Below are 57,671 nucleotides of genomic sequence, written 5' to 3'. Positions count from 1 at the left end.
AACGAACAGTACAATATTATCCAATACCGAAAGAACCATTGGATAATGCATTTTAAAATTTACTTTGAATGGAGTAGCGAGTATCTCTCTAATCACCATCATTTTGGCAGAGAGGATTATCGTAAAGAATAGGACATTTACAAATATTATTTCGGTAGAATTAAACGCAAGGATGAGTGCCACGAAATTATAAACAATCAGCAGTAACAAATAAATTGAAAACCTTAGAGTGATAGCGCTATTAAGTAAATTATAGTTTTCTTTATTCTTTGAAAACTCTCTAAAAACAATCGGCTCAATTCCGAAATCTACCAGCTTGGAGAGTATTGATACAATGGCAAGTACGCTGCTAAAAACACCAAAATTTTCAACTCCTAAAAAACGGGCAGCAAGAATTATCGCGGCAACATTAGTTAAAAATGAAGCTGCCTGTCCAAATGAGAGTGAGAAAACATTTTTGGTTAGCTTTTCGATGACTAGCTCATTGATTAATTAAATAGTCTATAACAATTCAATTAAATATAATGTGAAATGTTCTTTTTGTAATAACTAAATGTTTCCTGGATGCCATCAATCAGAGTGTACTTAGGGTTCCAATTAGCGATTGCTGATAATTTGGAGATATCAACAGAGATATCGCCAGTTTCTACCTTTTCATAATTTTCAGGCCATGGAATAAATTCAATATTCCCATTCCCAACAATTTTTACAACATCATGAACCATATCAGAAAATTTGGATGAGACTCCGGAACCAACATTTATAACTTCGCCTGCCGCTTGTTCCGAGGCCGCCGAACGAATCATTGCTTCTACTATGTCATTAACATAAACATAATCTCGCAGCTGTTGTCCGTCACCATAAATTTTTATAGTATTTCCCTCCATTGCCTGGCGGATAAACCAACCAACCAATGAATATTTACTATGTTTTATTTGCTGCTTTGGTCCATAAGGGTTTGTTAACCTTAACACTGTTGTAGGAATTCCGAAATCCTTAAAATACATAAGCAGATACTTCTCAGAAGTAAGTTTATGTATTCCATACAAACTAAGTGGATTGGTCTCTGAATTTTCTGTAACAATCGGCTGATTAACTTTGCCATATACCATTCTTGAACTTGAAAAAACAACTCTTACTTTAGGATTAAGTTTGCGGCAGTTTTCAAGAATCTTCAATGTAGTTTGTGCGTTTAGATCCAGGTCTTCAAAAGGGATACTTAAACTATCAATATAACTTACCTGTGCGGCAAGATGAAAAATCAAATCTGCCTTCTGAATCAACGGCGCCATTATATCTTCGTTTCTAATATCCTCAATTAGAACATTAACCTTATCTTTAATCGATTCAACATTGAATTTATTTCCGCCATACAAGGGGTGAAGATTATCTATCAGTGTTATCGTTGCGCCACTATTTACAAGTCTCTCAGCAATACTGCTTCCCAAAAATCCCAATCCGCCTGTTATGAGTACATTTTTATTTTTGTAGTATTCAATCATCCTTTTTCCAAAATAAGATTGTTAATTTACTTCTGATTCAAATAACTCTTTATAATTTTGAACCATATGTTTTAAAGTGAATATCGACTGCATCTTCCGGTTATTTTCTAAAATTGAAGCCGGGTTATTTTTTAGATATACTAATTTTTCCAAATATTCTTCTACACTATCTAATTCATATAGTTGACGAGAATCATTATTCACTATATCAACATTTCCACCGACTTTTGTAACAAGCATAGGAATTTCTGCAAATAGAGTTTCAACGAGACTTATTGAAACTCCCTCATAACGGGATGATAAAGTAAAGAGATCAAATCCTCTCATAAATTGGTGAGAATTTTTTAATTCACCAACCAAAAACACTTCATTATTGAGGTTATACTTATTAATTAGTTTTGTGTAATTATCCCTGTCGGGACCTTCGCCTATAATCACCATTTTTGCATTAGGTACTTTTTGTTTTATTCGATCGAATATAGAAATCAAAAACTCATAATTTTTTTGATATGTTAATCTTCCTGTTGAGCCAATTAAAAATGAATCTGTCAAATCGATACCACACTTATCCGAAAAGTATTTTCTTACTTTTGATCTATCAAGAAAAGTTAGACTTTCCTGATCAATTCCATTATAAATTATTGGTGCATTTTTAATCATACCAGCATTTTGAACTTCTTCCAAATTTAAGCGGCATTCAAAAATTATTTTATTTACAGTCTTTAGCATCGTTCGGTAATATATTGATGCGAGAAATTTAATGATTCTATTAGGATTATAGTTTCGGTCAATAAAGGAGAGTCCGTGAAAAGTAAAAAATGATTTTGGTTTATTTTTTAGGAAAAAAGAAGCAAGTCCACCTATCAGAGTATTAGAGCTGTTAAGATGAAGCACATTATATCTTTTTAACTTAATTAAATGACGCAGTTCCCAAACAAAATATAGGGCGTTTAATAAATTAAAATCCCTTTTTAATGATTCGAAATAATAATAATTGATTTTGATTTTTTTTAACTCCTCAAACAAGAAATCGCCATCACCGGCAACAACTTCAACATCATAACCTAATTCCTTAAAAGCTTTTGCCAAATTTAGAACAAAAACCTGGGCACCGCCTATATCCGATTTAGTTATAACAAATAGTATTCGCATTTTATAAGAGGATATTCTTTTCAGTTAAATTCATTAAATATTTCTACAATTTTTTTTGTTGTTTGATTTATTTGAAACTTTTCAGACTGAACCAGAGCTCTTTTTTTCATCTCGGAATAATACTTTGAATCACTTTCCAATCTTAATATTTCATTTGCAAAACCGGAATAATTATCCGGGTCCAAACATATTCCACCATCCCCCACCACTTCAGGAAGAGCAGATCTATTTGAGGATAAAACAGGTACTCCACACTGCATTGCCTCTAATGGCGGTATTCCAAATCCTTCATAAAATGAAGGAAATAAAAACGCAAAAGCTGATTGGTAAATATAAGTTAAAATATCATCCGGCATATATTGAAAATACTTAATATCATTATTCCGTTTTTTTATTTCAGGAATTATCTTATCAGAATTGTATCCAGGTTTGCCAATCAAAACCAATTTTAAATTACTCCCCTTTTTCTTTAATTCATCAATTATTCTGAGAATTCCTAAAATGTTTTTTCTGCTTTCAATTACTCCAACATATAATATATATTTTTCGGGAATACAATATTCTGCTTTTAGCTTATCACTGATCAGCTCATTTCTTTCAGCTTGGGGTTTGAATTTTGGAGAAGCAGTGTTGTATACAATTCTAATTTTCCCTTCCGGCACATGGAAGTATCGCATAATATCTTCTTTAGCACTTGTGGAAACAGTAATAACTCTATCTGATTTTTTTAATGATACAGGCAATAAGGTAGATAAGTACATTCTATAGAAGAAAGGATAATATTCCTTGAATACTTTAAATATTGCGTCGTGAACAACAGAGACCGTTTTAATATTACCAATATTAACTAGTGGAATTAATACATTCGGTGAAAACAACAAATCAATCTTTTGTTCTTTAAGTTTTATTGGGAGAGAGTAATTTATCCAGAAGGGAGAGTATAATTTCAAAGGTATTTTGGGTTCATTCGATTTAATGATCTTATAAAATTTTTTATCAAAATCATGATCAGCATTGCTATATAAAACATATTCATTTTTCTTATCATGATTCGGAAGTTCGTGCAATATATTGAGAAGATACCGACCGGTTCCGGTAATCGCACGATCTAAAACTCTCCCATCTATTCCAATTTTCATTTTACAGTTTTCTTTAATTCAAAAATATCAGTTTTACCAAATTTATTATTATAAAAATCAGAAAAGGCCCTGATCAATACTTTTTTGTATTCTCTATTATCAAAATTGTACACTAAATACTTTACTAAAAACGCAGTCGCAAGATAACTCAATGAAAAAATAGATAACCACCCCAAGTTCTTTTTAGCAAAATAAAGGCGATTTCTAACACTGTAGTAAAGAGGCAGTAATTTATTATCTCTAGATGTAGTAGAAGTGACCTTATGATAAATAGTGCTCGACGCGGCATAGTATATTTTATAACCGGCATTAATAATTCTAAATGAATAATCTGTATCCTCTAAATACAAAAAATAGCCAGTATCAAGCATACCCACATTTTTAATAACTTCAGATTTTATCAGCATACAGCAACCCGACGCAAAAGTGCAATAAAAGTCTCGATTTAACTCACTTTCATTTTTATTAAATCCATAAGTGAAACCGGATGCTCTAATTTTACTTATTTTTCCTCCCGCGCTCCAAATCGTATCTTTTCTATCATAATACTTTATCATAGGAGTTACCACACCGATACTATTCTCCTCTGCTTTGCTAACCATTATATTCAAAAAATCTGGTTGAACAACTGTATCATTATTGAGCAGTAGGATATATTCACTTTTGCTCTTTAAGGCGCACTCAATACCTAAATTATTTCCACCCGAAAAACCTAAATTTTCGGCAGATTTAATAAAAGTAACATTACTAAACTCATAATTTTGGAATTGGAGTAAATCATCCCCGACAGAAGCATTGTCAACAACGATAATTTCATAATTACTATAATTGATCTGGTTAAGTGAATTAATACACTCAACAGTATCTTTCCAGCCATTATAATTTACCAGTATTATTGAAACTCTTGGGGACACAAGTTAACCCATTTAATTATTCTTACTAAAATAATCGAACTAGTAATACTAGCCTCAGGTCTTGCTAGTACTTCGGGATTTTTCATCAATAGATATATAATATGAAAGTGCAACAATAAGTGATGTATTAAATATAAAATGTAAAAGACCAATTACATTTACGAAAAATGATATAACGAGAATAAAAATAAAGATAGAATAAATTGAGAGCATGAATACTGATGGCTCTTTTCTTAATTTGTAATAGATAGTAGATACACCAAATCCTATAACTGCCGGGATTACACTTAATCCATAAATTCCGAAGTCACGGAAAAAATCCCAGAACATTGAATAAGTGTTGTAACTGCTATTTAAAAACGGGAAATTATTTAATGACACATAATCAGTAACAGGTTTCTTTAGACCGGAAAGTGAGAGTAAAAAATTAAAGGTATAATAACCGAAAGTATGATCCTCTAATCTGTTTACCGCCCTCACAAAATTTTCCAGATTCATTACAACATACATATATGGCTCAGTGAATATGGCATACTTAAAACTAAATTTCATTTGGGCAAGATTGTAAAGATAACTTAGCGCAAAGTCACTCATTCTCAAATATTGGACAGAATACATCAATCCAACAATTATTAAGAACACAATTCCAGCATTTCTTGGGCGAAGACTGTTGCTCGAATAATATAGAAATACAATTGAGGATATTATTGCAAACATCAGATTGAATCGCTGTAGAATAAATAAATATGTGATAAAGGTTGAAACTATAATTCCAATAACAAGCAATTTCTTTATTGCTTTCCGATCTGCCAAAGCCACATATTGAGTTCCAAATAATATGAGTGCAGTTGCCGCATGTATTGTCAATCCAATTCCAAAAACTCCCCAATACGCTCGTGATTGGCCCGGATTCGCGTGAAATATCGGAAGAAATCCCTCTATTAAATAATTCCCCATAAATGAAATTACATACACAGCAAATAATACTATTATAACACTAAATAACTTTTTGTGGTCAACAACTCTTTCACCAAAAAGTTTTCGGATATTATTTATAGGCGTAACTCTTTTATTGTAATTAATCACAAAAACAACAAACACACCGATATAAAATGATAAGATTCCGATAAACAGCATAATCCAACCTAGTTCATTCCAATTATGTTGGTGCCGGCTCAGTTTAAGTTCAGTGAGTCCTATGGCCATTGCCCAGATTATCCCAAAAACTTTTGCGGGAGAAAATAGATCGGACTTTTTGATCATAGTAACGATAACAATTAAAAATATTACCAGAAACGATATGATGGAAATGAGGTTCATTTTTGTTAGCTGCGTTTCATAAAACTTAATCGATTATTATTTATAACTTCCATAAACTGCTCCTGCTCTGATTTACTAAATATGAAACGAAAAGCATAATAATAATAAATTAAAGCGGCGGCAAAACTCAAATACCAAGCACTCAAAAGACCGGCTATATAAACTATTAATGCAAATGCAATAATTAAAAGAATGAGTTTAGAAATAGCAAAACCCGCAATCCAATTCCCCTTTAAATTGCGCGCTGTATAATAGTATAAAAATCCAACAACAAAATTAGTTATTAAAGATGTAATACCCGCTCCGAGAGCATCATACCGCGGAATCATAAAAAAATTTACAACGAAATTAAGGGCTGTTCCCAAGATAACAATAGTCATTCTAACTTTTTGTTTATCGGCTGTTATAAGCATTAAACCGTATGCCTCGGTAAAAAACCTAATCAACATAATGAATGAAAAAATCCTAAATATTGGAATTGCCTCATTATACTTATCTGCTCCATATGCCAATCCCAAAATTTCATCGGGATAAACAAACATTACTATAGAGGCAGGTATTATTATGGTAACAAGTATCTTATTGAAAATGAAACTTAGTTTTTCCCACTTTTCCTTATCCTCGTTGCGTAGTCTTGAGAGAACAGGCATTAAACTATTTATAAATACATCCGGAATTATTAACAAAACCATTATTAATCTGAAAACTGCCTGATAAGTACCAACACTTTTCTCATCTCTCCAGAATGCAAGAAGTATAGTATCTAATTGAAAAAATAGATTACCGAACAGCATGAACATTCCCAATACAATTATCTTTTTTATTACATTTTTCTGAATTGGGAATGTAAATTTAAGAGAGATGGATGAATTAATTTTTTTTACATAATAAAAAGCTAGCAGTAACCCAATAAGTCTTACAGCTACATATGCGCCTGCAATTAATAATATATTCTGTTTAAGCAGTATTAAGATTAGTACAGCTATTAATGAACCAAAATTATTGATGAATGAAACTCTAGCTTCATAACCAAGCTTCTCATTTCCTTTATAGAAAGCAAAAAAGAAATTTGTGATAGTTGAAAATAGAACAAAGAAACTGAACATCAATAGTAAAAGACTTGTTGCTTCACTAAATTGATTTAAGATTGATAATGAGAGCATGAGCAGAAAAGCAAAGGAGGCAAAAATAAGTTTGGCTGAAAATATTTCCGAAAATATTTGTGAGGATTTTTCAATTCGCCTCGGCAGTTCGGTAGTAAGAAGAATATCCATTCCAAAATCAGCGAGTAAAATAAATACCGACGCGAAAGTCTGCGCTGTTGTAAATTGTCCGAATACATCTGCGGAATAGTAACGGGCAATAAGCCAGAAAATAATAATGTTGGAGAATACCCGAAAAAAAATTGAAAGAAAAGAATAGATCGAATTCTTTCCAATCTTTGAATATTCGGACATCTTTAATTTGTCCTTCTCTTAAATCCGATCTTTGCTAAATCACTTTTTAAGGCATTACTTAAGTAAGAGTAGCGTGTTACATCATCCCTTTTCATTTTTTGTATCAACACATGAGAAAAAACTAGAAAGTATGCCAATATTAAAGAAAGGACAAGTGCAATTGGGGCGTAAATACTTCCCTTGGGTCTTGATTTTCTCTCGGCAGGACCGGCGTTATCCAAAACAATTACACTTGGTGTATTTCTTGCTTCTTCAACACGTGCAGTTTCATACATTGGTTGTATGAATTCAAGAATTTTGTATTGAATTTCTAAATTGCGGTAAATTTTCAGATAATCATTTCCAAGTTCGGGAGCTTGTTTAAATGGGATTAAAAGCCTAACATCTTTTTGCGATGGATCATTTCCTGTATTTAAAGCATTAATTTTCTTTTGAAGTTCATCCATTTGTAATTTTGAACTTATTGCTAAAGGATGATCCAACCCATAGGTTTGCTTAACAACATTATATTCAACTTCTTTTTTATACAACTCAGCATAAATTGTTGACATCGATTTTACTGTCGCTTCCAACTGTTCAGGTACTGCAATTACACCATATTTTTGTTGAAAGAGCTTCATATTGTTTTCAAGTTCATTTATATCGGCAATGTTTTGTAAATATCTTTGTTCAACAAACTCACGATTTGCTTTTGCATTAATAATACTTAACCGGGTATTAATTTCATTTAACCGTTCAACCATATAGTTAGCAATATCAGCAGCTTTCTGAGGTTCTCGTGAATAAACAGTAATTGTTAAATTACCTTCTTCTTGTATTTCAAGATCTAAATTTGAATTCCACTCTTTAACTACTTTTTCATAATAATCATCCTCATAATCATATTCTTTTCTTAGGTTAAACTTTTTAATAATATCATCTGTAACTGTTGCGCTCATAAGTATCGCCATGTATCTATCGGCTTCAGAGTTTTTGCTAGTTAATGCCGCTAATCCTTTACTAGCGGAAAACCCTTTTGCCAATCCTGATAAACCTGAAATCATTGAAAGAGGATCATTCTTTTCGGCAGGAAAAACTGATGCTGTTGATTTATACCATTTTGGTCCAAACAACGCGTACAAAGTTGCACCTCCTGTTATAAGGAGTACTACCCAAAATATAAACCAACGATACTTGACAGTAATAGTCAAAAACTCAAAAAAAGTGCTTCCAACAATTTCAGACTTTTTATTTTCTTCCATATTTATCTTGTTATTTTGTTGTTTGAAGAATGATGAATGTGAGTGTTACAATTGTTGCAACTATATTCGAAACGGTACTTATTATCTGTAATGTACTTGTAATGTCTTTCGGTAATGATTTGGGGACGTAAACATAATCGCCGGCATTCATTTTATAATTATCTTTTGTATCGTACCAGGTTTTAGATATTCCATTAATAACTCTAATCTCTTCTTCTTCCTTAGCACGCTCGGTCATCCCGCCGGCTTTGTTTATGTAGTGGCGCCAATCTTTATCAGTTTCAAAGGAATAATAACCTGGGTTTTTAACCTGACCAAATACATAAACATAATTAAAATAAGAGGGCACAATTATCACATCATTTTCATGAATAATTGTATTACCTTCATCGGAAGATTCATCTAATACTTTACTAAAATCTAATATTCCCCTCCCGTCATTCATTCTCAAATAAAGATCTGGAGCTAAACTTGATTCAACTTCATCCATCGATAAATTAGCCGATCTGAGCATTCGATTACCTTCGGTCAAAATTTCTTCTATTTTAGTTTGCACAATCGGCATTGTTGTACCGGTGCTATCTTTTTCGTACTGGCTTCTTAATGCTCTTATCTTCATTATTTGAGACTGATCTGATCCTCGGAGTAATTCGGCTCTTCTCAAATCAGCATTCGCCGTAAATCCGCCAGCTTTGCTGATTACATCCCGAAGAGTTGAATTATTCTTTAATATATAAACCTCTCCAGGTCTGTTAACTTCACCAAGTACTAATACTTTGTAAGCAACCTTATGATTCTCATTAAACAATACTGTAATTCTATCTCCGCGTTGCAACTCGACATTATCTGATATTTTAGAAACTATACGTGCTTCCGATTTTCCTAAATCTTTAACGCGTGATATTTCAACTTCAGTAACATTTTCGAAAGCTTTACTCAATCCACCGGCTAGTAATATAGCATCTGCTAGTTTATCTCCATCAACAAATTGAAAACTTGTAGGGTTATTTACTGCGCCGCTAATATCTATTACATCTCTCTTTTCATCAAACGAAGGGAATATAATTACATCATCTGATTTTAAGTAAGGATTGTATTTGAAGTCTCCAGTCAATCTGAACATGAGTAGATCAATTTTTAGTATTTCTCCATCCTGTCTTTTAAGAATAATATCTCGCAAAGGAAATTTTTTCAATTCCTTATCAACTATTCTAAGAGTATTTAGATCATTCATTGACCCAACTGCTTTTGATTTTGCCTCATTATAGAGAGTTGTAACAAAATGATCAACCCTCTGAGTTTTTGAAGCGGTGAAAGAACCGGTTACAATAAAATTTCCGCCGATTGTTACTGAAATTGGCTGAATAAAATTCATTGTTGATCTGGCTGACTCTTTTAATTCATCCTGACCATAAATGAAAGAGGTTGATAATAGGACTAAAATTATTAGTTTTTTCATGTTTAATTTTTATCTGTTACTGTATAATTGTTCATAATATTTTTGATACTCCCCAGAAATAATTCTTTCCCACCATTTTTTATTATCGAGATACCACTCTACTGTACTGCTCATCGCGTCTTCAAATTCAAATGTGGGTTTCCACCCAAGCTCATTCTGAATTTTTGATGAATCAATGGCGTATCGTCGATCATGCCCCGGTCTATCTTTAACATATTCAATTAAACTTTCATCTTTGCCTAATTTAGAAAGAATCAGTTTTACAATTTCTATATTCTTCATCTCGCGGCTGGCACCAACATTATATACTTCGCCAATTTTGCCTTTTTCAAAAACCAATTCCGCGGCTTTGTTATGATCAATAACATAAATCCAATCTCTCACATTCAAACCATCACCGTACACGGGAAGCTTTTTATTGTTGAGCGCGTTAATTATCATTAGTGGAATTAATTTTTCGGGGAATTGCAAAGGGCCATAATTATTTGAGCACCGAGTAATCACAACCGGAAGTCCATAAGTATGATAAAAAGCCATTGCCATCATATCAGCGGCGGTTTTGCTGGATGAATAGGGACTATTAGGTGATAATGGAGTACTCTCGGTAAATAATCCGGTATCACCTAAACTACCATAAACTTCATCTGTAGATATCTGCAGAAATTTTTCAACATTATATCGCCGCGAAGCTTCAAGCAGTACGTTAGTACCAATAACATTGGTTCTGTAGAATATTTCTGAACCAAGAATGCTTCTGTCTACGTGAGATTCGGCGGCAAAATTAATTACATATTTAATCGAATATTTATTGAAGAGATAATCAACAATTTCATGATTGCAAATATCCCCTTTTATGAAGCGGTAATTCGATTTACTCTCTGAGGGCTTTAGGTTTTCGAGATTACCCGCATAAGTTAACTTATCAATATTAACAATGAAATAATCATCATGCGATTGTAAAATGTGATTGATAAAATTGCTGCCAATAAATCCAGCCCCGCCGGTAACTAAAATATTTTTTGTGTTCATAATTTTTAGAATGCGAAAAATCCGAAATAAATTCCTGTTTGTATGAAAAATGAATTACTAGTTAAATTGGATGGAACATCATTTACATTCTGATCGTTATCCCCTTTCCATGTGTTGGAAAATGAAGTTACATATCCTCCGCCAAGTCTCACAGCAATAAAACGGTTTAATGGAATATCAACATTAAGCGTTGGTGAAACTGTAAAATAGGTATTATAAAGTTTTCTACTTATAATATTAGTTGGCGCTGAACTAGTTGTTACTTGATGAAAAATAGTTCCCCAATCATAATCTCCCCGGTTTTGGTAAATCTCGACGCTTGTTGTTCCACCCCCAATAATTGCGCCAATAGAAACCGCGATGTTATTTATAAAAGGTACGGTGTATTCTAATGTAAGTCCCCCAATCCCATAATTGTATTTAACTTCTCTACTTAATCCGCCAACATTTGCCGAAGAACTTTGAGTTCCTCCAAAGCCAATTCCACCTATTCTCACATTGTTTATCATCATGATATAAGCATAACCGCCGCCGCCGAAAGTGAACATTCCAGAACTTGAAAGTTCCGGGATTCCCATGGCTTTTGTTTGAAAGTTTAAAGCATCAATGTTAGGGAATACATATACCGGCGCTACTCCACCGGCGGCACCAAAACGTGAAACCCATCCAACCTCTTCAGCTTCCTGGGCTTTTATTTGAAAAAAAACAATGAATAATAATGCGAAAAAGATAGTTTTTCTCATACTCCAGCTAATAATTTTTGAGGGGTAAGTTAGTAATTCCATAAGTAAAACAAAAATGGAAATGGATGCATTTATTAGGCAGGTATAAAATGACCGAACCCATTTTCAGTTTCTTGCACCACAACAAGGTGAAAATTGAGTTCGGTCTAAATCTGATAACGAATTATAAATCTGTAACTAATCCATAATTTTTCTTAAAAATGTTGAGCTATTATCTTCATCTCTAAAATCGAAATCATCTGAATCATAACTAGAAGGCTCAGGTCTAAAACCAGCATCAATTGAGCTTTCGAAAAGATTCGGGGAGTCACTATTCTTTTCTCTATATCTAATTATTGCAGGGATAGATAAATCAGCTTTATCATCAAGAGCTAATCCTTTTTTAGGCGTAAATCCACCTAATCCTACAACCTTTCTCTCCTGCTGTTGAATTGAATGGGGATTTTGTTTTTTCTCCGTTTTGTCTGCCCTTAAATTATTGAGTCCGCTTAGTGAAGATTTGGATTCAAATCCAGTAGCTATAACCGTATAAGAAATATACTCATTCATATCTTCCTTATTTACTAATCCAAATATTACATTTGCTTCTTCACCGGCAGCTTCATAAATAATTTTATTTCCTTCCTCAATTTCCTGCATTGTCATATTCGAGGAACCGGAAACATTTAATAAAATATTTTTTGCGCCCTTAATACTAATGCCCTCGAGAAGTGGTGAAGAGATTGCTTTTTGAGCCGCTTCAACCGCGCGGTTTTCACCGCTGGCAATTCCGCAACCCATAAGTGCTTGCCCACTTTCTCTCATCACTGTTCGAACATCGGCGAAGTCAACATTAATGATTCCCTTAATTGTGATAATGTCTGCAATACCTCTTGTGGCCTCATATAAAATTTCATTTGGTTTATCGAATGCAGCGCGTGCCGCCATCGCAGTATCAATAATAGATAGAATTCTACCATTAGGAATAACTATTAAGCTATCAACGTACTGTCTTAGTTCAGCAATTCCCTCATCGGCATTTTTCATTCTCTGTTTACCTTCCCAATTAAATGGTTTGGTAACAATTCCAATAACTAACGCTCCTAGACTTTTGGCTATTGATGCAACTATTGGAGCAGCACCTGTTCCGGTTCCGCCACCCATGCCGGCAGTAACAAAAACCATATCACTAGCTTCGAGCACCCGAGTTATCTTATCTCTATCCTCTTCGGCAGCTTTCTTCCCAACATTGGGATCGGCTCCGGCTCCGAGTCCTCGTGTAAGTCCAGTACCGATTTGAATTTTAGAATTTGCATAACTATCCGCAAGGACTTGTGCGTCTGTGTTAACAGCCACAAATTCAACGCCGGATAATCCGCGGTTAATCATGGAATCAATTGCGTTGCAACCGCCTCCACCAACACCAACAACTTTAATAACTGCGGAAAGGGAGCTTTCTTTATCGAGAGTACAAAACCTAAGTCTGCTTTCTCTCTTTGTTTCGTTACCGTTATCAGACATGTTTCCTCCTTGTTGTGGTTTTATTTATTATAGATTATCAAAAAAATTTTGAACCTTTTTAAAAATCTTGCTTAGTTCTACTTTCTTCTCAGGTGTTGTAATTTTTGCGGTTGAAAATGATTCCGATTTTTGCCCTGGAATTCCTCTAATTAAACCGGCAACGGTTGCAAATTCTGGACTTTCGACTTCTTTCGATAAGCCTGTACCTAGCTCAAGTGGAACACCTATTCTTGTAGGTAATCCAAAAACTTCCTCCGCTAATTCTGTACTTCCTTTAAGAAGTGATCCTCCCCCGGTTAATACTACACCTGCTTTAATTTTATTTTTCAATCCGGATTGACGAAGTTCATTGTCAACTAGTGCAAACAGTTCTTTCATTCTTATACTGATAATCTGTGTAAGTAAAGAAAGAGGTATTTTCACATTCCCTCTTGCACCAACTCCTTTTATATAGATATCAGAATCGCGCACAATTGCCCTCTCACTGGCAAATCCATGTTCCTTTTTTAACTGTTCTGCATCGGAAGTAACTATGCCAAGAGTTTCACGAATATCATTTGTAACCTGGCTGCCCGCTACTCCAATCACTTTTGTGTGCTTTATTGATTTACGGTGAAAAATTGCGATATCGGTTGTACCTCCTCCAATATCAACAAGTACAACCCCTAAATCTTTTTCATTTTCTTCAAGTACTGAATAACTGGATGCAATCGGCTGTAGCACATAATCTTTAACGATGAATCCGGCACGTTCAACTGATTTTTTAATATTTTGAATTGCAGGTATCGAAGCAAGTACAACATGATTGACCGCTTCGAGACGCGAGCCGCACATCCCAATTGGGTCTTCAATCCCTCCTTGGTAATCAACAAAATATTCTTCTGGAATTATGTGAAGAATCTGCCGATCTGATGGAATTTTTATGGTTTGAACATCTGCCTTTAATCTTTCAAGATCATCCTGTGTAATTTCTTTATCGGGGTTATTTATTGAAATATAATTTCTGTGTCTAAGACTTGTGATATGTTCACCGGCAACGCCAACATTTAATTCTTTAACCTGTAACCCGGCACGATTGCTTGCAATACTCATTGCTTCTGTAATTGCCTCGGCAGTTTTAGTTATGTTGGCAACCAATCCTCTATTAAGTCCTTCGGATGGAGCAATTCCAAACCCAAGAATATTTACATTATTATCAACATGCTCTGCTATAACCGCGCAAACTTTAGTTGTACCTAAATCTAACCCGGCAATAATATTTTTCTTCATGATTTCATTTCCTCGGCTGTTGTTTTTGGTTCGAATAACCTGAAATAAAGATGATTGCTATATCTTAAATCAACGTACTCCAAATAATTACTGTATTCCTTTCCCTCAATTACATCCCAAAACGAATTGAAGGAGATAATTTTTTTTATTTCATTTCCTCTGCCAATTATCACCGGGTAATCTCCAGAAGATAAATAGAGTTCAATCTCACCACCATTTTTCATATTCAGGGATGAGATATTATCGTGCAGTTTACTATTTACCAATTTAACCGCCGTTAATATTTGAGCCGCGGTTAATACATCGTGATTCTTTTTCAATGAAATAAATTCTTTAATTGAATTTTTTAAATATGGTTCCGCTATAATCGGGAAATCAATTTTTTGTGTTCCGGTTAGGAGAGGAATTACATGTAGTTTATCTGTTAATAAAAATTGATTCTCTCCCTTCATTAATATTGATTCAAAATTTTTCTCTTTAATTGTGATCAATACTTTATTCTCTGAATATGCCACATCAGCATTTTGAACGTATGGGTGCTTAATTATTCGGTCGCGTATAATCTGCAATGTAAGTTTTGGAAAATTATCCTTATCCAGCAGACCCGCATACTCCAAATAATCTTTCTCCAATAAATGATAATCCCCATCAAGAGAAATGAAACTTATTTTCTTCTCATTTTTTTTGCTCGGATATGATACGGCTGTTCCTACTATAGTTCCGATCAATAGAACTAATATTATAATTGAAATAATATTTGATTTGGATATTTTCATTTTTTGGTTTTACTTTTTAGTATTTCTACAAATTGATTTCCGAATTTCCAAATATCTCCTGCACCAAGAGTTATAACGATATCACCATCTTTACAAAGTTTTGTGAGCAATTCGGGTATTTTGGTTTTATCTGGAACGTAATAGACATTTTTATGACCAAACTGTTTTGCTGTATTTGCAATCAGTTCCCCTGTAATTCCTTCCATCGGTTTTTCGCGTGCGGGATATACATCGGTGCAAATAAAAATATCGGAGTTAAGGAATGATCGGCCAAACTCTGCGTAAAAATCTCTGGTTCGTGAATAAAGATGAGGTTGAAAAACTGCAACAAGCCTTCTCTTCCATCCTCTTCTAATTCCATCGAGCGTAACATTAATTTCTGTTGGGTGATGACCATAATCATCTATCACCATAATATTTTCATCATATTTCTTTTCAAATCTTCTATAAACTCCGCTGAATGAAGCGAGTGCTTTTTGGATAACATTAAAAGGAACGCCCATTTCTTTAGCTACTGTTACAGCTACAAGAGAGTTTTTGATATTGTGAAGTCCCGGTATGTTAATCTTTATCCTCCCCAATTCTTCACCCATATAAACCACCGTGTATTCAGAAAAATTTTCAGAATGGGAAATATCAATTGCTCTAATATCAGCTTGAGAAGAAATTCCATAAGTCAAAATCTTCTTATTTATTTCGGGGATGATATCTTGTAGAGCAGGTTCATCTAAACACAATACTACAAATCCAAAGAATGGTACTTTATTAGCGAATTCGATAAAGGCTAATTTTATATCATCAAGATCTTTATAAGTATCAAGATGTTCTTTTTCAAGAGTTGTTAATGCGGCAATTGTTGGTGTGAGTTTTAGAAAAGTTCTATCGAACTCATCTGCTTCAACAACAATAAATTCTCCATTTCCCAATCTCGCGTTTGTTCCGCCAAGTCCGCTTAATTTACCACCGACAATAATAGTGGGATCGATACCGGCTTCAGTTAAAACCAATCCCACCATAGAAGTTGTGGTTGTTTTTCCATGGGTACCGGCAATTCCAATTCCATACTTCATTCTCATGCATTCGGCTAGCATTTCGGAACGTTTAATTACCGGAATTTTTCTTTCGATGGCGGCTTTGACTTCAGGATTTTCTAGATTTACTGCGGAGGAGTAAACAACCACATCTGCTTCCTTTAAATTTTCTGACGCGTGTCCTTCATAAACTTTAATTCCTAATGACTCGAGTCTCTCTGTGACTTCAGTTTTATGAAGATCTGAGCCGGTTATTACAAATCCTTGATTTAGTAATATCTCTGCGATTCCGCTCATCCCAATTCCACCTATCCCAATAAAGTGAACATTTTTTACAGTACTCATCATCATCATATTCTTCTCCATTAATTCTGTTCCGCTAATAGTATTGCTGCTTTAGCTATATTATTAGCCGCAAGTGGTTTGGCAAAATTTTTAATATTTGTTTTAATTGCTAGTAATCTATCTTCATCGTTAATAAGTTTAATCACTATTTCCGAAAGCTCATTCATCAATTTGTCATCTTCAATCAATTCAGCGCCGTTTGTATCACTAATTGCTTTCGCGTTTTTAAACTGATGATCTGCGGCTACATTTTTAGAAGGGACAAATACAACAGGCAATCCAAGATGAGCGAGTTCGGCTATTGTTGTAGCTCCCGAACGTGCTAAAACCAAATCGCAAGCCGAATAAGCACTTTGCATGTCATCAATAAATGCTAATGTTTTAACACTGTTTGTATTATATCCTTTATAAGTTTCGAAATAATATTTGCCGGTCTGCCATATAATCTGAATTCCCATAGTTGTTAATTGTAAAATATTTTGTGCGATGGCTTCATTAATAGATTTAGCGCCGCCGCTCCCGCCCAACACCAATAATGTTTTTTTTGTGGGATCTAATCCAAATTTCTTAATTGATTCATCACGATTTTGAATTGATAGGTTTAATCGAATCGGGTTACCGGATACAATCAACTTTTTCTCATCTCTGAAATATTTTTTTGATTCTTCAAATGAAAGATGAATCTGCTCAGCCCGCTTTTCTAAAATTCTATTTGTTACACCCGGATAACTATTCTGCTCTAATAATATTATTTTGGCGCCCATAACACTTGCAGCCCAAATAGCCGGTCCTGATACATATGCACCACTTCCAATCGCTACTTTTGGTTTATAGGTAAAATTTATAATCAAACATTTGATTGAACTATAAATAAGTTTGAATGGGAAAACCAGATTATTCAAATCAAACTTTCTTGCAAATCCGCTTATTGTGATGCCTCGAAAATCAAATCCATATTCTGGAACAACACGCGATTCAATTTTATCTTTACTTCCAATAAATAAAATTTCTGCTTCAGGAATAAGAGCTTGGATTTGTTGAGCAACAGCGAGCGCGGGATACAGATGACCGCCCGTTCCGCCACCAGCAAATAGAAAACGATATTTAGTTTTATTTTTCATGAAGCCTGTGCCGCTCGTAAATCTTCTGTCTTAATTGATTGATTTGCTATGTTTAGTATTATTCCAATAGATATACCGAAGAGAATTATTGAAGTACCGCCGAAGCTGATAAATGGCAATGTAATTCCTGTAGTGGGAAGCATTCCGGTAACAACGCCAGCATTGATGAATGCACTTATTATTATATTAAATCCCAAACCCATAACGAGGAGTTGGCCTAATTTATCAGTTACTTTTTTTGCTATAATCAAACAGAGTGCAAATACAACTAAGTAAATAAATAAAACTACTATTGCGCCTATTACTCCTGCTTCTTCACCTAAAATTGAAAAGATAAAATCGCCATACGATTCTGGAAGAAACAAATCACTTTGTCTGCTGTGTCCAATTCCAACACCAAACCAGCCGCCGCTACCCAATGCAATTTTTGCCTGTTTTACCTGCATATTAATATCGGAGCCATCAGCAAAACTATTTATGAAAGTTAAAATTCTTTCTCGGGAATGAGTAAATAACATTGCTGCGCTGCCACCCGCTGCAAACGCACTGCCGACAATAAAAGAGAGATGCTTAAATCTAGCTCCCCCAATGTAGAGTAAAGTAAAGGAGACGAGAACCAAAATTGCGCTTGTACTAACATTTGGCTGCAGTACAATTAGAAATGCAATTACGAAAATCCAAACGAGAGGAAAAAGCAACCCTTCTTTGAAATTAGTTATTTTACTTCCCATTTTCTCCATCATAACAGCGAGATGGATAAGTAAAATAACTTTTGCAGCTTCGGAAGGCTGGAATTGAAAAAATCCAAAATCAATCCAGCGGGATGCGCCTTTTACTTTTGGTGCAAAGATCAAAGTTGCAATCAACACAATAATAATTCCAATTAACATCGGTTTGCTGTATTTGCGATAGTATTCATATGGTATTTTTGAGGCAACTATCATGAAAATTACCGCGGCTACCACTTTCCATAAATGAGATTTGAAAAGAGTATAAATATTATTGAATTTGGTAGCACTGTAGGTACCGCTTGCAGTGAATACCATTATTGCGCCGTATGCCATCATGGCTAATACTATTAATACCAATATTTTAGATAATGTTTTCATTATTGTAATTTTAATACCGCTTCCTTAAATACTTCTCCTCTATGTTCATAATTTTGAAACATATCAAAACTTGCACATGCAGGTGATAAAAGTAGTATTGAGTTTTTCTCAGCATCTCTGGTGGCTGTTTCAACGCATTCTTCTAAACTATTTTTAATCTCAACCGGTCTTAATGAATGGAAATATTCATATACTTTTTGAGCAGAAGAACCGATGGCATAAATTTTAATTACATTTTTTTCTACTAACTCTCTAATCTGATCGTAGTTATTTCCTTTATCTTTACCACCTAGAATTAAATAAATCGGTCGATCAAAACTTCTTAAGGCATACCAAACAGAATCAACATTAGTAGCTTTCGAATCATTTATGTATGTGATCCCATTTAATTCCCGAACAAATTCTAATCTATGCTCAACACCTTTGAATTCTGAAAATGATTTTTTTATGAGTTCATTAGAAATGCCAATTAGTTTTGCTACAACAAGAACCGCAAGCGCGTTTGCTATATTGTGTTCGCCTTTTATAAATAGGTCGTTCGTCGAGCAGACACTTTCTTCTATTCCATTTTTCGAAAAAACAAGTGTACCATTCTCAAGATAAGCACCATTATCTATTTTATTTTTTATAGAAAACGCATACTTATTCACTGCGTTATTATTCACTGATGAAAAAGTATTTGGGTCATCGGCATTGTAAATAAAGTAATCATCTTTATTCTGGTTTTTGGTAATTACAATTTTTGACGCAATGTAACTTTCAAAACTATTATTGTATCGGTCGAGGTGATCAGGAGTAATATTTAGTATCAATGAAAATTTTGGTTTGAAAAATTTTATATGATCAAGCTGGAAGCTTGATGTTTCAAGAGATACATAATCATCTTTATCTAATTGATCAACTACTTCAGAAAACGCCTTGCCAATGTTTCCCGCGGCAGATGATCTAATTCCGGATGTATTAAGTGTAAAGTTCATTAATGAAGTAGTAGTAGTCTTTCCATTTGTGCCGGTAATGGAGATTATATTCGCGTTACAGTGTTGTGCGGCAAATTCAACTTCACTAATTATTTCAATGTTCCTTTTTCGAAATTCATTTATAACTGCTGAATCAGATGGTACACCTGGACTAGTGATCACAAAATCGCATTCAAATACTTTTGCAGTATGACCACCCACTTCAAAATCAATTTGTTCATTTTCAAGAATTGAAATGGAATCGGATAGTATTTCTCTTGGTGATAAATCACTGACAAAAGGAATTCCGCCAATGCGTTTTACGAGTTTAGCCGCGCCAATACCGCTTCTAACCGCGCCAAGTATCGATATTTTTTTGCCTTGTAATGTCATCTTACTTTGAATGATGCCAGACTTAAAATTGCTAGAATTATTGTAACTATATAAAATCGAACAACTATCTTCGGCTCAGCCCAATTCAGTTTTTCAAAATGATGATGAATTGGGGCCATTAAAAATATCCTCTTGCCTTCTCCATACTTCTTTTTTGTGTATTTGAAATAAACCCTTTGAATGATAACCGATATCGTTTCTATAAAATAAATGCCACCGAGTATTGGGATGAATAACTCCTTCTTGATCAAAATCATCATAACACCAAAAGCACCGCCAATTGCCAACGAACCGGTATCTCCCATAAAAATTTGAGCTGGATAAAAATTGAACCACAAAAATCCTAACGCTGCCCCAATTAATGCAGCAATGTAAACAGTTAATTCACCGGAACCTGGGAGATACATAATGTTCAAATAATCGGCATAGATAACATTACCGGAAACATAACTCATAACAGCAAGTGCAAGCATTACTATAATGGTTATTCCCGTTGCCAGGCCATCTAATCCGTCAGTTAAATTAACTGCGTTTGAAGTTGCTGTTATTATAAATATTACTGCGGGGATATAGAGGTATGAGAAATCCCAGTTCATATTCTTGAAAAATGGAAGTGTGGTTTCGGTATTATATGAAGAAAATTCAGGTAAGAAATAAATTGCAGATCCAACAACCATTCCAACAAATATCTGCCCGATCAATTTATAACGCGCAATTAATCCCTTTGGAAGTTTCTTTACAACTTTTAAATAGTCGTCTGTAAATCCAACGGCGCCTAAAAACACAGTTGCAAACAGAACGAGTAGTATATATATACTTTTTATGTCGCTCCAAAATAGTACTGGAATTATTACGGAACCCAGTATTATTAATCCACCCATTGTAGGAGTGCCCTTTTTTGAGTAATGAGTTTGGGGTCCTTCTTCTCTAATCGGCTGATCAATTTGATTTTTTTTGAGCATTCGGATTATTTTGGGCCCTAGATAAAGAGAAAGGATCAAACCTGTAACCGCCGCCAATGCTGATCTGAATGACAAAAACTGGAAAATGTCGAATCCTGGCGGATTAAAAGCATCATTAATGTATTCAAATAAGTAGTAAAACATAACTATGATCTCTCTTTAATTATTTTTACGAACTCTTCCATCATCATCCCACGACTTCCCTTCACTAATATTGCAGTCTGCTCCAATTCTTCATACTTTAGATATAAACTCAATGCCTCACGAGAATAAAAATGAATTGACTTGATTTCATTTTTTCTTAACTGGGTATGAAGTTTTTTCATCATATCCCCAATAGTAAAAACAATGATGTCTTTCCTACCTTCAAAAAATTTAATAAGATTAGAATGAATTTTGGCACTCTTGTTACCTAATTCAAAAATGTCTCCTAGAATTAAGAGTTTCCTCTTATAAATTTTAATTTTATCAAGTACATGAACGGCGGCTTGCACCGAACTTGGGCTTGCGTTGTATGTATCATTTATCAGATAAATATTTTTTTGAGATATTACTTCTAGTCGTCCATTAACGGGATTTATTTTTTTTGCACCGGAAATTATTTGTCTTGGGTTTAAACCTAACGTTAATGCAATTGCCGCGGATGCCAAAAAATTTATCGCGTTCGTCTCACCGAGTAGAGGGATTGTAACCTTAAACTTCTTTTCTTTATAATTAATTTCAATCTCGGGTTTACCTTCATTCGTATATCTTAATATTTTTCCTTTTACGTCACATTTCCCTTTGAAACCATATGTAATAGATTTTTTGTACAACTTTCGAAGCTCATGCAATTTCTCATCATCACTATTTATGAAAACTAAACCATTGTTCTTAATTGTTTCACTAAATAGTGCTGATTTCTCTTTAAGTACTCCATTACGATCTTTCAGGAATTCAATATGGGAATCACCAATGTTTGTAATAATAGCAAAGTCGGGTTCAGCTATTCTTGCTGAATATGGGATTTCTCCAAAATGGTTAGTACCATGTTCCAAAACTAAAACATCTGTCTTAGCATTAGCCTTAAAAATAGTTAGAGGAACACCAATGTGATTATTGTTATTCGCATCAGTTTTATCAACATTAAATTTTTCAGATAAAAGAGTTGCAAGAATATCTTTTGTTGAGGTTTTACCATTGCTACCGGTAATTGAAACTATATTGGTATTAAGTTTTTGCCGATAGATATTAGCTATTTGTCCGAATGCAATCGTGGTATCGGGTACGGTAATCAACGGCAATTCAATAAAGCGGAATTTGGAAATTTTATTTCTATTGATCACGATTACGCGCGCACCTTTTTTTAGCGCTTCAAAAACAAAATTGTGCCCATCGAAATTTTCTCCCTTAATGGCAACAAAAATTGAATTCTTCTCAACTTTTCTCGAATCTATAAAGATTTTTGAAAGTGGCTTAAACAAATCGGGATTATAAATCTCGGCACCCGGAATGTTAAATATGTCTTCAAGTGTGATATTTAATTTGCCCATTGTTCCAAATATTTTTTTGCTGTTTCGATATCTGAGAAATGTTTTTTAACACCATTAATTTCCTGATAGCTCTCATGACCTTTACCGGCTATTAGAATTACCGCATTATCTTCACTTTCATAAATTGCAGCACGAATTGCCTCTTCACGATCTTCGATAATTCTATAATTGTTTTGTTTAATTCCCTTTAGTATTTCATCAATAATCTGATATGGATCTTCAGTTCTTGGATTATCCGAGGTAACGTAAACTCTATTACTTTTTGAAGAAGCAATCTCCCCCATTACTGGTCTTTTTGTTCTATCTCTATCACCGCCGCAACCAAACACCGTATAAATTGGTCTGGTTAATCCAACTATATGGTGAATTGCATTTAAAACTTGTTTTAAACTATCAGCTGTGTGCGAGTAATCAATAATAACTTTTTTATCTTTTGCGCTAATAACTTCAAATCTGCCGGGAACTTGGGGCGTGTTTGCGATACCTTTGATAACAGTTTCGGCACTTATGCCTGAAGATACTGCGCATGCGAATGCGGCTGCTGAATTGTGGGCGTTAAAATGACCAACCAATTTTGTGTTTACATTGTAAGTTTTTGATTTGTGAAGCAACTGATAGTTGGTTCCTTCTAAATCAAACTTGATATTACTTATCTTAAAATCACATTTATCAGATTCACCGTAGGAAACCTTTTTAGCGTTTGAATCCTTAACTATTAATTTTCCATTTTCATCATCATAGTTTGTAATCGCTACGGAATCAGAATCGAGTGAATCGAATAGAATTTTTTTCGACTCAAAATAATGCTCGAAGGTTTTGTGATAGTCCATATGATCGGAAGTAATATTTGTAAAAACCGCGCTAGTAAATTTTAAACCAGTAACTCTGTCCAATCTTAATGCGTGAGAAGAGACTTCCATCACGCATGAATTGCAACCGGCAGCTAACATATCGTTTAACAGAGAATTTATTTCGTGTGATTGTGGTGTAGTTAATGATGAACTTACTTCTATATTCCCGATATAGTTTGCTATTGTTCCTATCAGTCCGGTTTTTTGGCCAGCTGTTTCTAATATATTTTTCAAATAAAACGCAGTCGTGGTTTTCCCTTTTGTTCCTGTAATTGCGAATAAATTTATTCTGCTCGATGGATCATTGTAAAACTTTTTAGAAAATTCAGCTAATGACTTTCTGGGATCGTCGACAAGGATTTTTACACAACCTGAGTGTACGAATAATTGATCCGGTACCAAACCATCTTTATTTAAAACAACTGCATCCGCTCCTTTTGAAATTACCTCTTCAATAAATTTATGACCATCAACTTTAAAGCCTTCAATAGCAAAATAGACACATCCCTTAGTTACCTTTCGTGAATCAATAGATAATTCAAGAATTTCTTTGGATTCAGCTTTTCCAACAACCTGAACAGTCTTAATATTATTTAACAATCGAGCTAAATTCATTAATTCTCACTTATTTTTTTTGATCTTAATACTGGTTCACACTTTAGAAGACAAACCGCACCCGGTTCAATTTTAGAACCAGCATCAATACTTTGAGAAACGACTTTTCCCACACCAATTATTTTATACGCCAACCCAATTTCGCTGAGTTGAGCAACTGCATCACGAGTTGATTGATTAATCAAATCGGGCATTATTGATTTGTTTGTATTATATATTTTCCGAGGTTCCGGCTTAGCTTGTGACTCAGCCAGATCAGCAAAAGTTTTTACTTTATTTTTTGGTGTACTGTTTATATCTGCAATGAGTTTGGTTGTTAATTTTTTTTCTCTTTGAATTTTGTTTCTATTTGGTACTAGTGAGGGATCTGAATCAACTAACCGTTGTGCTATATTTTTAAATATCGGAGCGGCAACAAGTCCTCCATATTTTCCTACTGTAGGAGAGTTTACTAGAATTAGACAAACTACATTTGGGTTATCAGCAGGAAAAAATCCAACGAATGATGAACTATGTTTTTTACTAGAATATGATTTATCAACCAATTTTTGAGCAGTTCCAGTTTTGCCACCTACAAGTACATCCTCTAATTGTGCTGACTTGGCTGTACCATTTTCCACCACGCCAACCATCAGCCGTTTCATTAATTCAGAGGTTTCATTTGAGATTACCTGCCTAATTCTTGTAGGTTTATTTTTTTCAATAATTTTACCATCAGCATTTTCGATTGAATTTACAAGATATGGCTGATAAATAACTCCACCATTAACTAATGAAGCGTAAGCCGTAATTATTTGTAATGGTGTTACCGATATTTCATACCCAAAGGAGATGAATGGTTTAGTGAGAAGGTTAAAATTCCTAGGTTTTTTTAGTAATCCTTCTGCTTCACCTGGAAGCTCAATCCCAGTCATATTACTAAATCCGAAATTCCTTAAATACTTGTAAAGTGTTTCATCATCAATTCTAGCTATCAATTTTGACATACCAACATTACTTGATTGCTCGAGTACCTCTCGTACATTCAAGTATTCAAATTTGTGTGAATCTGAAATTTTAACATTCTTTATTGAATAAGCTCCATTCTCCGTATCAACTATTTCATTCTCCTGAATTAATTTTTGATCGAATAAAATTGAAAGAATGATTGATTTTATTGTTGAACCGGGTTCATAGGTATCTGTTAGGATTCTATTTCTAAGAGCTTCGGAGGGAAATAAATTGTAATTAGCTGGATCATAATCGGGATAATTTGCCATACCGAGAATAGCTCCTGTATTTGGGTTTATCATTATTCCAATTGCTGATTCTCCACCATATTTTTCAATCCCTGCGAATAATTCTTCCTCTAATATTTTTTGATAATTTTTATTCAATGTTAAAACCACATTATTACCTGCAACAGCCGATTTGGATAATCGATCATTAACTGAAACAACTCTACCTAGCACATCTCTTTCAAAAACATAATAACCATCAGTACCGGTCAATTTAGAATCATATACTTTCTCTATTCCTGCAACACCTTTTAACTGATGATCAACATAGCCTAGCAAATGAGAAGCTAAGCTGCCGTAAGGATAGATTCTGGAAAAATCTTCCTCCATCTTTAACCCTTCAATCACTGTTTTTCTTATTTCAAGTGCTTGACTCATACTAACTTTTTTTTCCAAATAAACATTGCGTGAACCGTTTTCGATCAGTTCTTTATAGTAAAGAGTGTCTTTACCAAATACCTTAGAAAATAATTTAGTAATTGCAGTAACTCTTCTCTGATTCATCATTCTTTTATCTGCAAAAAAAGAAACGTTATCTCTAGTAAAGCTCAGCACATCACCATTTATATCTTTTATCAAACCACGTTCTGATTTTTCAATTTCAGGTTTATTCTGCTGTTTATCAGCCACTAAAGCATAATATTCATGATTCCCTATCTGAATTGTGATTAGTTTTGCAGATAGCAGAATAAAAATCAAAAAAAGAAATCCAAACAGTAATAATGCCCTGGAGTTAATCATACTTTCTCTTCGCTATTAACTCAATTTTTTTTATCTGATCTTTGGGAATCGTTATGTATTCAATCTCTTTTCCAGCTCTCACTAGCCCGGATAGGTCGCCTGCCAATTTTACAATTCTATCTTCACTAATTAATTGTTGTACTTCAACTATTTTTAGTTGAGCTGTATTTTGTCTTTCACTCAATACCAGTTGCATATTCAATTTTTCCTTTTGCATTCTTTTTATTTCTGTAACCATAACCACATAAGAGAATAGAATTAATGCTGCAGCTAGTATTAACAACACTAAAATTTTAAGTGATGACGTTTTCATTAGATTTTTTCGGCAACTCTTAATTTTGCCGATCTTGCCCTTGGATTATTTTTTACTTCAATTTCATTTGGTATTACTGGTTTGGGAGTTATAATCTTCAATTGTTTTATTTTGCCGCAGATACAAATTGGTGTTCCCGGAGGGCAAACACACTCTGCAGCTTCATACTTAAATTTTTCTTTAACAATTCTATCTTCCAAACTGTGAAATGAAATCATTACAATTCTTGCCCCTTTTTTCATCGCCGGAATTGATTTAGTAATGAATTGCTCAATCTCTTCAAGCTCATTATTAACATAAATTCGTAATGCCTGAAAAACACGGGATAAAGTTTTGTTTAAAAATCTACCTGGGGTTATCTGTTCAATTATTCTCTTAACTTGCGCCGATGATTGTAGTTTTTCTTTAGAGCGTAATTCAATAATCTTTCTAGCAATTGTACGTGAGTTTTTTTCTTCGCCATAATTATAGATTACACTCGCAAGCTCATCATATTCTGCATTATTTAGAAAATCGGAAGCAGGACGCCCCTCAGCCTTATTCATCCTGAGATCAAGGGGAGAATCTTCTCTAAACATAAATCCCGACTCTACATCATCCAACTGAAAAGAAGAAACACCTAAGTCTGCAAAGATGCCGTCAAATTGTTCAATGAACTCAATTTTTTTAATTACATCTATCTCTGTAAAACTTGAATTATAAATAACGAATCGTTTATCATCTTTAAATTTTTTGGTACAATAAGAAAAGGCATTATAATCTTTATCTACGGCAATCAATCTTCCAGTTTTTGTAAGTCGCTGTAAAATTTGCTGCGAATGACCTCCGAAGCCGGCAGTACCTTCAAAATAAGCTCCATTTCTTTTTGTTATAAGATTATCAATGCTCTCATTTAAGAGTACCGGCTCATGAATATTCATATTTTATATTTATTCATCACCTGTTGAGCTAAATCAAAATATGGTTTGTTATTTGCATTCTTTTGAGCTTCATAGTTAATTGGATTCCAGAGCTCAATTTTTTTATTTTGTCCGAGAACAAAAACATCTCTTTCAATTGCTGCATACTCAACTAAATTTTTTGGAATTAAAAGTCGTGATTGGGAATCCAATTTATCTTCTGAAGCAAATTCAAATAGCATTCTCTTGAATGCAGCTTCCTCTGAATTAAAATCGTCCAGTTGATTAACCCGGGCTAGCACCTCGCTTTTCCAATAATCTAAAGGGTAAATATCGATACACTGAATTAGCCCGCGGGTCATAACAAAAGTCTCATCCGCCTCAGGATTTAAGTACTTTTTGAATTTAGCAGGAATACTAACTCGGCTTTTCGCATCAATAGTATAATTAAAACTTCCTAAAAACATTTTCTCCTCTTGGGCTATTTATACACTTTTACCCACTCAACTGCAAAATAATGGTTTTTTTATGGGATTGTCAAGATATTTTTTCCCCAAAGTGCCAAAAATATAAGGACTTACAAGGATTCTTGGTGAAAAGGAGTTATCAATAAAAATAATTCGGAGCGTGTATCCGAAATATCATTTTTTGGAAATTTAGTAATTACTTAGAGTTACAGAATTCATCTTAAAGTAAAACTAGAGGTGTTTTTAGATATTTTTAAAAAATGAAGAAATTTTTACAAAATTTGGGTGAATAATAAATTTTTTTCATCTTTGACTCAGGTAGGTTTAAAATAATTCTGTTCAGGAGGAGAGAAATAAGGTCCGCAAATTTTTTTACCTACTTCTCATATATTTTTTTTAACAATGCATTTTTTTCAAGAGAACAATTCTGAATCAGAAATGATGCTACATTTATAAAATTGAAATTGAGAAATAAGTGAGCACAAGTGATCATCACTAAATTAAATAATGCGAGCCTTTAAAAGTAAAGTAAATTTAAATTTAATTTGGTTTTTAAATATGGATATTAATTCAATGGTTTAATTGGCGTGAGCCACCTGGCGGACTTGAACCGCCGACCCGCGCATTACGAATGCGCTGCTCTACCAGCTGAGCTAAGGTGGCTTGATAAAATGAACTTCGACGGAAAATTTAGATACTATCTAATTTTCTTTTTATGTCTGTTCTTTCTCAAGCGTTTTTTACGCTTATGGGTCGCCATTTTATGACGTTTTCTTTTTCTTCCGCAAGGCATCTATTCTGCTCCTTGATTTAATGTGATTTAAGTAATTCTTGTGCTCTCTTACCGACATCATTATTTGGATTAATTTCGTAAGCTTTTTGAAGCCATTTTTTAGCTACTGTCATATTGCCGGCATTCATATTAACCACACCTAAGTTGAGATGTGCAATCTGATGTTTCGGAACATACTCGAGTGATTTTTCCATTAATTTTATTGCTTCTTCATAATCACCTAATTCAAAATAACATACGCCCATATCAACAATAACATCAGCATTTTTAGGATCAATTTTGAGATACTGTTTATACTTTTCTATAGCTCTCTCTTTAAAACCGGAATCATTTAATAAATGTGCTAAATGCTCTAAGGTAGCTTTATCATTTGGATTATTTTTAATGATATCTTCAAGTCGGTTAATTTCTTTAAGATTTGTTAAATCTACACCTGCATGAGGATCTGCTTTATTTTCGATGGTATTATTTACTCCAACGCTTGTTTCGAATACTCCGGCAGAGTAGATAATGATAAGGCCAATAATAGCTAAGAATATAGACAAATAAATAATTTGAAGGGGAGAAATGCTTTTTATTTCTCTAGTATTATTTTTCTGCTGCGATGATTTTGTGCGCTTTTCATTATAATTCTCGGTCCCCTGCTCATTTAATTCTTTATTACCAAGATTTGCACCACAAGCAGGGCAAAACTTTTCAGAACCTGATAATTCCTCGCCGCAAATATTACACTTCTTTAAATTCATAATATTTCTCTCGATTCATTTTTTTCGCTTTTCATTCCATCATCTACTGCAGCTTTAAAATCTTTTGAAAATTTAAACATTGGTACAAAATGTTCAGGTACAAAAACTTTTTCGCCTGTTCTTGGATTTCTGGCATACCGAGCCTGTTTCTTTTTCACTTTATAGCTGCCAAAACCTCTTATCTCAATTCCCTTGCCTTCCTTTAAAGAATTGATAACTGTATTTAAAAAACCTTCAACAATTGCTTCCGTTTCAAGTTTGGTTAAACCAGTGCCAAGAGCAACTTTCTCAACTATATCTGCTTTGGTCATCTATAACCTCTTATTTTTTATATACTTATTAAAAAAGGACTCAAAAAATATTAAAAAGTGGGTTAAAAACAAATTAATATAACTTATTTATTAATATAAACTTAGCACCATTTTGAGATGCTACGTACCATTTTGATACAATTTTTAGAAGTTATTATTCCAAAATATTCGTTTACCGTCTCAAAATTGAGGTTTTACATTGGTATGACTATTGTAATTAATAAGGAGAAAATAAAGGATAATAAAATGAGCTTAATGCCAGTTATATATACTTCGTTAGTGATCTTTCTCACATTACTTATATTTTTAGTTTTTCTATCATGGATTGTATATAAAGCAAAAGCGCGCGGAAGAAAGCTTCCCCATGAAAAATATGAACAAGAATTAGCTACAATCCAATATTTAAATCCAGAACCAGCAAAGGTAATCCCAACCGTTCAAATCCCTAGAAAAATACAACCATCACCTGTTATAATTAAAAGTAATACACTCAGAAGTCGTACTACCCAAATCTCCGAAAAACCAAGAAAAAGATACGCTCCAAGATTCTCTACATTAAATGAATTTAACTTTCGAGATGTTGATTCAAGAAGTGGGAAGCGATATTCTCAAACTGAGTTCAGCGATATGAGAAGAGTTACAATACTGAATAATCCAATAAGCACTCAGAAAAGTCAAAATCAAACGCAATCAGAATCAGTGAAAGTAAGAGATGCTTCCAAAATAAACATAATAAAATACTACACCGATAATCCCGAAATGAATATGATGAGTATACGGGCGGCTGGCTACTGATAAATTTATACAAATTGTTGAGTAAGATATTTTTATATATCTTTCATCATGGAATTAGTACCAATAATAGTGACGGCTTTGCAAGTGGTAATAGTAATTGCAACAATTGCGATTGCTATTTCTTATATATCATATAAGGTAAAACAAAAACAAGGAAAAACTGCAAAACCCAACATCACAGAGCCCTTACCAAAACCAAATCCTATTCAGTTACCAAAACCTGTTTTACAAAATGCACCTATTGAAAAGAAAAGAACCCGTGCTAAATCAAAAGAATATGCAGTTGTGAAAGAAAAAAATTCCCGAAAACAATCACCCCCTCCCTCTCCCGAGAAGCCAAAGAAAAGTTCATCAAATAGGATTGAAGTGATGAATAAAAATTCCGATACTAACTCAAAAGAAAAACAAAAACCAATGCCAAAAGCTGAAGACAAAAAAGTAACTAAAAAACAGTCATTGGGTGATAATATATTGGACAAGTATGTGGAAACAGATAACAATGAAATGTTTACCCTAAAAGCTGAGTCAAAAGAAAATAAACTATAGCCTCCTTTCTTAATATTTATAATTGCAGGAGTTGTATGAATTCAAAACTATTTAATGTGTTGGGGATGAGCTGTAATCACTGCGTTATAGCAATAAAAAAAGAACTTTCAAAATTAGAACTAGAATCGGTTGAAGTGGAAATTGGGAAAGTGCAAGTGGTATTTGACGAATCAAAAATTTCCGAAATAAAAATTATTGAGACCATTGAGGAAGCAGGTTATAAAGTAGAAAGTAAATAGAATGAATAAATTAAACATTCCAATAAAAGGAATGACTTGTGCCAGCTGTGTGGCACGCGTGGAAAAAATTGTAAAAAAGAGCAGCGGTGTAATTGATGCAAATGTAAATTTAGCCACTGAAAAAGTTTACATTGAATTTGACGAAAAATCAGCAAATCTTGAAGCTATTGCATCAGAATTGCGAGATCTTGGTTATGAGCTTCAGATTTTAAATACTGTTACAAAAGAAGAGATTACAGAAAACATTTATGATGAGTTTTATTCTAAACTAAAAAGAGATTTTTATCTTGCTCTTATTTTAACTGTACCAATCTTTCTTATTAGTATGACGCGTGATTTTGGAATAATGCCGAAATTTCTGAACTTGAATCATGAACAAATAAATAAAATTCTATTCCTTCTAATTACACCAATTATTTTTATTTCAGGAAAACGTTTTTTTAAATCATTTTTTGCCGGAATATCACACTTCTCCTTTGATATGAATTCACTTGTAGCAATTGGCACCGGATCGGCATTTGGATTTAGTACTCTTGTAGCCCTCTTCCCGGAAATGTTTCCCGAAACCGAACATGTCTATTTTGAAACTGCCTCAGTAATTATAACTTTAATACTTATGGGCAAATTGCTGGAGTATAACGCAAAAAGAAAAACAAACGATTCCATAAAAAGTTTGTTAAAGCTGAAACCGAAAACTGCTCGTGTATTAGAAAATAATTCAGAAAAAGAAATTGACATCGCTGAATTAAAGGTTGGAGATATTGTAATAATAAAACCGGGAGATAAAATTCCCGCTGATGGAATAATAAAGTGGGGACACTCTAGTATCGATGAATCGATGATCACCGGTGAAAGTATGCCTGTTGAAAAACAGAAAGACTCAAAAGTTATTGGCGGAACAATTAATGTGAGCGGCGCTTTTCACTACGCGGTAAAAGCTGTTGGGGATAATTCAGTTCTTGGTCAAATAATTAAACTTGTTGAACAAGCACAAGCCTCAAAACCGCCTATCCAGCAAATGGTGGATAAAGTATCATCAGTATTTGTCCCTAGTGTAATTATTATAGCAATAATAACATTTACTTACTGGTTTATTTTTGGTAGTGAACATTCACTAGCGAATGCAATTATAAACTTTGTTTCGGTTTTAATAATTGCCTGCCCCTGCGCTCTTGGTTTGGCAACACCAACAGCTATTATGGTTGCCTCTGGATTAGGAGCCTCTAATGGCATATTAATTAGAGATGGTGAAAGTTTAGAAGTTGCTCAAAACATTAATACTGTAGTATTCGATAAAACCGGTACACTAACTTATGGAAATCCCACTGTATCAAAATTAATTTCGAATGAGTTTAGTGAGGAAGAGATATTAATGATTACTGCTTCTCTTGAATCTATCAGCGAACACCCGCTTGCCGGAGCGGTTATTGATGAAGCACTAAAACGAAAAATAACTTATCAGAAGCCAGAAAATTTTAAAAACTATCCGGGGAGAGGTATTTCTGCTGAGATTGATAGTCAAATTTACTTTGTTGGCAATTTGAGATTGATGAATGAACATTCAATAAGTACGGTTGATCTGATTAATTATTATGAAGATCTTGTTGATTCTGGGATTTCGACTTTCTGCTTAGCCAACGAAAGTAAAGTAATTGGTCTAATTGGAATTGAAGATAAACTAAGAGAAAATTCGAAAAATGCAATTGATGAATTGGGAAGAGCTAATATCAAGACAGTTATGCTGAGTGGTGATAATGAAAAAACTGCGAGTTTGATTGCAGATAAATTAGGAATATTAAATTATAGGTCGGAAATTCTACCACACGAAAAAGCTGAGGTGATTAAAGAACTGCAGAACAATAAAGAATTTGTTGCAATGGTGGGAGATGGAATAAACGATTCACCCGCTTTAGCCCAAGCTGATCTGGGGATTGCAATTGGCACCGGAACAGACACGGCAATTGAAACCGCGCAAATAACACTTGTTACAGGAAATTTATTATCGATTATAAAAATTATTAATATCTCAAAAAGAACTATTAATACAATTAAGCAAAACTTGTTTTGGGCTTTCATTTATAATATTATAGGCATCCCGTTAGCTGCTGTAGGATTGCTAAATCCGATGATTGGAGCATTGGCAATGTCGCTTAGTTCTGTCTCCGTTATATCAAATTCACTAAGATTAAAGCGTGTAAAAATTTAATGAGGAATTTGGCATGGCAAAATTTCTGCTTCAAACAAAACCATTTATAGTTCCAACAAATGATGGGAAAATAATTGAAGAACATTTTGGCAATGCGAGTATCAATTCAGGTGATTATAGTTTCGCACATATGATTGCTCCTCCTGGATGGAGTGAACCATTTCAAACCCCACAATTTGATGAAACTACCTTTGTGTTTTCCGGCAAAAAAATGATTGAGATTGATAATGAAAAAATTATTCTTCAAAAAAATCAATCTATTTGCATATTGAAAGGTACCCGGGTCAGATATTCCAATCCATTCGATGAAGCTTGCGAATATATTTCTCTCTGTATTCCTGCATTTACATTAGAAAGGGTAAAAAGAGAAAATTAGTTTTTAACGATCAAGGTACTTCGATCCATCCAATATTTATCAACTATTTTCTAGGTAATCTTTCCACAAAGGAACTTGTGCTTAAAACCGCAAAGGTATCGGCATTTTTTAATTCTTCGATATTTAAACAATTCAAATAACTCATGGCGCTTTTTAATCCATCACTAATAGAGTTAACAACATTCCGTACGGTCCCTTTATATGGTACTAATGTTTCTTCTCCCTCAATAAATTCTCCTTTCATTTTAACACCAAATGAAGCGGAGCCACGATATTTTTTCCAAAGTTGATCATTATATTTAATTACTTCTCCCGGTGTTTCTTTTGTGCCGGCTAACATTCTTCCAAGCATAACAATATCGGCTCCGGCGGCAAGGGCTTTGGCAACATCTCCCGGATTTTTTACTCCTCCGTCAGCTATTAAAGCAATATTTAATTTTTGTGATTCTCTTTCAAAATAAACATCAATTAATGAAGAGACTTGCCCAATTCCAATTCCCGTTTGAACAGACGTTGTGCACATGCTTCCTCCTCCAATTCCAATTCGCACAGCATCAGCACCAGCATCAACTAATTGTTTTAGAGTTCCGCCATGAGCAATATTTCCAATAATAATTTTAAGATTGTATTTCCTTTTTATTTCTTCACACTTTAATAAAACATAAGCGTTATTCGCATTTGCTGTATCAATACAAACTATGTAATTTTTTTCGGCGATTTTTTCGAGAAGAAAATCTTCTGCAGTTAAACTCACCGAAACAGTTTTTATACCCACTGAAGAATTTTCCTCAGAGAATAATCTATTTAAAGAGGAATCAAACCGATTTACTATTCCAACAGCGCCTGCATCGCTTAGTTCTTTTGCCATTTCAATACCAGTAACCGAATCCATAGGACTAGCAATAATGGGTACGGATAAATCTAATCCTAAAAAATTTGACTTAATATTAACTTCAGTTCTCGATTTAATTCTAGATACTTGAGTGGGGATCAGACTTATATCATCATAAGTGAGAGAAAGAGAATAATTATTGAGCTCTTTTTTTGAGTAAATTTTCATCATTCATTCCAATTTATTTTGGGGCACTAATCTAAATAATTTCTAATAGATGCGTATTATTTTTTTTGGATAGACGCCGGCTATCCTATATTTTAATGTACTTTTTTCAAAAGAGCAATTGGAGAAATAATGACCGAAAATGCTAAAGTGAAATTCAAATTTCCATCGGAGTTTTGGCTCGCAAATTTTATGGAGCTTTTAGAACGAGCCGCGTATTATGGTTTTTTCATAGTACTTACTTTGTACCTTACCGATATTGTTGGTTTTACCGATACCGAAACCGGAATTGTTGCAGGAGTATTTTTTGCTGGTTTATATCTATTGCCAACATTTGCAGGTGCGGTTTCTGACAAAATTGGTTTCAGAAATGGACTTATTTTAGCATTCGGATTATTAACTATCGGATATGCTTTTCTTGGCGTTTTCACAACTAAAATTCCGGTATTATTTTTTCTGTTTGTGATCTTGATCGGCGGCTCATTTATTAAACCTTTAATTACCGGTACAGTAGCAAAAACCACAAACGAAGATAATCGTGCTCGTGGTTATGCGTTATTTTATTGGACGGTGAATATTGGAGCATTTTCGGGTAAAACTTTTGTTCCTTATATCAGACAAGGATTAGGGCTAGAGTATGTAAATTTTTTCTCAGCCGCTATGTCTCTCTTGGCAATGTTTTTCGCTATTATTTTTTTTAAGCAGATAGATCAATCTCATCAAGGTAAGAAAATAAGCGATATACTGATCTCTCTCAAAAAGATATTTTCCACACCCCGATTAATAATATTAATATTAATAGTTACAGGATTCTGGATAATTCAGCATCAGCTATATGCCACAATGCCAAAATATGTTATTCGATTACTGGGTGAAGATGCAAAACCGGAATGGCTCGCAAATGTGAATCCGGCAGTAGTTGTTCTTTTTGTTGTATTGATTACAAATCTGATGAAAAAACGTGCGGCTGTAACTTCGATGTTAATTGGAATGATGCTTATGCCCTTTTCTGCATTAGCAATGGCAATGAGTCAAACGTTGTTCTCCATCACGGGAGACAGCGTTTCAATATTTGGATTTTTCTCACTTCATCCATTAACTGTGATGATGATTATAGGTATTGGAATTCAAGGTTTAGCTGAATGTTTTATTTCTCCCCGATTTCTTGAATATTTTTCATTCCAGGCCCCAAAGGGTGAAGAGGGTGTTTATCTTGGATTCAGTCATCTACATTCGTTTTTTTCTGCGCTGGCTGGATTTATAATGTCGGGATTTTTATTAGACAAATATTGTCCAGATCCCAAAACATTACCAGTTGGCATTTCAGAAATTGAGAAAGCCTCTTATTATGCAGATGCGCATCTGATATGGTACTACTTTTTAGCTATAGGTTTTGTTGCGGCGGTTGCTCTTTTCATATTCAAGTATGTTACCGAGAAAATTGATTCGCGATAATAGAAAATTATAAAGGCATTTATAGGTCATTTTTCAAAATGACCTTTTTTATTTTATTACAATTAGGCTTTATCATAAGCTGATCGAATATAACCTAACTTTATTTGATTATTTCAGCATCTCTAAATGTTAAGCTAAATATAGTTCCAACTCCCTTTTTACTTTGAACAGCCAAATCCAAATTTATTAATGCAGCAAACTTTTTGACAAGTGAAAGTCCAAGACCAACTCCCTCATACGAGCGCGTGTAACCAATTTCTTCTTGTGTATATGGCTCAAAAAGATGTTTTCTATATTCTTCTGATATCCCGATTCCCGTATCCTCAATATCTATCCTTACTTTGTTTTGAGAACTCATTAACAATCTCACTTTAACTGAGCCCGTATCGGTGTATTTAATTGCATTATCAATCAGATTGTTCAATACCTGCTTTAAACAGAAGTGGTCTGAAATTAATTTTAGATTTCCAATTTTATTTTCGAAGACTAAATTTAAACCTTTTGATTCACTAGGTTTTTTATAATCCATAATTGTATCATTTATGAGATCATCAACAGAAATTGGCGAAAGTTTGTTTTGGAAATCCCCCACCTGCAATCGGGAAAAATTCATTATCATATCAACAGTTCTAATTATTCTGCTGCTCGATTTCGAGATTGCGTCAAAATATATTCGTTCAACCGGAGTAGTATATTTAGCGAAAACATTCTCTATTATTGCGGTCATACCTAGCAGGCCATTTAGTGGTGTTCTAATTTCATGTGAGATATTCGCAATAAATGCATCCTTCAATTCACTTGCCGCTTCAGCTGTTTCTTTCGCTTTAACTAAAACTTCTTCTAGCCTTTTTCTTTCAGTAATATCTTCTTTAATTGCAATGTAATTGGTGATGAGTCCTGTTTTATCTTTTATAGGTGAAATAGAAGCAAATTCCCAATACAATTCTCCATTTTTCTTTTTATTCCGAAATTCTCCGCGCCACTCGTTTCCAGAAGTTATTGTTTCCCACAAAGATTTATAGATTTCGTTTGGCAATTTACCTGAGCTCAAGATTCTTGGATTCTGACCGATCAACTCCTCCTTCGCATACCCGCTAGTTATAGATGCTTTTGGATTTACATATTCAATATTGCCATCAGTATCTGTAATAATAATTGATGCGGGACTTTGTATTACCGCTTGATTTAATTTAATAATCTCCGATTCTATTTTCTTCCGCTCAGTTATATCGCTTGCAACTCCAATCATACCAATAGCACTATTCTGTTTATCATAAATAACGGTTGTTGAAAGTTGAATTGGAAATTCAGTACCATCCTTTTTAGTGTTTATTAATTCACCATTCCACCCTCCTCTAAGTGTGGAATAATGAACCTCTTCTAGTAATCCCGCACCATTTTTCGCTGAACCCACTAAAGAAATATTTTTTCCGATCAGTTCATAATCATGATAGCCATAAGTATTTATAAAAGACTGATTAACAAAAATTAAATTATTGTCAAGATCGGTTATGCTTACACACTCATTTATACTTTTTAAAGCATTCGCAAGCTTTTGAATTTCAATTTCATGCATTTTCCGTTCGGTGATATCTAGCGAAAAACCGGCAAGAATTGGAGATTTACCCTCCTGCTGTATTGGAAACATTATTGTGGCAAAATGTTTACCCCTAAAAGTTACTTCGCTTTCGTGAGGTTTTCCTTCTTTCAAAACTCTTTTTTCTTGTTCTAATGCCAATTTTGTAAAATCGGATGGGAATAGATCAAACATGGTTTTGCCTATTATACTATCAAGCGGCAATCCAATTATCTTTTCAAAATTTTTACTTAAACGAATTAAACGTCCTTCTTGATCTTTAAAAAATACTAAGACTGGACTATACTCTAATAACTGTGAAAATATTTTCTCACTTTCTCTGAGAGCATTCTCAGCAATTTTTCTTTGAGTAATATCTGTTATTGTACCAACGTAACCGATAATTTCATTGCTATTATTATACTCCGGAACCGCGTGCCCCATTACCCATGAAATAGTACCATCCTTTTTCTTGAAGCGGTAATCTACTCTAGAAGCTCTTTTTTCCCTCGCTGCTGAGTGCCACTCATTACTAAGTGTAACTTTATCTTCATCTAGTACAGCCGAAAGCCAACCATCTCCCATCGCTTCCTCAAATGATAAGCCTGAGATCTCACACCATTTTGGATTAACGTAAGTTGTATATCCTGTACTATCAGTTCTAAAAATTCCAACTGGTGAAACATTTGCTAAAGTTTGGAAACGACGTTCACTTTCGCGTATAGCATCTTCAGCTAATTTTTGAGTGGTAATATCTCGGCTGATGCCAACCGTACCAATTATTTCCCCCTCCTCATTAATAAAGGGAAGTTTTGTAACTAACAGCCAAGAGTCTTCATTTTTATTATTGATTTCATGTTGAAGAAAATCGGAAAGTACTTTCTTTGTCTCTATAACTTGATGATCTTGTTCTTCATATAATGAAGATACTTCCTTAGAACGATAATCAAAATCAGTTTTTCCAATTGTCTCTGCTTGGTTTTTAGCTCCGAGAGCTTTGAGATGTGATATATTATTCAGTATAAATTTTCCATTTAAATCTTTTACAAATACTCTATCAGGAATAATATCTATTATTTGTCGGAGCATTATTTCACTCTTCTTAAGAGCGTCTTCTGCCTCCTTTCTCCCGGTTATATCACGAGAAATTACATGAAATCCAGAAACATTAGTACCGTCAAAAATTAGTGTAACATTTTGACCAAACCAGCATGTATGTCCGTTCTTTTTCAAAATTGGAACTTCTAAATATGTTGTTACCTTTTTTTCTTTAAATTGTCGGAGATAATGAAACTGCGCTCTACGACGGTAATCGGGACGGACGAATTCGGAAAAATTTGTTTTATAAACTTCGTTCTTTGAATAGCCGGTAAATTTAAACGCTGTTTCATTAACGTGAGTAAAATTCCCAAATTGATCGGTTGTGTAAATTAAATCTGATGCGTTTTCAACAACTTCACGATATAACTTTTCTGATTGTTTTAATCGTTCACGATTCAAATAGTTTTCTGTAACATCAGAAAAAACCAGAACAACTCCCTGTATCTCCCCATTATCGTCCAAAATTGGGGCAGCGCTATCAGAGATATGCTTTTCTGTACCGTCCTTGGAAATTAATATTGTGTGATTTTCGAGTTCAACTGTTTCTTTTGTACTAAGAACTTTTCTTACGGGATCAGGGCAGGTTTCTCTCGTAACCGCATTTATAATATTAAAAATAATAGTCGAGTCCATCCCCTTTGCTTCTTCAAAGGTCCATCCGCACATTTTCTCAGCGGTTTTATTCATTCGAGTAATAAAACCATTTTTATCTGTGGCAATAACCGCATCACCAATTGATTGCAATGTAATAGAAAGACTTTTTTCATTCTCCCTAATTTGTCTTTCCATTTTAAATTTTTCTAAACTAATTTCAATTGAAACGAGCAAGTCGCGCTCTTCCACCGGCTTAATAAGATAACCGTAAGGTGAAGTAAGTTTTGCCTTTTCTAAAGTTGCTTTATCGGAGAAAGCTGTTAAATATATTATTGGAACATCCAGTATTTTTCTGATCCGAGCGGCTGTTTCAATACCATCTATTGCCCCTTTAATATTAATATCCATTAAAATCAGATCGGGCTTCATCTCCGAAGTAATCTTGATAGCAGTATCACCATTGTCGGCAATACCAACAACATGATACCCCGAATCAATTAAACGCTGTTCAAGTTCCAGCGCTACAATTGATTCATCTTCAACAATTACTATTTTTGCCGCCAATTCTGAACCTTAATTATTTGAAAATATTAAAGAAAACTCTGTATTATTTTTATTTTTTATTATCAAATCACCTTCAATTTGAGAAACCAAACTTGAGACAATTTTTAATCCCAAGGAATTACTTTTATTGATATCAAAATCATCAGGCACCCCTACACCATTATCGCTCACCAGAAGTAGTAGTTTATTCTCATCAACAGTCTCGAGCTTAATTAAGATAAACTTTCTGTCCAAGCCATCCTTTGAATTTTCTGGGAAAGCATATTTAAATGAATTGGACAATAATTCATTGAGTATAAGTCCAAGGGGTACTGCCTTATCAACAGATAAATATACCTTTTCCAATTCGAGAATAATTTCGATAAACTCAGAAGTAGTTTTATATGAACTTCTAATGTGAGAAAGTAAATTTTTAATATAATCTGAAAAATCAATTTTTGAGAAATCGCTGGATTGATAGAGTTTTTCATGAACAAGTGCAAGAGAACGAACTCTCATCTGACTTTCTCCGAAAATGGATTTGATTGCGTCGTCTTGAATATTCCTAGATTGAAGATATAAAAGACTAGAAATTACCTGAAGATTGTTTTTTACTCTGTGGTGAATCTCCTTTAACAAAATTTCTTTTTCTTCCAGCGATCTGGATAATTCCTTAGTATGCAAAATTAATTTTTCTTCAAGATACAATTGCATTACCGCAACCGATAGATGCCTGGATATTTCAACAAGGGTATTAATCTTTTCCCCTTCGGGTATTAAGTTATCCTCGAAACAGAAATAAAGCTCACCCGCAACATCACTCTTTGTTGAAAGAGGGAATGAAATGTAAGATACAATCCCCGCAGACGATAAGATATTTTCCATAAATGTCTTTTGAGTGACTAAATTCAAATTACTTTGCATGTGGTATTCTTTATCAATAAAATTATTTATAGCACAATCTTCCTTTAATGGATACTCATTAAAATTCTTAACTAGTTTATTACCATCATAATAATAATTATCAACTCTTATTAAACCTTTATTATTATCGTAAAGTACAAGGGCTGCTAAATTAAAATTAATTAATTTTGAGTGTGTACTTTTTATTGTTGTGTAAAATACATCCTCAATAGTTTTAGAGTTAATAATACCAGCATATATTTCTTCAAGGGTTTGGAGAATAGTTGTGTATTGTTTAAGTATTTGTTCTGCTCTCTTTCTTTCTTCAACCTCATCAATTAATTGCTTATTGGTACGCTCAAGCTCCGCTGTTCTAATATTAACCATTGTTTCCAATCTTTCATTACTAGAAGCAACTGCGCTGGCCATCGAGTTAAATGATCTCGCAAGAAAACCAAGTTCATCCTCACTTAATATTTGAGCTCTTGCTTTTAAATCACCCCTTTCAATTTCTTGTGACGTTTCAACTAATTCCTTTATTGGTCTTGTAAGACGCCTTGAGAATATAGCTGAAACAATAAATCCAATTACTATAAAGGAGAAAGAAAAAATTGTTGTTCTTATTATCAAATTTTTTAAAGCCTCATTGTAGGATTCTAGCGAAATACCTAAGTGTATATTACCCCAGATTATACCTGTAAATACAAACGGCCTGCTATAACGAAAACACTCCTTATTTATGATTGATGAATAACCGATTTTTCCAACATTAAATTCTTCCGAGTTAATCCAATTTCCATCGAGTTCTTCAAAGCTCCAGCTGTTTTTTTTGAATATTAATGAATTACCATCTTTTTTTGTCAATACAATAAATTCGATTGACGAGCTGCTCTCAATAAGTTTAGTGCAAAAGTCGATTACTGCTTCATAATTATCTGTGAATAATGAAGTTGCATGTGCTTGAATTATTGATTCAGATATATTTGATGATTCTATCTCCATTCGGTTTAGTATTATTGACTGCTGAGTTATAAAGTTGTAGACACCAATAATGATAATTGACGAAATAATTAAACTCCATGCCAGAGCGGCAATTTTCAAAGTAATGCTTGCATGCCAGCCCTTTCTTTTTATCTTTTCTAATAAGTATGCGATTATTGATTTATTAATCTTCTTCATAATGTAATTTAGTTTGAAATAGAATTGTGAGAATTAAATAAACTTTTTACCTCATAAAAATCACTTTCTATTACTTTAAATACTTTTTCGGTTTTCATAATATTTAAGATTTGCCTCCCTTCAACTGTATCTGGAAGCTTTATTGATTCTTTAACGATCTCAGAATGTATAGTCGGGTCAACACCTTTTCGCTGAGCCAAAAAATAATTAATGAATTTCGGAGATTCTTCTAGAATGACTATTGATTGCCTTAACTGAGGATTCATTTCGCAAGCGGTTAAAAACAACCCTTCTCTAATTACCGCTAATCCGCTTTTGTTAAAAAACATTTTCAAAAGAATTTGAATCTCAGTTTGTTTTGTTTCAAGAATTTTTAATGAACTTGCTTTGGATTTACCCAGTTTATTGATGGATTCTACTTCCATCCAGTTTTTTATCAGCTCAATGGAATTGGTATTTGGCAATTGCACTTCCATTTTAGCAACATCTTGTATTCCCGTTAGATTGGAATTTTTATGAGCTACCAGGTAATATCTTTCATATTTCGTATTGATGTTTAATGAAGAAGTAACCATTGGGACAACTTTTGTTCCTAAATTAAATTTGTAATAATCCCATACAGTTAAACTGATAAAATCAATTTGATTATTCTGTAATTCTGAAAATAATTCATTTTTATTTTTATAAAACTCAGTAACAATATTTGCATTAGCAATTGATTTATGTTTCGATTGTTTCTTTACCATATCTATCCACAGCTTCATAGTTTCCTGACTCGCGGTTATATCACCATCATCAATGCTGGGATCATAAAATCCAACCTTAAGAGTTAATTGATTTGCCTGCGCATTCAATTGATAATTGCTAATCGCCAAAACAATACATATCAATAATATATCGAATAAGAGTTTTACATAATTTATTTTATTTATTGTATTCATAATTGTTTTATGAAATTTCTTAGTTTTTTAATCTATAATATTTATTATGCTGTTTTATCAGATTTTCTGTCTCATGAAGATCTTTCAGTTCAATTTGATGCATACAGTTGGTTAACATTAAATTTAGTATTTGCTTTCCTTCAACACTTTTGTCCATATTCATACCAACCTTTACAATTTCTTCGGTGATTTCAGGATCATAATTTTTTCTATGGGCAAAAAAAGCATTTATATAATGAGCTGATTTGGATATAATCTTAGTGTTTTTCTTTATTTGAGGGTTTAACTCGCAAGCTATATCGTAAGAATCTTCCCGTATAACAGCAAAATCCGTTTTCTTGAAAAATATTGAAAACAAAGCTTCATTCTCGTTCTTGTTTGATTCTACTAAAACAATTTTCGACTTTTTATTTTTCATCTTTTCTTTAAGTTCTACTTCAAGCCATAATTTTACCAATCCTGATGAATATGAATTTGGAATAACAATTTGAGAATTAGGCATTTTTGTAAAATCACTCACTGCTGAGCTGATATGAGTAACCAGTAAATATCTCTCATACTTGCTTTCCTTCGTTTTTGCCGTAGTGAGAATTGGGACAATCTTATTTTTTAGATCATGTTTATAATAATCTATGGCTGAGATATTTATAAAATCTAGTTTATTATCACTTAATTTGTCTATCATTTCATCTATGGTGGTATAGAACTGGTTGTTCATAACCGAGTTTACAAGCATTTCAATTTTTGTATTTTTTTTAATTACTTCAGCCCACCTTTTTAATGATTCATCAATTTCTGTAATATTACTTTTATTGAAATCTTTTGTATAATACCCGAAATTAAGAATTAATTGTTTGGGTTGAGCCGCGATCATTTCAGATAAAATGAAAAGAACTAATGTGAAATAAATAATTCTTCCTCTTAAATTGTGTTCATTATAGTTCATAAACAGGTTCAATTTTTTATTCCTACTTGTAAAAAGAATTATATTTAATGATCATTTTTTCTGTTTCAAACATATCTTGTAAACTAATTTTGTGCATCGATTCAGCCTGCATCAAATCAAGTAATTGTTTTCCCCAAACATGTTTTTGAAGTTGAATTCCTTCTTGTACTAGAATTTCGACTATTGCAGGATCGGTTCCCTTTATATTGGCTAAGAAATTGTTGATAAGATCTGGCGAAGTTGCAATTAGTTTAAGACTTTTTTTTAACTGTGGATTAAGTTCACATGCTATCATAAAAGTGGAATGGTTAACAACACAGTACTCGTTTTTCTTAAAAAACACTCCATATAGTGCTTCATTCTCAGTTTGTTTTTTGGCAGTTATTGAAATTTTGCCTTTAAATGGTTTTGTCTGTTTTTCTTTCAGTTCAACATTAATCCAAGTTTTCATCAAATTTAATGAATATGAATTCGGGACAATAATTTCGCCAGATTTAATATCGGAAACAGTGTTAACAGTTGAGCTAGAGTGAGAAATCAATAAATATCTGATATACTTTGAAGACGCCATTTTATTTGGAGCCAATAATGGAGTAACTATGTTCTGTAGTTTCATATTATAAAAATCCAGACTTGATAAATTTACAAATTCAACTTGGCGGCTTTTTATTGCATCATAAAATTCCTTTTGAGTTAAGTATATATTATAATTTATTGTAGCTTTTGAAAACGATTCATCTTGACTGTGTTTCTGAATAGCCTCTCCCCATATTTTAAATGACTCCACTAACTCATTTGCATTTTGCTCTTCCACAATACTTGAATAAAATCCAAGGGTAATCTGCTTTTTCTTAGATTCTTGAGCAAGAATATTTGATATTAACAATATAAAGACTGTTGAAACCAGTGCCATTAATGCTATATATTTTCTCGAGGTTTTCATCATATATTCAGTAATTATTTTTTAATCCCGAATAGTTCAATATATTCATTCAAATATTCATCTTTGTACGGAACAAGCTTCTCGGAGACAAATAGATCTAATAACTGTTTCCCATAGCTGTCTGAATGAAGGCTAAGTATTATTTCAGATAATTCTTTTTTAATTTCTAGTGAGTTAGAATTCCCGTTAAAACATGAAAGTCCTAATAAAAATGAGGGGGACCTGTATATTATTTTCAATTTTTTTTCAATTTGAGGATTTATTTCGCTGAGTATTTTTAATGATTCTTCCGTTACTAATGCGGCTTTTGCTCTCTTAAAAAACACCGGTAGAACAACATTGTTAGTTGCCGGTGATTTTATAATATTTCTAAAAAATTTTTTTGAGTTTGGTAATTTTTCTTCTTTTAATAACTTATTTAAGAGCATATCCTGGGTTTCAGACTTTTCCTGGGATTGGATATAAATATCTGTGCCCGCCAATTCATTTATATTTGTGATTTTCTCATCCACATGAACTACAAGCAAAAATCTAAAACCAACTCTTCCATTTGATAGATTTGTGAATGAAGGAATAAGATTAAACTGTTTTCGTAACTCCAGATACTCTTCTGTCGAAATCACCGTTAATTCGAATCCATCTTTTAATTGTCGAACAAGTTCTTCTCTGTTTGCGGTAACGACTATCTCAATATTTTCTTTTTGTGCATACTTTCGCTTTATATGCGCGGCCAGTACTTGCGCTACCGCAGTTGCATCCCTAACCGAATTTGCATTCATAGCATTTATAGAGTAAACCAATTTTACCGTTTTTTCTCCGGGAAGAATATTCTGAGCTACTGATGCGTCAATAAAGAACAGCCCCATAATTATTATAAGTAGTCCATTTTTTAACATTTTATCTAATATCACCAAATAGTTGTTCAATTTTAAAAATTGTTGATGCTTGCATATATAAGGCCGCTTCATGTTGAGAACTTAAAATTGCCTCAATCAACTGTGATTCAATGAAATCGGATACAGAGGCCATCTCATTCTGATATGCTCTCAAATTTAATTCTCTGTTCTCAATCGCTGTCATCATGGCTAGTTTAGCAAAATTAACCTTCTCGTTAGCTTCCTTAAGTTCGTTCAAAAGTTTTTCCTTTTGCATTTTCAAGCCTTCATTTAATAGCGCCTTTTGCGATTTGAATCTGGATACTTCAACTTCCATCTCTTCAATTTTTCCTTCAGTCCGAAATCCATTAAAAACTGACCATTTTAATCCAATACCGACTGTAAAAATATTCTGATTTTCGGGCGTGAAGTTTGCATAATCATAGGAATTGTCCCATCTTCTAAAATTTCCAAATAATGCGATTGAAGGATAGTATTCGCTTTGAGCTTCATTAACTTTACTCTCATAAACTTTTATCGCATTATCAAGTTTCTGATTATTTATATTAAGCTCATTCAAAGATTCATTGGATAAAAACTTTTCAGCCTCTCCGGTTTCATAAGTTGGATTTTCTTCACTAATAGATATTTCCTCCGACTGGTCTATTCCCATATAAAATTTAAGCGCTGATACGGCAGTTTTGTAGTTGCTTAAAATGGTAGAGTTCATACCCTTAAAAGCTTCTAGTGTCATTTTATTTTTTAGATAATCCAGTTTATTAACCTTCTCAGAACCTGAATTAAATAAACTTTCCGTAAGCTTGTATGTTGCTTCAAATCTTAACAAGGCATCACCGGCAATTCTAGAAATATTTCGTGCTAAGATTACAGCATAAAAGGTGTTCTTAACATTGTATTTAATTTCTCTTTCTGAAAGCCGAAAATCATCCTTTGATATCTTTAACCCAATTTTTGCCTGTTCAATTATAGAATTTATTTTTCCACCTGTGTATAAAGGATAAGTTAATGCCGCTTCAGTTAGAATACTCTTATTGTCCGCAATTTTAAATGATTGTGATGGAAAATCGATTTTATCCAGTGATAATGTCATTCCCAATAAATCAATAGGGGGGATTTTCACTTGTAATGGCGGCTGAATAAAATTTATGTCCTCATCATTAATGTACGCTGAGGAAGAAATTTCAAGTTGTGGCATTCTGGCTGATTCGGCTTGTTTTAGCTGTGCCTCACTTTTCTTTATCAACTTCTGTGCGATTTCATTTTGCTTATTTTTCTCCAGCGCAATCTGAATGCATTTTTCCAAAGTTAAATTTGAATAATTATTTTCCTGGGCAAAGATTAATGTTGTAATCAGAATCATTAAAATTATTACTTGGTAAATTTTATAATGCCTCATAATTCCTTCTTTTTTTATTTAGTCGATCACTTTTATAGTAACTAGATTTAGCAATACTAGACTTTTGGTCTTTTATTATTTCAATAAATTATTATTTCAGTTATTACTATCGAGATTAAAACACAATTCTTTAATTGAAATTTGCGGTGAATGTTGTATGATAATTACTGAGGTTTGATCAATAAACGATTAGATACTGTAAAATTAGAACAAGAAAAAAACTTAGGAGGTTTGTTAAAATAAAAAGAGATGGCTAATACTCAAATAAATTTTCGATAAAGCTCATTTATAACGCTTCAATATGAACAAGTTTTTGTTCGGCAATTAACTTTTCTACCAAAAGCTTAATTATTTTATCTCGTTTCAATATTCCCTGTTGAACAAAGCTTATATCTTCACTTGCTGGATTTTTAGAATTACCCAAATAGAGATTGACTCGGTCCGCAACGCTTAAAAGTGAATATAAAATAGTTACGGGACTATCTTTCTCCAACTTGCTTGTATCTTCATCCCAAATATTGTAGAGTTGATTTAGTGTTACTGCTCCTTCTGTAACTAAATCAATTCCTTCAATCTCATAATCGGGGGGAGAAATTTCACTCTTAAAATTGGGATTTATTTGAAACTCTTTCCCCAATTCTCGTGCTACTATTTTTGCCGTGGAAGCCCCACATACAATTTTTAATCCCTCATTACTTAGAAATTTTTTTACAACTGATTCATCGTTTTTAGGATCAACCGGCGGACCAGTAAGCAGATTAATAATTTTTCCTTTACGGCAAAGGATTAAACTGACTGATAAATCATCACCGGGTTCATTTTTCCAAAGTTTTTTAGCTTCATCAATAATCAATTTAGGAAGTTTTTTAACATCACATCCGGCGCGCAGTGAATCATTAACAAATTTATTTATCCCATCAATTCCCCAGCCATTCACTAAACCTTTACCCAGCCCCGCTTGTGAGATACCATCACTAAAGAGTAAAATTCCCTCCCCTTTTTCAAGAATGCAATTTGTTTCCCCAATTACAGCATCATTAAAAGTTTGAGTAAGTATTTTTAATCTTGTTGCATAACGTTTAGAAATAAAAATTACCTCTGGCATTTCGTAAGTAAGAATGGTTGCCACACCATCTGGTAAAATTCTGGCTACCGTAAAAAAAGCTAGTGGCATATCTTTTTTTCTGGCATCCTCCATACTATGGACTATATTCGCAAATGCCTGTCTTATTGAAAGTCCGGTTCTTATTAATTCACCCAGTCTCGCTACACACATTGTTGCAGTTATATTTGCTTTTGCCCCCGATCCAACCCCGTCGCATAAAGTATGATATGTTGAAGTTTTATCCCTTTCCGTGCTTGTTACATCACCGCTGGGCTTCCCTAACCTCTTCGGAATCTGTTCAGTAATTACTTCGAAGTGTAGGTATCCCATAACCAATTCTTTTTACGGTTAAGGTTTTTCATTTTTTCATCTTGAGTGAGTTTCAGAAGATTTTCCACCAGTGATTCTCCTTTTGCGGTATTTTCCCCCAGTAATTTTGCGAGCTGTTGAGCCATTTCAATTTGGTGCTCAAGTAATTCCTGTGCTTTACCAATAGTTTCTTCGCGAAGTGTATCAAGCTTTTCAACATCAGTTATATTTTTAGTTATATCCACAAAAATTCCAATGTACTGATCCTCATCAGGCATTTTATAAATAAATTGATGACATGTAATTCCGTAACTATCATGCCGTTGAGTAATTTCAACCATATTAGTTTCCGAGTCTTTCACCTTTACAAATGGTTCCGGATCGATTAAGTAAGAAATTCTTTTACCGATTATAGAATTTGTGCACATAAAAAACTTTTTAAAGGCGGGATTAACATGTAAAATTTCGAGCTGGTTATTTATTATCACAATTCCATTTGGAGATGATTCAATAATTTTATCGGTACGTTGTTCAGCTAATCTTCTCATATAAGGTATGCATGATTCAATTTCCACCATATTCATCAATATTGCTTTAGCGTTTTCTATGCAGGAAATATAACCGCACGCACCACAATTTAATTGATCCTCTTCGTTTGTTTTACCGGTTTGCTCAAGAATCTGCCTTAACTGTGCTTCCGTAAAATTATTATCCTTAATTCCACAACTATGATCGAATCCGGTACGCAAATCAACATTATTTGATGCACCTGTATTATCACTTTGCATCAATCTAGAATATCTGATTACTTTATCTTTTCTAGAATAAATATTTTCAGTTCTTGGTAATCCGGGTCCATTAACACATCCGGAAGCACATATAAGTGGTTCAATTAAAATTTTTGATTTTGTGTTTTGAAATGATTGAATTGAGTCTTCGATTCTCTCTATTCCGCTCATCGCATAAATTGTAGAATTCAGGTTATCCGTTTCAAGAGATGCTGTCTTTGCCATTCCACCCGAAAGTGAAAATAATCGGGATGAGCCGCTGACTAATTCATCAAATTCACAGGGTTCAAATGATTTAAAGTCTATTTGAAATTCTTCAATCCATTCTACTAACTCGGTAAATGTTAATACAGCATCAATAAGTCCGGTGTGTTCCTCCCTCTCGGCCTCAGCTTTTTTAGCGAGGCAAGGACCAATAAAAACTATTTTAGTCTCGTAACCTAATTTTCTTTTTAGGCGGCGGGCGTGTGCAATCATAGGGGATACAATTGGAGTGAGAGAGTCTACATTTTCAGAAGAGTACTTCTCAATATAATTTACAAACGAAGGGCATGCAGTCGATAAACACATGCCACTATTTTTTTTACTGAAATAATGTTCAGTTTCTACAGCCGTGTGATAGGCTGCTTCTGCAGTTTCGGTTATAAACGTAAAACCGAGTTTTCGGAGTAGTGAAGGAATTCTATTCCATTGCCATTCTTCGAACAGAGCAGGAAAAGAGGGTGCAATACTCACAGCTATATTTTCATTTTCGGCGATTAATTTCTTCACCACTTCAATATCACGTCGAAATTGTTTTGCACCTTGCGGGCACTCTTTTAAACAAGTTCCGCACAATATGCATCTTTCAATTTGAACAAATGCTTGTCCCCCCTCCATTTTAATAGCATTAACAGGACAGTGCCGCAAGCATTTGTAGCAATCGCGGCACCGGGCTTTATTCGTAAATAATATTTGTGAATTGTTCAGTTGCATTTATTTTTCGGTACTATTTTTATGTTACACAAAATTCAACAAACTCTTTTTCTCAATATGCTCGTTTAATGCAATTACAGCTTTTTCAAGAGTGCATTTTGGGATATGCTGATCATCAATCATAACGTTTGGGCCTTCGCTACATTTTTCCATACAAAAGGTAGCGCTAATTTCAACTTTTTCTGCAAGTCCATGCATTTCAACATATTTAAATAATAAGCTCATCAATTTTTGAGATTTTTTCAGATAGCAATTAGTACCAACACAAACTTTAATTTCTACCTTCTGAGAATTTGAACTTCCAATGAAGCTTAATTCTGTTTCAAAAATACGTTTTCTATTTTTGTAGCTTGTATGGAGCAATTTGTGTGCCTCATGTGAATTAGGCTCCAGCAATAAATTTTTATATAAATCCTGTATGTATGGATTATCCTGAGATTTATGCAATTGAAGTGTTTTATCCGAATCATATAAACCACGGGTTCTCTCTTTTTTCACTTTTTCATCAAATATATATGGTTGTCCTGCTCCTCCAATGCAACCGCCCGGGCATGCCATCACTTCAATAATATCAAATTGCATCTCCCCATTTTGAATTTTATTGATTAAAGATTTCGCGTTTTTAAGTCCGCTTACAATTGCCATTTTAACTTTAGTACCATTAAGATGCACTTCTACTTCCCGAATTGGTTCATCATTTCTCAATTCATGGAATTCAAAGTTAGATAATTTCACACCGGTCAATTTTTCTGATGCATAACGGAGAACTGCTTCAGATACACCGCCGCTATTACCGAATATTACACCAGCTCCGGTTTTAAATCCCATCGGAAGATCGAGTGATTCTGGAGTTAAATCTTCAAATTTAATTCCCGCTTGTTTTATCATCGACGCTAATTCTTGAGTTGTAATAACATAATCAACTTCCTTAATACCATTAGAAGAGAATTCATCTCTGTTTGCTTCCACTTTTTTTGCAGTACAGGGCATAATTGACACAACTACGAGATTTTCTTTTTTAACTCCTAATTGATCGGGTAAAATTTCTTTAGCAACTGCCCCAAACATCTGCTGAGGAGATTTACATGTTGAAAGATTAGTTAAATACTCTGGATGATATTGTTCGGCATATTTAACCCAGCCAGGACAGCAGCTTGTAAATAAGGGAAGATTTTCATTTCTAGTTTTTCTTGAAATGAATTCGTTTGCTTCTTCAATTACTGTTAAATCGGCGGCAAATGATGTATCAAAAACTTTATCGAAACCGATCATTTTTAATGAGGAAACTATTTGTCCCATAAGTAAGGTGCCCGGCTTCATTCCAAATAATTCACCGATTGCTACGCGAACAGCCGGGGCAATTTGTACAACGACAGTTTTTTTAGGGTCATCAATAGCATTCCACACTTCATTGGTTTGATATTTTGGGGTTATAGCTCCTGTCGGGCACACACGAGCACACTGGCCGCAGTCAACACATTCCACATGAGCGAGCTCTTTTCCGAATGCGGGAACTACATCTACTTTAGAACCACGATGAGCAAAATCAATAGCACCAATATCCTGAATTTCATAACAAGCGCGAACGCAATCACCGCAAAGTATGCATTTATTTGGATCGCGAACCAGTGCATCAGAAGATATATCAAGAGGTTTGATCGCTTCGGTCATTTTAAAACGTACTTTATCAACGCCAAGTTTGTTCGATAGATCCTGCAGTTTACAACTCGAACTTTTTACACACGAAGTGCATTGTTTATCATGATTAGCTAATAATAATTCAAGTGCAATTTTTCTGATATTTCTAACTTCCTGAGTATGAGTTTTTACTTTTAATCCCTCCTCAGGTTTTATTGTGCATGATGTAGTAATTCCCTTACCGGCAATATCAACAACACACATTCTACATGCCCCATAAACACTCAATTCTGAGTGATAGCAAAAAGTTGGGATTTCAATATTCGCTTTACGAATTACTTCTAATAGATTTCTTTCATCGCCAAAAGAAACTTCTCTACCATTAATTGTTAAAGTTTTCGTTTTCATATTAGGCTCCTACCTCAACCGCATTTAATCTGCATGCATCAATACATGCCATACATTTAATACATAAGCTTTCATTAATTATATGAACTTCTTTTTTATTTCCTGTGATTGCGCCTGTTGGACATTTTTTGATACAGACACCGCATCCTTTACATTTTTCCTCATCAATATGAGGAGTTAATAATGCTTTACAATGTTTCGAAGGACATCTTTTATGAACAACATGGGCCATATATTCTTCATGGAAATAATTCATTAAAGATAGAACGGGATTTGGTGCGGTTTTTCCAAGTCCGCATAGACTTCCCTTTTTTACAGCTGAACCAAGCTCTTCGAGCAGTTCAAGAGTTTCTAGAGAACCGTTTCCTTCAATAATATCATTCAGTAATGAGAGCATTTGTTTAGTACCTTCTCGGCAAAGTACACATTTACCGCATGATTCATTTTGAGTAAACTGCATGAAGAATTGAGCCATTTTTACCATACAGGTATTTTTATTCATTACAACAAGTCCGCCAGAACCAACCATCGCACCGATATTGATAAGTGAATCGAAATCTAGCGGCAGATCGAGATGTTCTTCCGTTAAGCACCCACCTGATGGTCCTCCAATTTGTACAGCTTTGAATCCATCATTGCTTAGAGTTCCATCATCGTTTGTAACTCCGCCGCCGATATTATAAACAATTTCACGTAGAGTTGTACCGAATGGGACTTCTATTAATCCAGTATTGGCAACATGACCCGTTAGTGCGAATGTTTTTGTTCCAGGAGATTTCTTTGTTCCAATTTCTATAAAGTGTTTTGCTCCTTTTCTAATAATTAAAGGAACCGTACTAAGTGTTTCAACATTGTTAATTATAGTTGGTTTTTCAAATAAACCGCATTGTGAAGGGAATGGTGGTTTCGGATTAGGCATTCCTCGCTGTCCCATGATGGAAGCCATTAAAGCTGTTTCCTCTCCGCAGACAAAAGCTCCGGCCCCTTCCATCACATGTATTTTAAAGTTAATTCCTGAGTTAAAAATATTAGTACCAAGCAGTCCCATCGATTCAGCTTGTTTCACTGCAGTTTTTAATCTGTTCACGGCAAATGGATATTCAGTACGGACATATATATATCCTTCATCTGCTCCAATAGCTTTAGCTGCAATCATCATCCCCTCAATTACCGAATGAGGATTTCCTTCCATAATGCTTCTATCCATAAATGCACCGGGATCTCCCTCATCTCCATTGCAAATCACAAATTTTTTCTCTCCTTTTTCAATTCTTGTAATATCCCATTTTTTACCTGTTGGAAATCCACCACCACCTCTTCCGCGCAAACCAGAGAAAATTATTTCATCACATATATCCTTATCACTCATTTCTACAAAAGCTCGACGCGCTGCCTCATATCCATCGAGGGAGATATATTCATTAATATCTTCTGGATTTATTTTACCACATTTTTGCAATACAAATCTTGATTGCCTTTTATAAAACGGAATATCATCAACACCTAAACAATGCCGGTTGTTAGTGGGATCGGAATAAAGAAGATCATCCACAACCTCATTATTGATAAGGGTTTTTTCTACTATATTTTTTACATCCTCAACTTTTACTTTTACATACATAATATTATCAGGATCAATAGTAATTAGGGGACCCATCTGGCAGAATCCTTGACAGCCGCTTCCTGAGATAAGTATAGCCTCTTTCTTTTCTTCTTCAAACTTTATTTCTATTAAGTGTGCTAAATTATTGGCAATTAATTGTAATCTAAATTCTTCAAATACTTTTAGCGAACCGTTAGCAACACATCCTGTTCCGGCACATACAATTATTCTGCGCTTAATTACACTTGTATGTTCTAAATATTTATCTTTAATAGATGCTAGATTAAAAAGTTGCGTTTTCATATTGATCCTCCTTAACCAGTTCATCTATCAGTTTATTCATTTTATCTGGATTCATTAATGAGTGAACGTCCTCATTAACCACAACCACTGGGGCTAATCCACAGGCACCTAAGCATGAAACTGTTTCAAGTGTAAATAGCATATTGTCTGTAGTTCGTTTAGTTTCACTTAAACCCAATTTCTTAAATACAGCCTCAACAATTGGAATACTGTTTTTAACGTGGCATGCGGTTCCATCGCACACTTTTATCACATATTTTCCCTTCGGCTCAAGCGCGAAGTGAGAATAAAATGTTGCCACTCCATAAACTTTGGCCGGAGGAATTCGAAGCGATGTTGAAATAAATGTTAGTATTTTTTCGGGAAGGTATCTATAAACTTCCTGAACTTGCTGAAGAATCGGTATCAGCTTATTTGAATCATAATTGTTACGTTCAAGTATTTCGCATACCTGTTCAAATTTTCTTGCCATAACCGATTCGTTTGTCGTATTTGTACTCATAACATCTCCATTATTGCTGGTTTTGGATATTAATTTTCTCTGTGTTTTTTGATTTGAATAGTTTTCAGAATTTACTCAATTTAGAAAAGGATCATTCCCTTTTTATTTGTTGAGCGAGTTTATGCGTGAGAACACCCAGCGAGTAGGAAAGCTGAGCATTTTCGACAATAATATGTGAAGGTAATTTTAGATGACGGGGGGCAAAATTCCAGATTGCAGTTACGCCTGCATCCACCATTGTATCTGCAATTTTTTGCGCAGATTCTGGAGTCGAAGTGATAACACCAATATTTATATGCATCCGTTCAATCATATCTCCCAATTTTTCAATTGGCAAGACTTCAATTCCATTTACCATATTACCAATCTTAGATGGATCATTATCGAATGCGGCAACTATATTTAATCCATATGCACCAAAGTTTTTATAGCCAAGGATTGCAGAGCCAAGACTTCCGGCACCTACAAGAAATGCATCTGTTACATTATCCCAGTTAAGTATATGGGTGAGAGTTTCAATTAGCTCATCTATATCAAATCCCAGTTTTGGCTTGCCAATTACTCCCGTAATCGCCAAATCCTTTCTAACTTGAATTGAATCAAGTCCCAATTCTTCGGCAATTGTAGTGCTTGATATATAATTGGTCGATTCCTTTTTAATTCGTTTAAGAAGATGAATATATTTAGGGAATCTTCGTAAAGTGGGTTCCGGAATCATTTTGGTTTCTTTTTCAATTAAAATCTCATTTTCAATCATTTTACATATCGCTATTTTATTATCGATATAAATATATCGATAATATTTTATCCATACAAATAATTTTTAATATTTTTAATTTTTTTTTGAAATTTCGAGAAGGTCGGTAGGTAATTTAGAAAGGGCATCAATTAAGATGCCCCTAAATTTCTGCTAAATTGGATTTTTATTTGATTAACATCATCTTTTTCGTGAGGATAACTTTATCTACCTCCAGTCGATAAATAAATATTCCAGTAGATATTTGAGAATTGTCAGCTGAAAATTTTGCGCTGTAATAGCCTGGAGATTGCACCTTATTCACAAGAATTGACACTTCTTTTCCCAGCAAATCATAAATGGTTAATTTGACATTGCTAATTTCCGCTACTTGATAATTAATTATTGTTTCTGGATTAAATGGATTAGGAAAGTTTTGCTCAAGTTTAAATTCGCTTGGTAACCCGGCAACTTGCTCCACCGAAGTAACGCTATTTGGATTTCCCGGATTTGTAATTGAGGCAAATACTCCTGGATTAGTCTGCCCGGTTCTCCAAAGTCCTTCGGGATCTCCCAATTCTTCACCATTTGTTTTTCCATCACCATCCGAATCTATTTTGGCTAATGTGGCAGACCAAAAATTTTGTGTACCTCCGACAGTAACTAACTTGCTTACCTCCTCCCCAAATTTATTTAATGTACCTCCTCCATTAGGATTTACATGACAATTTGAACAAGAGAATTTACTTCCGTTTGGCAATTGATTTGTTCTCCAATCTCTTCCTTGGGTTTCAATTGAATGTAAGATTACAGCTATCAGAACCAGCTTGTATATATTTTTAATCATAACTTATCCTTGTTAAGTTTTTAAAATTAATACCAAAAGTGAAACTGCATAACTATAGAATTGCTTTCACCTCTAGTCTCATGTTTGTTAATTCGAAATTGTGGTCTTAACTCAATAAAACTATAGGGAAAAAATTCAAAACCAAATATTAGGTGTGAGAAAGCATCGTGATTCAAATTGCTATTGGGATCGAACCTATCATATCTCACTACTGCCTCTAAACCAACCAATATTTGATACGCCGCCTCAACCATTAACGCATTCGATTTTACCCCGCTTCCCAAATAATCATCAGCTAAATCATATTCCCCCATTAATGAGAATCTATCAAATCCAATTCCAGCAAAACCTCCATATAGTTTTGTTGACAGCACATTCAAAGCTCCAGTGATATCATTAAATATTTTTGTTTTTGTTGATGCGAATGACCCGCCAATTAAAAAATTTAAGAGATCGATTGATGGTGTAAATTCAAATCTGGTTGTGAAAGTTGGATCAGAGGAAAAGATTGAGTTGAATTTTGCTTTTCCCACACTTGTCGTCCAAAAAGCATTATCACTCAAATTAGCGCCAATCTCAATTCCGGTTTCCACATAAAGAGGATTATAAATCAATCCTTGAATGGTACCTTGAGAAAATAACAACCCATAATCCCCTCCTCGAGTATATGCTGTGTGGTCATCGTGTCTAATTCCAAAATAAGGAATAAAGGAACCCGCTTTTATATAACTATTATTAGGAAGAATTTTTGCTACCGCGTAAGCTTCCCATATATCCTGAACAAAATCATACCTTGCGCTAA

General features: G+C 33.9%; 50 protein-coding genes and 1 tRNA gene (2 of these 51 running past the window's edge). 7 read left to right on the top strand and 44 right to left on the bottom strand.

Annotated elements, in window-relative coordinates:
* Positions 1-102: the start of an oligosaccharide flippase family protein gene (locus KF816_05065; GenBank protein MBX3007384.1), read on the bottom strand. It extends 984 nt beyond the left edge of the window; 102 of the gene's 1,086 nt are visible here — the first part of the coding sequence; its start codon is at positions 100-102; its stop codon lies off the left edge, out of view.
* A gap of 232 nt (positions 103-334) precedes the next feature.
* On the opposite strand from KF816_05065, the gene KF816_05060 reads away from it, so the two are divergent.
* Positions 335-496 carry a hypothetical protein gene (locus KF816_05060; GenBank protein ID MBX3007383.1) on the top strand — a complete coding sequence of 54 codons (162 nt, stop codon included), beginning with the start codon at positions 335-337 and terminating at the stop codon, positions 494-496.
* Between the two features lie 19 nt (positions 497-515).
* On the opposite strand, the gene KF816_05055 is transcribed toward KF816_05060, so the two are convergent.
* From KF816_05055 to KF816_04925, 27 genes are all read right to left on the bottom strand, one after another.
* Positions 516-1,502, bottom strand: a complete 987-nt coding sequence (locus KF816_05055) for an NAD-dependent epimerase/dehydratase family protein (GenBank protein MBX3007382.1) — start codon at positions 1,500-1,502, stop codon at positions 516-518.
* Between the two features lie 21 nt (positions 1,503-1,523).
* A complete protein-coding gene (locus tag KF816_05050; GenBank protein ID MBX3007381.1) occupies positions 1,524-2,654 on the bottom strand; it encodes a glycosyltransferase in 1,131 nt (376 codons plus the stop codon).
* A 20-nt stretch (positions 2,655-2,674) separates the two neighbouring features.
* Complete coding sequence (locus KF816_05045) at positions 2,675-3,793, bottom strand: glycosyltransferase family 4 protein (protein MBX3007380.1); 1,119 nt, start codon at positions 3,791-3,793, stop codon at positions 2,675-2,677.
* Entirely contained in the window at positions 3,790-4,707 is a 918-nt protein-coding gene (locus KF816_05040) for a glycosyltransferase family 2 protein (protein ID MBX3007379.1), read from the bottom strand. Before KF816_05040 ends, KF816_05045 begins: the two co-directional genes overlap by 4 nt.
* A 54-nt stretch (positions 4,708-4,761) precedes the next feature.
* Positions 4,762-5,970, bottom strand: coding sequence for an oligosaccharide repeat unit polymerase (locus KF816_05035; GenBank protein ID MBX3007378.1), 1,209 nt, complete (start codon positions 5,968-5,970; stop codon positions 4,762-4,764).
* A 62-nt stretch (positions 5,971-6,032) separates the two neighbouring features.
* A complete protein-coding gene (locus KF816_05030; protein MBX3007377.1) occupies positions 6,033-7,484 on the bottom strand; it encodes a flippase in 1,452 nt (483 codons plus the stop codon).
* Between the two features lie 2 nt (positions 7,485-7,486).
* The gene (locus KF816_05025; GenBank protein MBX3007376.1) at positions 7,487-8,725 is read right to left on the bottom strand and encodes a hypothetical protein; all 1,239 of its coding nucleotides are present in this window, start codon (positions 8,723-8,725) and stop codon (positions 7,487-7,489) included.
* Positions 8,726-8,735: 10 nt separating this feature from the next.
* The gene (locus tag KF816_05020; GenBank protein MBX3007375.1) at positions 8,736-10,184 is read right to left on the bottom strand and encodes an SLBB domain-containing protein; all 1,449 of its coding nucleotides are present in this window, start codon (positions 10,182-10,184) and stop codon (positions 8,736-8,738) included.
* Between the two features lie 9 nt (positions 10,185-10,193).
* Positions 10,194-11,213, bottom strand: coding sequence for a dTDP-glucose 4,6-dehydratase (gene rfbB, locus KF816_05015; GenBank protein MBX3007374.1), 1,020 nt, complete (start codon positions 11,211-11,213; stop codon positions 10,194-10,196).
* Positions 11,214-11,218: 5 nt separating this feature from the next.
* Positions 11,219-11,956 (bottom strand): hypothetical protein, encoded by a 738-nt coding sequence (locus KF816_05010; GenBank protein ID MBX3007373.1) that lies wholly within the window; start codon positions 11,954-11,956, stop codon positions 11,219-11,221.
* Positions 11,957-12,133: 177 nt separating this feature from the next.
* Complete coding sequence (ftsZ, locus tag KF816_05005; protein MBX3007372.1) at positions 12,134-13,456, bottom strand: cell division protein FtsZ; 1,323 nt, start codon at positions 13,454-13,456, stop codon at positions 12,134-12,136.
* Between the two features lie 27 nt (positions 13,457-13,483).
* Positions 13,484-14,725: a cell division protein FtsA gene (gene ftsA / locus KF816_05000; GenBank protein MBX3007371.1), complete on the bottom strand. Its 1,242-nt coding sequence runs from the start codon at positions 14,723-14,725 to the stop codon at positions 13,484-13,486.
* Positions 14,722-15,501, bottom strand: coding sequence for a cell division protein FtsQ/DivIB (locus KF816_04995; GenBank protein ID MBX3007370.1), 780 nt, complete (start codon positions 15,499-15,501; stop codon positions 14,722-14,724). The genes ftsA and KF816_04995 overlap by 4 nt, the downstream gene beginning before the upstream one ends.
* On the bottom strand, positions 15,498-16,880 hold the full coding sequence (locus tag KF816_04990) for a UDP-N-acetylmuramate--L-alanine ligase (GenBank protein MBX3007369.1): 1,383 nt from the start codon (positions 16,878-16,880) through the stop codon (positions 15,498-15,500). Before KF816_04990 ends, KF816_04995 begins: the two co-directional genes overlap by 4 nt.
* A 17-nt stretch (positions 16,881-16,897) precedes the next feature.
* The gene (gene murG, locus KF816_04985; GenBank protein MBX3007368.1) at positions 16,898-17,998 is read right to left on the bottom strand and encodes an undecaprenyldiphospho-muramoylpentapeptide beta-N-acetylglucosaminyltransferase; all 1,101 of its coding nucleotides are present in this window, start codon (positions 17,996-17,998) and stop codon (positions 16,898-16,900) included.
* Complete coding sequence (locus KF816_04980) at positions 17,995-19,107, bottom strand: cell division protein FtsW (protein MBX3007367.1); 1,113 nt, start codon at positions 19,105-19,107, stop codon at positions 17,995-17,997. Before KF816_04980 ends, murG begins: the two co-directional genes overlap by 4 nt.
* Positions 19,107-20,456, bottom strand: a complete 1,350-nt coding sequence (murD, locus tag KF816_04975) for a UDP-N-acetylmuramoyl-L-alanine--D-glutamate ligase (GenBank protein MBX3007366.1) — start codon at positions 20,454-20,456, stop codon at positions 19,107-19,109. Before murD ends, KF816_04980 begins: the two co-directional genes overlap by 1 nt.
* Positions 20,453-21,562, bottom strand: coding sequence for a phospho-N-acetylmuramoyl-pentapeptide-transferase (gene mraY / locus KF816_04970; GenBank protein ID MBX3007365.1), 1,110 nt, complete (start codon positions 21,560-21,562; stop codon positions 20,453-20,455). Before mraY ends, murD begins: the two co-directional genes overlap by 4 nt.
* Positions 21,563-21,564: 2 nt before the next feature.
* A complete protein-coding gene (locus KF816_04965; GenBank protein MBX3007364.1) occupies positions 21,565-22,950 on the bottom strand; it encodes a UDP-N-acetylmuramoyl-tripeptide--D-alanyl-D-alanine ligase in 1,386 nt (461 codons plus the stop codon).
* A complete protein-coding gene (locus tag KF816_04960; GenBank protein ID MBX3007363.1) occupies positions 22,938-24,416 on the bottom strand; it encodes a UDP-N-acetylmuramoyl-L-alanyl-D-glutamate--2,6-diaminopimelate ligase in 1,479 nt (492 codons plus the stop codon). Before KF816_04960 ends, KF816_04965 begins: the two co-directional genes overlap by 13 nt.
* Positions 24,416-26,434: a transpeptidase family protein gene (locus KF816_04955; protein MBX3007362.1), complete on the bottom strand. Its 2,019-nt coding sequence runs from the start codon at positions 26,432-26,434 to the stop codon at positions 24,416-24,418. The genes KF816_04960 and KF816_04955 overlap by 1 nt, the downstream gene beginning before the upstream one ends.
* A complete protein-coding gene (locus KF816_04950; protein MBX3007361.1) occupies positions 26,427-26,747 on the bottom strand; it encodes a hypothetical protein in 321 nt (106 codons plus the stop codon). The genes KF816_04955 and KF816_04950 overlap by 8 nt, the downstream gene beginning before the upstream one ends.
* Positions 26,747-27,667, bottom strand: coding sequence for a 16S rRNA (cytosine(1402)-N(4))-methyltransferase RsmH (gene rsmH / locus KF816_04945; protein ID MBX3007360.1), 921 nt, complete (start codon positions 27,665-27,667; stop codon positions 26,747-26,749). The genes KF816_04950 and rsmH overlap by 1 nt, the downstream gene beginning before the upstream one ends.
* On the bottom strand, positions 27,664-28,113 hold the full coding sequence (mraZ, locus tag KF816_04940; GenBank protein ID MBX3007359.1) for a division/cell wall cluster transcriptional repressor MraZ: 450 nt from the start codon (positions 28,111-28,113) through the stop codon (positions 27,664-27,666). Before mraZ ends, rsmH begins: the two co-directional genes overlap by 4 nt.
* 590 nt (positions 28,114-28,703) lie before the next feature.
* Positions 28,704-28,776 (bottom strand) — tRNA-Thr (locus KF816_04935).
* 147 nt (positions 28,777-28,923) lie between these two features.
* Positions 28,924-29,652: a tetratricopeptide repeat protein gene (locus KF816_04930; protein MBX3007358.1), complete on the bottom strand. Its 729-nt coding sequence runs from the start codon at positions 29,650-29,652 to the stop codon at positions 28,924-28,926.
* A complete protein-coding gene (locus KF816_04925) occupies positions 29,649-29,963 on the bottom strand; it encodes an integration host factor subunit beta (protein ID MBX3007357.1) in 315 nt (104 codons plus the stop codon). Before KF816_04925 ends, KF816_04930 begins: the two co-directional genes overlap by 4 nt.
* A gap of 246 nt (positions 29,964-30,209) precedes the next feature.
* Here KF816_04925 and KF816_04920 point away from each other — a divergent pair, with 246 nt between their 5' ends.
* Genes KF816_04920 through KF816_04900 form a run of 5 tightly spaced genes read left to right on the top strand, consistent with a single transcriptional unit; the run spans position 30,210 to position 34,125 of the window.
* Positions 30,210-30,758: a hypothetical protein gene (locus tag KF816_04920; GenBank protein MBX3007356.1), complete on the top strand. Its 549-nt coding sequence runs from the start codon at positions 30,210-30,212 to the stop codon at positions 30,756-30,758.
* A 48-nt stretch (positions 30,759-30,806) separates the two neighbouring features.
* Entirely contained in the window at positions 30,807-31,304 is a 498-nt protein-coding gene (locus KF816_04915) for a hypothetical protein (GenBank protein ID MBX3007355.1), read from the top strand.
* Positions 31,305-31,339: 35 nt separating this feature from the next.
* The gene (locus KF816_04910) at positions 31,340-31,543 is read left to right on the top strand and encodes a cation transporter (protein MBX3007354.1); all 204 of its coding nucleotides are present in this window, start codon (positions 31,340-31,342) and stop codon (positions 31,541-31,543) included.
* 1 nt (position 31,544) lies between these two features.
* Positions 31,545-33,749: a copper-translocating P-type ATPase gene (locus KF816_04905; GenBank protein MBX3007353.1), complete on the top strand. Its 2,205-nt coding sequence runs from the start codon at positions 31,545-31,547 to the stop codon at positions 33,747-33,749.
* A gap of 13 nt (positions 33,750-33,762) precedes the next feature.
* Complete coding sequence (locus KF816_04900) at positions 33,763-34,125, top strand: cupin domain-containing protein (GenBank protein ID MBX3007352.1); 363 nt, start codon at positions 33,763-33,765, stop codon at positions 34,123-34,125.
* A gap of 43 nt (positions 34,126-34,168) precedes the next feature.
* Here the strand turns inward: KF816_04900 and KF816_04895 are convergent, their stop codons facing one another.
* Positions 34,169-35,185, bottom strand: coding sequence for a guanosine monophosphate reductase (locus KF816_04895; GenBank protein ID MBX3007351.1), 1,017 nt, complete (start codon positions 35,183-35,185; stop codon positions 34,169-34,171).
* A gap of 129 nt (positions 35,186-35,314) precedes the next feature.
* Between KF816_04895 and KF816_04890 the strand changes: the two genes are divergently transcribed.
* Positions 35,315-36,637 (top strand): MFS transporter, encoded by a 1,323-nt coding sequence (locus KF816_04890; protein ID MBX3007350.1) that lies wholly within the window; start codon positions 35,315-35,317, stop codon positions 36,635-36,637.
* A gap of 100 nt (positions 36,638-36,737) precedes the next feature.
* On the opposite strand, the gene KF816_04885 is transcribed toward KF816_04890, so the two are convergent.
* The 15 genes from KF816_04885 to KF816_04815 form a co-directional block, all read right to left on the bottom strand.
* Positions 36,738-40,472 (bottom strand): PAS domain S-box protein, encoded by a 3,735-nt coding sequence (locus KF816_04885; GenBank protein ID MBX3007349.1) that lies wholly within the window; start codon positions 40,470-40,472, stop codon positions 36,738-36,740.
* A gap of 9 nt (positions 40,473-40,481) precedes the next feature.
* Complete coding sequence (locus KF816_04880; protein ID MBX3007348.1) at positions 40,482-42,533, bottom strand: HAMP domain-containing protein; 2,052 nt, start codon at positions 42,531-42,533, stop codon at positions 40,482-40,484.
* An 8-nt stretch (positions 42,534-42,541) separates the two neighbouring features.
* Positions 42,542-43,474 (bottom strand): PhnD/SsuA/transferrin family substrate-binding protein, encoded by a 933-nt coding sequence (locus tag KF816_04875; protein ID MBX3007347.1) that lies wholly within the window; start codon positions 43,472-43,474, stop codon positions 42,542-42,544.
* A 19-nt stretch (positions 43,475-43,493) separates the two neighbouring features.
* The gene (locus tag KF816_04870) at positions 43,494-44,420 is read right to left on the bottom strand and encodes a PhnD/SsuA/transferrin family substrate-binding protein (GenBank protein ID MBX3007346.1); all 927 of its coding nucleotides are present in this window, start codon (positions 44,418-44,420) and stop codon (positions 43,494-43,496) included.
* Between the two features lie 22 nt (positions 44,421-44,442).
* Positions 44,443-45,366, bottom strand: a complete 924-nt coding sequence (locus KF816_04865; protein ID MBX3007345.1) for a PhnD/SsuA/transferrin family substrate-binding protein — start codon at positions 45,364-45,366, stop codon at positions 44,443-44,445.
* Positions 45,367-45,377: 11 nt separating this feature from the next.
* Positions 45,378-46,274, bottom strand: a complete 897-nt coding sequence (locus KF816_04860; GenBank protein MBX3007344.1) for a PhnD/SsuA/transferrin family substrate-binding protein — start codon at positions 46,272-46,274, stop codon at positions 45,378-45,380.
* A complete protein-coding gene (locus KF816_04855; GenBank protein ID MBX3007343.1) occupies positions 46,261-47,655 on the bottom strand; it encodes a TolC family protein in 1,395 nt (464 codons plus the stop codon). The genes KF816_04860 and KF816_04855 overlap by 14 nt, the downstream gene beginning before the upstream one ends.
* Before the next feature lie 286 nt (positions 47,656-47,941).
* A complete protein-coding gene (locus KF816_04850) occupies positions 47,942-49,090 on the bottom strand; it encodes a SpoIIE family protein phosphatase (protein ID MBX3007342.1) in 1,149 nt (382 codons plus the stop codon).
* Complete coding sequence (locus KF816_04845) at positions 49,066-50,832, bottom strand: 4Fe-4S binding protein (protein ID MBX3007341.1); 1,767 nt, start codon at positions 50,830-50,832, stop codon at positions 49,066-49,068. The genes KF816_04850 and KF816_04845 overlap by 25 nt, the downstream gene beginning before the upstream one ends.
* Before the next feature lie 24 nt (positions 50,833-50,856).
* Positions 50,857-52,878, bottom strand: coding sequence for a [FeFe] hydrogenase, group A (locus KF816_04840; protein ID MBX3007340.1), 2,022 nt, complete (start codon positions 52,876-52,878; stop codon positions 50,857-50,859).
* Position 52,879: 1 nt separating this feature from the next.
* Positions 52,880-54,784, bottom strand: a complete 1,905-nt coding sequence (locus KF816_04835; protein ID MBX3007339.1) for a 4Fe-4S binding protein — start codon at positions 54,782-54,784, stop codon at positions 52,880-52,882.
* Positions 54,765-55,256: an NAD(P)H-dependent oxidoreductase subunit E gene (locus tag KF816_04830; GenBank protein MBX3007338.1), complete on the bottom strand. Its 492-nt coding sequence runs from the start codon at positions 55,254-55,256 to the stop codon at positions 54,765-54,767. The genes KF816_04835 and KF816_04830 overlap by 20 nt, the downstream gene beginning before the upstream one ends.
* Positions 55,257-55,377: 121 nt before the next feature.
* On the bottom strand, positions 55,378-56,028 hold the full coding sequence (locus tag KF816_04825; protein MBX3007337.1) for a redox-sensing transcriptional repressor Rex: 651 nt from the start codon (positions 56,026-56,028) through the stop codon (positions 55,378-55,380).
* Positions 56,029-56,209: 181 nt separating this feature from the next.
* Positions 56,210-56,869, bottom strand: coding sequence for a T9SS type A sorting domain-containing protein (locus KF816_04820; protein MBX3007336.1), 660 nt, complete (start codon positions 56,867-56,869; stop codon positions 56,210-56,212).
* 26 nt (positions 56,870-56,895) lie between these two features.
* Positions 56,896-57,671 carry the 3' portion of a hypothetical protein gene (locus KF816_04815; GenBank protein MBX3007335.1) on the bottom strand. It continues 352 nt past the right edge of the window, so the window shows 776 of its 1,128 coding nt (coding positions 353-1,128); its start codon lies beyond the right edge, outside the window; its stop codon occupies positions 56,896-56,898.

The organism is Melioribacteraceae bacterium (assembly GCA_019638015.1).
GTDB lineage: Bacteria > Bacteroidota > Ignavibacteria > Ignavibacteriales > Melioribacteraceae > JAHBUP01.
The sequence above is the reverse complement of the archived record's forward strand: the minus strand, read 5'-3'. Positions and strand labels throughout refer to the sequence as shown.

Bases quoted from the DNA above. Each gene is read 5' to 3' on its own strand.
- KF816_05060 (MBX3007383.1), top strand. From the start codon at position 335: ATGGCAAGTACGCTGCTAAAAACACCAAAATTTTCAACTCCTAAAAAA.
- KF816_05055 (MBX3007382.1), bottom strand. From the start codon at position 1,502: ATGATTGAATACTACAAAAATAAAAATGTACTCATAACAGGCGGATTG.
- KF816_05050 (MBX3007381.1), bottom strand. From the start codon at position 2,654: ATGCGAATACTATTTGTTATAACTAAATCGGATATAGGCGGTGCCCAG.
- KF816_05045 (MBX3007380.1), bottom strand. From the start codon at position 3,793: ATGAAAATTGGAATAGATGGGAGAGTTTTAGATCGTGCGATTACCGGA.
- KF816_05035 (MBX3007378.1), bottom strand. From the start codon at position 5,970: ATGATCAAAAAGTCCGATCTATTTTCTCCCGCAAAAGTTTTTGGGATA.
- KF816_05030 (MBX3007377.1), bottom strand. From the start codon at position 7,484: ATGTCCGAATATTCAAAGATTGGAAAGAATTCGATCTATTCTTTTCTT.
- KF816_05025 (MBX3007376.1), bottom strand. From the start codon at position 8,725: ATGGAAGAAAATAAAAAGTCTGAAATTGTTGGAAGCACTTTTTTTGAG.
- KF816_05020 (MBX3007375.1), bottom strand. From the start codon at position 10,184: ATGAAAAAACTAATAATTTTAGTCCTATTATCAACCTCTTTCATTTAT.
- rfbB (MBX3007374.1), bottom strand. From the start codon at position 11,213: ATGAACACAAAAAATATTTTAGTTACCGGCGGGGCTGGATTTATTGGC.
- KF816_05010 (MBX3007373.1), bottom strand. From the start codon at position 11,956: ATGAGAAAAACTATCTTTTTCGCATTATTATTCATTGTTTTTTTTCAA.
- ftsZ (MBX3007372.1), bottom strand. From the start codon at position 13,456: ATGTCTGATAACGGTAACGAAACAAAGAGAGAAAGCAGACTTAGGTTT.
- ftsA (MBX3007371.1), bottom strand. From the start codon at position 14,725: ATGAAGAAAAATATTATTGCCGGGTTAGATTTAGGTACAACTAAAGTT.
- KF816_04995 (MBX3007370.1), bottom strand. From the start codon at position 15,501: ATGAAAATATCCAAATCAAATATTATTTCAATTATAATATTAGTTCTA.
- KF816_04990 (MBX3007369.1), bottom strand. From the start codon at position 16,880: ATGATGAGTACTGTAAAAAATGTTCACTTTATTGGGATAGGTGGAATT.
- murG (MBX3007368.1), bottom strand. From the start codon at position 17,998: ATGAAAAATAAAACTAAATATCGTTTTCTATTTGCTGGTGGCGGAACG.
- KF816_04980 (MBX3007367.1), bottom strand. From the start codon at position 19,107: ATGAAAACATTATCTAAAATATTGGTATTAATAGTATTAGCCATGATG.
- murD (MBX3007366.1), bottom strand. From the start codon at position 20,456: ATGACATTACAAGGCAAAAAAATATCGATACTTGGCGCGGTTAGAAGC.
- mraY (MBX3007365.1), bottom strand. From the start codon at position 21,562: ATGTTTTACTACTTATTTGAATACATTAATGATGCTTTTAATCCGCCA.
- KF816_04965 (MBX3007364.1), bottom strand. From the start codon at position 22,950: ATGGGCAAATTAAATATCACACTTGAAGACATATTTAACATTCCGGGT.
- KF816_04960 (MBX3007363.1), bottom strand. From the start codon at position 24,416: ATGAATTTAGCTCGATTGTTAAATAATATTAAGACTGTTCAGGTTGTT.
- KF816_04955 (MBX3007362.1), bottom strand. From the start codon at position 26,434: ATGATTAACTCCAGGGCATTATTACTGTTTGGATTTCTTTTTTTGATT.
- KF816_04950 (MBX3007361.1), bottom strand. From the start codon at position 26,747: ATGAAAACGTCATCACTTAAAATTTTAGTGTTGTTAATACTAGCTGCA.
- rsmH (MBX3007360.1), bottom strand. From the start codon at position 27,667: ATGAATATTCATGAGCCGGTACTCTTAAATGAGAGCATTGATAATCTT.
- mraZ (MBX3007359.1), bottom strand. From the start codon at position 28,113: ATGTTTTTAGGAAGTTTTAATTATACTATTGATGCGAAAAGCCGAGTT.
- KF816_04930 (MBX3007358.1), bottom strand. From the start codon at position 29,652: ATGAATTTAAAGAAGTGTAATATTTGCGGCGAGGAATTATCAGGTTCT.
- KF816_04925 (MBX3007357.1), bottom strand. From the start codon at position 29,963: ATGACCAAAGCAGATATAGTTGAGAAAGTTGCTCTTGGCACTGGTTTA.
- KF816_04920 (MBX3007356.1), top strand. From the start codon at position 30,210: ATGAGCTTAATGCCAGTTATATATACTTCGTTAGTGATCTTTCTCACA.
- KF816_04915 (MBX3007355.1), top strand. From the start codon at position 30,807: ATGGAATTAGTACCAATAATAGTGACGGCTTTGCAAGTGGTAATAGTA.
- KF816_04910 (MBX3007354.1), top strand. From the start codon at position 31,340: ATGAATTCAAAACTATTTAATGTGTTGGGGATGAGCTGTAATCACTGC.
- KF816_04905 (MBX3007353.1), top strand. From the start codon at position 31,545: ATGAATAAATTAAACATTCCAATAAAAGGAATGACTTGTGCCAGCTGT.
- KF816_04900 (MBX3007352.1), top strand. From the start codon at position 33,763: ATGGCAAAATTTCTGCTTCAAACAAAACCATTTATAGTTCCAACAAAT.
- KF816_04895 (MBX3007351.1), bottom strand. From the start codon at position 35,185: ATGAAAATTTACTCAAAAAAAGAGCTCAATAATTATTCTCTTTCTCTC.
- KF816_04890 (MBX3007350.1), top strand. From the start codon at position 35,315: ATGACCGAAAATGCTAAAGTGAAATTCAAATTTCCATCGGAGTTTTGG.
- KF816_04880 (MBX3007348.1), bottom strand. From the start codon at position 42,533: ATGAAGAAGATTAATAAATCAATAATCGCATACTTATTAGAAAAGATA.
- KF816_04875 (MBX3007347.1), bottom strand. From the start codon at position 43,474: ATGAATACAATAAATAAAATAAATTATGTAAAACTCTTATTCGATATA.
- KF816_04870 (MBX3007346.1), bottom strand. From the start codon at position 44,420: ATGAACTATAATGAACACAATTTAAGAGGAAGAATTATTTATTTCACA.
- KF816_04865 (MBX3007345.1), bottom strand. From the start codon at position 45,366: ATGATGAAAACCTCGAGAAAATATATAGCATTAATGGCACTGGTTTCA.
- KF816_04855 (MBX3007343.1), bottom strand. From the start codon at position 47,655: ATGAGGCATTATAAAATTTACCAAGTAATAATTTTAATGATTCTGATT.
- KF816_04850 (MBX3007342.1), bottom strand. From the start codon at position 49,090: ATGGGATACCTACACTTCGAAGTAATTACTGAACAGATTCCGAAGAGG.
- KF816_04845 (MBX3007341.1), bottom strand. From the start codon at position 50,832: ATGCAACTGAACAATTCACAAATATTATTTACGAATAAAGCCCGGTGC.
- KF816_04840 (MBX3007340.1), bottom strand. From the start codon at position 52,878: ATGAAAACGAAAACTTTAACAATTAATGGTAGAGAAGTTTCTTTTGGC.
- KF816_04835 (MBX3007339.1), bottom strand. From the start codon at position 54,784: ATGAAAACGCAACTTTTTAATCTAGCATCTATTAAAGATAAATATTTA.
- KF816_04830 (MBX3007338.1), bottom strand. From the start codon at position 55,256: ATGGCAAGAAAATTTGAACAGGTATGCGAAATACTTGAACGTAACAAT.
- KF816_04820 (MBX3007336.1), bottom strand. From the start codon at position 56,869: ATGATTAAAAATATATACAAGCTGGTTCTGATAGCTGTAATCTTACAT.